This is a genomic window from Clostridium sp. (genome assembly GCF_036781005.1).
GTDB lineage: Bacteria > Bacillota > Clostridia > Clostridiales > Clostridiaceae > Clostridium_B.
In genome coordinates this window covers 57,672-99,929 of record NZ_DAIQBT010000010.1, presented here as the reverse complement: position 1 = coordinate 99,929, position 42,258 = coordinate 57,672, and the positions used below count along the sequence as shown (strand labels likewise).

At 31.0% G+C, this 42,258-nt stretch carries 33 protein-coding genes and 1 other RNA gene (1 of these 34 cut by a window edge); 4 read left to right on the top strand and 30 right to left on the bottom strand.

Going from position 1 to position 42,258, the window contains the following annotated elements; translation table 11 throughout:
* Positions 1–41: 41 nt before the first annotated feature.
* A complete protein-coding gene (locus V7Q02_RS06175) occupies positions 42–278 on the bottom strand; it encodes a helix-turn-helix domain-containing protein (RefSeq protein ID WP_333860139.1) in 237 nt (78 codons plus the stop codon).
* Between the two features lie 18 nt (positions 279–296).
* Positions 297–503, bottom strand: a complete 207-nt coding sequence (locus tag V7Q02_RS06170) for a helix-turn-helix transcriptional regulator (protein WP_333860138.1) — start codon at positions 501–503, stop codon at positions 297–299.
* Between the two features lie 205 nt (positions 504–708).
* Here V7Q02_RS06170 and V7Q02_RS06165 point away from each other — a divergent pair, with 205 nt between their 5' ends.
* From V7Q02_RS06165 to V7Q02_RS06155, 3 genes are all read left to right on the top strand, one after another.
* Entirely contained in the window at positions 709–1,077 is a 369-nt protein-coding gene (locus V7Q02_RS06165) for a helix-turn-helix domain-containing protein (protein ID WP_333860137.1), read from the top strand.
* Positions 1,078–1,106: 29 nt separating this feature from the next.
* Complete coding sequence (locus V7Q02_RS06160; RefSeq protein ID WP_333860136.1) at positions 1,107–1,568, top strand: ImmA/IrrE family metallo-endopeptidase; 462 nt, start codon at positions 1,107–1,109, stop codon at positions 1,566–1,568.
* A 78-nt stretch (positions 1,569–1,646) separates the two neighbouring features.
* A complete protein-coding gene (locus V7Q02_RS06155; RefSeq protein WP_333860135.1) occupies positions 1,647–2,807 on the top strand; it encodes a tyrosine-type recombinase/integrase in 1,161 nt (386 codons plus the stop codon).
* A 56-nt stretch (positions 2,808–2,863) separates the two neighbouring features.
* Here V7Q02_RS06155 and rnpB read toward each other — a convergent pair.
* The 8 genes from rnpB to V7Q02_RS06115 form a co-directional block, all read right to left on the bottom strand.
* An RNA gene (gene rnpB, locus V7Q02_RS06150) (RNase P RNA component class A) lies at positions 2,864–3,222 on the bottom strand.
* A gap of 96 nt (positions 3,223–3,318) precedes the next feature.
* The gene (locus V7Q02_RS06145) at positions 3,319–4,029 is read right to left on the bottom strand and encodes a zinc ribbon domain-containing protein (RefSeq protein ID WP_333860134.1); all 711 of its coding nucleotides are present in this window, start codon (positions 4,027–4,029) and stop codon (positions 3,319–3,321) included.
* Positions 4,030–4,114: 85 nt separating this feature from the next.
* Positions 4,115–4,930 carry a Nif3-like dinuclear metal center hexameric protein gene (locus V7Q02_RS06140; protein ID WP_333860133.1) on the bottom strand — a complete coding sequence of 272 codons (816 nt, stop codon included), beginning with the start codon at positions 4,928–4,930 and terminating at the stop codon, positions 4,115–4,117.
* Positions 4,921–5,610, bottom strand: a complete 690-nt coding sequence (locus tag V7Q02_RS06135; protein WP_333860132.1) for a tRNA (adenine(22)-N(1))-methyltransferase — start codon at positions 5,608–5,610, stop codon at positions 4,921–4,923. Before V7Q02_RS06135 ends, V7Q02_RS06140 begins: the two co-directional genes overlap by 10 nt.
* Before the next feature lie 27 nt (positions 5,611–5,637).
* The gene (locus V7Q02_RS06130) at positions 5,638–6,525 is read right to left on the bottom strand and encodes a PH domain-containing protein (protein ID WP_333860131.1); all 888 of its coding nucleotides are present in this window, start codon (positions 6,523–6,525) and stop codon (positions 5,638–5,640) included.
* Between the two features lie 93 nt (positions 6,526–6,618).
* Positions 6,619–7,683, bottom strand: a complete 1,065-nt coding sequence (gene rpoD / locus V7Q02_RS06125) for an RNA polymerase sigma factor RpoD (RefSeq protein ID WP_333860130.1) — start codon at positions 7,681–7,683, stop codon at positions 6,619–6,621.
* A gap of 20 nt (positions 7,684–7,703) precedes the next feature.
* Positions 7,704–9,470: a DNA primase gene (dnaG, locus tag V7Q02_RS06120; RefSeq protein ID WP_333860129.1), complete on the bottom strand. Its 1,767-nt coding sequence runs from the start codon at positions 9,468–9,470 to the stop codon at positions 7,704–7,706.
* Between the two features lie 221 nt (positions 9,471–9,691).
* Positions 9,692–10,717, bottom strand: coding sequence for a deoxyguanosinetriphosphate triphosphohydrolase (locus V7Q02_RS06115; protein WP_333860128.1), 1,026 nt, complete (start codon positions 10,715–10,717; stop codon positions 9,692–9,694).
* Positions 10,718–10,829: 112 nt separating this feature from the next.
* Between V7Q02_RS06115 and V7Q02_RS06110 the strand changes: the two genes are divergently transcribed.
* Complete coding sequence (locus V7Q02_RS06110; protein WP_333860127.1) at positions 10,830–11,870, top strand: CotS family spore coat protein; 1,041 nt, start codon at positions 10,830–10,832, stop codon at positions 11,868–11,870.
* An 84-nt stretch (positions 11,871–11,954) separates the two neighbouring features.
* Here V7Q02_RS06110 and bioA read toward each other — a convergent pair whose 3' ends face one another.
* The 20 genes from bioA to V7Q02_RS06010 form a co-directional block, all read right to left on the bottom strand.
* On the bottom strand, positions 11,955–13,307 hold the full coding sequence (bioA, locus tag V7Q02_RS06105) for an adenosylmethionine--8-amino-7-oxononanoate transaminase (RefSeq protein ID WP_333860126.1): 1,353 nt from the start codon (positions 13,305–13,307) through the stop codon (positions 11,955–11,957).
* A 19-nt stretch (positions 13,308–13,326) separates the two neighbouring features.
* Positions 13,327–14,052: a dethiobiotin synthase gene (gene bioD / locus V7Q02_RS06100; protein ID WP_333860125.1), complete on the bottom strand. Its 726-nt coding sequence runs from the start codon at positions 14,050–14,052 to the stop codon at positions 13,327–13,329.
* A gap of 89 nt (positions 14,053–14,141) precedes the next feature.
* Positions 14,142–14,696 carry a biotin transporter BioY gene (locus V7Q02_RS06095; protein ID WP_333860124.1) on the bottom strand — a complete coding sequence of 185 codons (555 nt, stop codon included), beginning with the start codon at positions 14,694–14,696 and terminating at the stop codon, positions 14,142–14,144.
* A gap of 234 nt (positions 14,697–14,930) precedes the next feature.
* Positions 14,931–16,631, bottom strand: a complete 1,701-nt coding sequence (locus tag V7Q02_RS06090) for a peptidase domain-containing ABC transporter (protein ID WP_333860123.1) — start codon at positions 16,629–16,631, stop codon at positions 14,931–14,933.
* A 110-nt stretch (positions 16,632–16,741) separates the two neighbouring features.
* A complete protein-coding gene (locus V7Q02_RS06085; RefSeq protein ID WP_333860122.1) occupies positions 16,742–16,945 on the bottom strand; it encodes a hypothetical protein in 204 nt (67 codons plus the stop codon).
* Positions 16,946–17,034: 89 nt separating this feature from the next.
* Positions 17,035–20,604 carry a sacsin N-terminal ATP-binding-like domain-containing protein gene (locus V7Q02_RS06080; protein WP_333860121.1) on the bottom strand — a complete coding sequence of 1,190 codons (3,570 nt, stop codon included), beginning with the start codon at positions 20,602–20,604 and terminating at the stop codon, positions 17,035–17,037.
* Positions 20,605–20,619: 15 nt separating this feature from the next.
* A complete protein-coding gene (locus tag V7Q02_RS06075; RefSeq protein WP_333860120.1) occupies positions 20,620–24,177 on the bottom strand; it encodes a helicase-related protein in 3,558 nt (1,185 codons plus the stop codon).
* A gap of 27 nt (positions 24,178–24,204) precedes the next feature.
* Positions 24,205–26,736: a BREX-1 system phosphatase PglZ type A gene (gene pglZ, locus V7Q02_RS06070; RefSeq protein ID WP_333860119.1), complete on the bottom strand. Its 2,532-nt coding sequence runs from the start codon at positions 26,734–26,736 to the stop codon at positions 24,205–24,207.
* A 12-nt stretch (positions 26,737–26,748) separates the two neighbouring features.
* Positions 26,749–30,387 (bottom strand): BREX-1 system adenine-specific DNA-methyltransferase PglX, encoded by a 3,639-nt coding sequence (gene pglX / locus V7Q02_RS06065; protein WP_333860118.1) that lies wholly within the window; start codon positions 30,385–30,387, stop codon positions 26,749–26,751.
* A gap of 15 nt (positions 30,388–30,402) precedes the next feature.
* On the bottom strand, positions 30,403–34,014 hold the full coding sequence (gene brxC, locus V7Q02_RS06060) for a BREX system P-loop protein BrxC (RefSeq protein WP_333860117.1): 3,612 nt from the start codon (positions 34,012–34,014) through the stop codon (positions 30,403–30,405).
* A 15-nt stretch (positions 34,015–34,029) separates the two neighbouring features.
* A complete protein-coding gene (locus V7Q02_RS06055; protein WP_333860116.1) occupies positions 34,030–34,602 on the bottom strand; it encodes a DUF1788 domain-containing protein in 573 nt (190 codons plus the stop codon).
* Complete coding sequence (locus V7Q02_RS06050) at positions 34,603–35,193, bottom strand: DUF1819 family protein (RefSeq protein WP_333860115.1); 591 nt, start codon at positions 35,191–35,193, stop codon at positions 34,603–34,605.
* Position 35,194: 1 nt separating this feature from the next.
* The gene (locus tag V7Q02_RS06045; protein ID WP_333860114.1) at positions 35,195–35,410 is read right to left on the bottom strand and encodes a helix-turn-helix domain-containing protein; all 216 of its coding nucleotides are present in this window, start codon (positions 35,408–35,410) and stop codon (positions 35,195–35,197) included.
* 165 nt (positions 35,411–35,575) lie between these two features.
* Positions 35,576–35,701 carry a hypothetical protein gene (locus V7Q02_RS06040; RefSeq protein WP_333860113.1) on the bottom strand — a complete coding sequence of 42 codons (126 nt, stop codon included), beginning with the start codon at positions 35,699–35,701 and terminating at the stop codon, positions 35,576–35,578.
* A gap of 355 nt (positions 35,702–36,056) precedes the next feature.
* Positions 36,057–38,699 carry a pyruvate, phosphate dikinase gene (ppdK, locus tag V7Q02_RS06035; RefSeq protein ID WP_333860112.1) on the bottom strand — a complete coding sequence of 881 codons (2,643 nt, stop codon included), beginning with the start codon at positions 38,697–38,699 and terminating at the stop codon, positions 36,057–36,059.
* Positions 38,700–38,779: 80 nt separating this feature from the next.
* On the bottom strand, positions 38,780–39,424 hold the full coding sequence (locus V7Q02_RS06030) for a helix-turn-helix transcriptional regulator (RefSeq protein WP_333860111.1): 645 nt from the start codon (positions 39,422–39,424) through the stop codon (positions 38,780–38,782).
* A 218-nt stretch (positions 39,425–39,642) separates the two neighbouring features.
* Positions 39,643–40,254, bottom strand: coding sequence for a DUF4342 domain-containing protein (locus V7Q02_RS06025; protein ID WP_333860110.1), 612 nt, complete (start codon positions 40,252–40,254; stop codon positions 39,643–39,645).
* 16 nt (positions 40,255–40,270) lie between these two features.
* The gene (recO, locus tag V7Q02_RS06020) at positions 40,271–41,044 is read right to left on the bottom strand and encodes a DNA repair protein RecO (RefSeq protein WP_333860109.1); all 774 of its coding nucleotides are present in this window, start codon (positions 41,042–41,044) and stop codon (positions 40,271–40,273) included.
* Between the two features lie 46 nt (positions 41,045–41,090).
* Positions 41,091–41,972 carry a GTPase Era gene (era, locus tag V7Q02_RS06015; protein WP_333860108.1) on the bottom strand — a complete coding sequence of 294 codons (882 nt, stop codon included), beginning with the start codon at positions 41,970–41,972 and terminating at the stop codon, positions 41,091–41,093.
* Positions 41,965–42,258 carry the 3' portion of a cytidine deaminase gene (locus V7Q02_RS06010; protein WP_333860107.1) on the bottom strand. Its footprint extends 123 nt past the window's final position, so 294 of the gene's 417 nt are visible here — the last part of the coding sequence; the start codon falls outside the window, past its right edge; its stop codon occupies positions 41,965–41,967. The genes era and V7Q02_RS06010 overlap by 8 nt, the downstream gene beginning before the upstream one ends.

The following is a 42,258-nucleotide window of genomic DNA, read 5'->3' as shown; positions in this document are numbered from 1 at the left end:
TTTATATAGATATGGCTTGTAGCATATGTTGAAAGAATATTTTAATTCTTTCTTCCAACGTAGGCTTCTTCTAAATCAATTTCCTTGATGTTATCTAGATCACTTAAATCCATGCCTTGATATACTGTCAAGAAACGATTTATCTCCGAATTGCTTATTTTAAGACTCCTTATTTTTAAGGCTTTTAATAATCCTCTTTTTATAAGCTCATATACTGTGGCTTTATCCGTTTTTAATCTCTTAACCGCATCTGATACAGACATTAAATAATCTTCCACTTATTTCAGCTCCCTTCTTTATTGCCTTATATCTTCATTAAACTTAAATACCTTTTCTACTTTTTCACCTAATGCAGATGATATTTTTTGCATAGTATTAAAACTTGGATTAGTTCTTTTATCCTTCGCCAGAAAACATATATAAGCAGAAGATAAACCTGTTTCTTTAGCTATAAATCCATAACTTAAGCCTTTTCTTAATCTTATTGAATCTATTCTGTTCAACTATTCCACCTCTTTTCTCTTAGTTAATGTTTACTGTAAGTAAATAATATCATATACTGACAGTAAGTAAAAATTGCAAATAACCTTATATTTTATCACAATCGTTAACTGGTAGCAAATAGTTTACTCATACTTTTATTATCTTAATTTTTCTTCAATTATTATTGATTTTTATTAACTGGTAGTATATAATATTTACCATGAGGTGATAAAATTGTTAGGGGATAATATAAAAAGAATTAGACTAAGTAAAGGCATAGGTCTTAACGAGGTAGCAAGACGTGCCAATATAAGTGGCGGATACCTCAGTTCTATTGAAAATAATAAAAGAACAAATGTAGGTACAGAGGTATTAGATTCTATAGCAAATGCCATTGGTGTATCAGTTAATGAATTCTTTGATGAAGATGGCACTGTAGAAGAAAAGCCTATAGATAGAATAAATAAAATAGTCAAAGACAACGGAATAAACACAATTGCAGCACACTTTGAAGGTGAAGAATTTACAGAAGATGATAAGGAAGATATAGAAAATTTCATAAAATATGTGTTATCAAAGAAAAAGAAAAAATAACTTTTTATAAAAAGTAAGGGGGATAACATATGGGGTTTGATGATTTAATCAATGAAGCTAGCAAAGAAGGTGTGAACGTTATTGAGATGAATTTTAAAGGTAAATCTAAAGGATACTATTTAGATAATGTAATTGCTATAAATGCTAAGTTAGAAACTACAGCTGAAAAACGTTGCACCTTGATTGAGGAAATAGGCCACCTTAAAACATCTTCTGGCAATATTCTTGATGCTAAAAATACAAGCAATAGAAAACAAGAAAAACGTGCTAGAAATTGGGCTTATGAGAAGTTAGCGGGAATAATTTCTATTGTAACCGCATTTGAAAAGGGCATTAGAAGCAAGTATGATTTAGCTGAATACTTAAACATAACAGAAAATTTTTTAGAAGAAGCTATTCAACACTATAGAGAAAAATATGGGGTGTGCTACGAAATAGATACATACGTTATATATTTTGAACCTAATTTTGGAATCTTTAAGAAGTTTTAAAGGAGGTGGTACATATGTGAAATAGCATATATTTTTTAACTAAATAACAGAACATAGGTTCTGATAAGGAGGATTTTAATGAAAGGTGGAGTTAGAAAGCGTGGCAAAACATGGAGTTATTATTTCTACATTGGAGAAATAAATGGGAAAAAGAAAATGAAAGAAAAGAGCGGCTTCAAAAGTAAACCTATTGCAGAAAAAGCAATGCGTGGTGCCCTATATGAATACGAGCATAGAAACTATATTGAGCCTAAAAAAATTATACTTACTCAATTTGCTTTAGAATGGCTAGATGGATATGTTAAACCCCTTCGGAAGATAACAACGTATAATAGATATAAAGAATTAGTTAACAAGTATTTATCACCCGCTATAGGGCATATAAACATAGTTGATATCCAGCCTATTCATGTTGAAAAAATGTTACTTGATATAAAAAAGGAAAATAGTATTGGTAATTCTACTTTACAATCTATTTATACAATAACCAATACAATAATGAATAGGGCATTAAAATTAAAGCTTATAAAGGATAATCCTTGCAAATATATAGAACGTCCTAAGAGAACAAATTTCAAACCTGATATCTTAGATGTGGATGAAATTGCTAAATTATATAGTGCTTTAGATAAAACTAATATATATGATTATATGTTCCACATAGCTTTAAGATTAACATTAGAATTAGGGTTACGTAGAGGGGAGCTTGGTGGGCTTGAATGGAAAGACATAAATGTAAAAGAAAATATAGTTACCATAAAGAACAATCTAATTTATAGCAATGGCCATGTTTATATGATTAACCCTAAGACAGACGAAAGCAATAGAAGTATTTACATTTCAGATGGAGCACTACAGCTATTAAAAGAACTCCATAAAAAGCAAGCCAAAAACAAGCTAAAATACGGTCAATTTTATATTAATAAAAATATTTTTGATAATAACAAATATGAGCTTGTAATGGTATGGCAGGATGGAAAATATATTCATCCCATGTATTACTTAAACAAATTAAAAAAAGTTTTAAAGAAAGCCAATATAAATAAAAATGTAACATTTCACAATTTAAGACATACTAATGCAACTCTTTTACTCCAAGAGGGAAATGATTTAAAAGTTATCCAGGAACGTCTTGGACATAAAGACATTTCTACTACCGCAAACATATATTCCCATGTAAATAAAAAGATGCAAAAACAAGCCACTGATAGCATTTCGAATTTGATAAACGGTAATTAGTATGGCAAGAGTATGGCAAAATAAAAAGCACTAAGCTACAAGCCTAGTGTTTTCAATGGGTAAGTAAGTCTATAAGCCGAGTTCTGTATTAGACAATCATCTATCTAGGCCTATTGTTACCAATAGGCTCCAGCGATACTACCCGAAAGCAAAGCGGGCCACTTTTTAATATGCTTTCCTATTCGATCTTGCTTCAGGTGGGGTTTACATAGCCGCAAAGTCACCAATGCGCTGGTGAGCTCTTACCTCGCCATTCCATCCTTACTAAAACAATAATTTCTTATTATTTTAGCGGTATATTTCTGTTGCACTTTCCTTCAGGTCACCCTGACTGGGTATTACCCAGCACCCTGCCCTATGAAGCTCGGACTTTCCTCTCCTGTAATTATACAGCAGCGATTGTCTGGCTTACTTACGAATTAAATAATATCATAGATAATAGTATATTACAATAAAAATCTGAAATAAATCTTAAATGGAATTAAATAATACTTAGAAATATTTATTAATTTTAAGATGTTTTATTACAACTTATTATCCTTCCACAATTATCACAGTAGACTATGCCTCTGCGATTCTTTACATTATCTATAGTCATAGCAGATACTTTCATTTTACATCCCAAACATACCCCTTCTGATAATCTGGCCGCTCCTGTTCCTTTAACAGAGGATAACTGATTAAACTTATCCAACAATTCTTTTGGAATCTGCTTCTCAATATCGTAAATATTCTGCTGAGCTTTTTCTATATTTTGCTTAATTCTAGTTATCTTCTCACTACTGTTTTTTTTACTTTTATGAAAATCAGTTTGGAGATCAACTAGCCTCTTCCCACTATATTTTTTTTGTTCTAACAACTCTTCCTCTTCATATAACAGTTTTAAATTTCTCTCTTCTAATTCTTTAACTTTATCTGCCTTTGATTCAATAGATTTTTCCAAAGAATTAATTAATTTTAAATCATATTTTGAATTTCCATATAATTTATTTTCTTCAGAAGATATTTCTTCCTTAACAATATTCAGTTTATTTTCAACACTTTCTATTTCTGTCCTATTCTTTTTTAGTTTAATATCTATGGATTTGTAATTTTCTTTTTCCTGTTCGAATTCATCTTTTATTTTTTTCATAGAATAAATACTCAAACCAGTTTTTAATTCTCTTTTAGCTTCTTTTATTATTTTTTTATTATCTTGAATTCCAATAAGCAAATCCAGCATAATACATCCTCCCTATTAAATTCAACTTCAAATATATAATGAAAGCATTAAATTAAAAAAGCAGAAATGAAACCAAATCTCACTTCTACTTATATTTATACGGACTTCTATTTACTTTTGATAAAATTACAGTATTACAAAATCCATCAGATTGTATTTTTTGCATTAAAAATTCTGCTATTCTTTTCATAGCAGGCCATTCTGTTTCAAAGTGACCGGCATCAATTACAGCAACTCCCTCTTCCTTCAGATCACTTACATAATGATATGTAGTATCTCCGGTAATTATACAATCTACACCTAATAGCTTTGCAGAGTCAAAATAACTTTCCCCACTTCCATTTATAACTGCTATTTTATTTATAATTTTGGATTCGCTTCCTGAATATTTCACCATAGGAATGTTTAAATTATCCTTTACTTTGTTGCAAAGTTCTTCTAATGTAACGGAAGATTTAAGCTTACCAATCCTTCCTATGCCACAATGATCTTTTCCATAACACTGGATATCTGAGGGATCAATTATATGGCAGGATGTTAACTGAAGTAAATTCATAATAATATCATTAATTCCTCCTTTTACAGAGTCCAGATTAGTATGAGCAGAATATACATTTATATTATTTTTTACTAATTCTATTATTTTTCTGCCAATTAAAGTATCTGTAGTCACACTATCCGGTTTTTTGAACAATAATGGATGATGGGTAAGTATCAGATTACACTTATTTTGTTTTGCCTCTTTTATTACTTCTAAAGTACAATCTAAAGCTATAAGTATAGAAGTTACCTTATCCTCCATATTTCCTACCATAAGTCCCACATTATCATAACTTTCCTTAAGTACAGAAGGAGCATATTCTTCCATTATATTATGTATATCTTTCACTCTTAAATACATTCCATCAGCTCCTGCAATTTTTTTATTTTATTTAGTAAATTTGCTTTTCTTTCATTGGCCAGTTCCGTATCTTTATTTATGCTCAAAATTATTTTATTGTAATTGTCAATTTTACTCTTTAAAAATTCAAAAATAAGACTATGCTTCTTTTTTACCAGTAATTCTCCTACCTCATAAAATATACTATCTATATATTGTATATTTTCATCATATGCTACTTTTATTATCTCATAAAATTTATTTTCGTCAATACATAATTCTTCATCTAATATTTTAAATCCACTGTTATATATGTACTTTCTCAGTACCTGGGAATGCTGCATAGGTTGAAGTATTAGAGATTTTGCTTCCTTAAACACCTCTAAACCCTCTTCTATTATATCCCTTATAAGATTGCCACCCATACCTGCAATTACTATTTCCTTAGCTTCCCCAGGTTCTATAGTGGAAAGTCCCCTGCCTAATCTACACTGTATTTTATCTTCTAACTTATGAAGCTTTATATTAAATTCTGCCTTTTTCATAGGCCCTTTATTTATATCTGAAGCTATAGCTCTTCCACAAATTTTATTTTTTATCAGGTAAATGGGCACATACCCATGATCTGTTCCTATATCTGCCATACATTGGCAATTATCCACCATATTTAATAAAGTTTTAAGTCTTATACTAATCTCCATATAATTCTCCATTCTAAAGTAAGCTAATTATCCAAATGTATAAATTATCTTTATCTGCATAACTAAAAAAATCACTGAAACTATAAGTGCTATATATAAAAACCTATAAGCATACTTTTCACCATATCTAGAATAAATATATCCTGCATAATACATACAAAACAATAACCCCATATTTAAGAGACCATAACTCATTTGTTTAAATGCAAACTGCCTACCTGTCCCAAATTCTATGGCCGTAAAATTAGGTTGAAAACTAAGAGGCATTTTATCAGGTAGTTTTCCCTGAAGATATAGTATTATTGGATTTAAAGTAATCAAAATTATAATTATGGCAGTGATTACAAAAGGTATAAAAAACTTTCTTTTTCTATTTAGATTAACAATTTTACTTAATTTGCTTTCCCATTCTGAATAAAGTATTTTTCTTTTATTTAATTCCATTTCAAATTCATAAAAATTTTCTGGAGATACAGCATAGCTTACCGTACCTGTTTTTAAATATATGACATTTTCAGTTGAGGTAACAAACATTTGAGTATTTCCTATTTTATGAATAAAAGATTTACCTATGGCAAATTTATTTTTGCCATAGCCTGATACTTTTACTCCCCTGATCCTACCCTTTGACTTCTGATACATTTGAATATCATTAAAAGAAATTTTTTCATTTTTCAATTTTAACATGCTAGTTATATATAGATTTTCCGAATCTATAAAATATTTTAAGGTTCCACATATTATGATATAGTACAGCTGATACAAATTAACTGCTACTAAAATGAATTTTAATAGGATTGATATCTCATAAGAATCTACATAATATATTAAAAATATTAATAAACTATTATATAAAATAGTCATCCCCAATATAATATATATACCTATTCCTTTTGCTGATTTATACTTCTTCACATATTCACCACCTTTTCAATACCTATTATAAAACAAACTGCATCTTTCGCCAAAATTATATCCTATATATAAAAGCACCTTGCAAATGGTGCTTTAATCTAGGTAATCTTTTAACTTTTTACTTCTACTTGGATGTCTTAACTTTCTCAGTGCTTTTGCCTCTATCTGTCTTATTCTTTCTCTGGTTACATTAAATTCTTTTCCTACTTCTTCTAAAGTTCTGGCTCTTCCATCGTCTAATCCAAATCTTAATCTCAATACTTTTTCTTCCCTTGGAGTTAAAGTGTCAAGTACATTTATAAGCTGTTCTTTAAGCATGGTAAAAGCTGCCGCTTCTGCCGGAGCTGGTGCCTCATCATCAGGTATAAAATCTCCCAAATGACTATCCTCTTCTTCTCCAATTGGGGTTTCTAAAGATACCGGCTCCTGTGCTATTTTCATAATTTCCCTGACTTTATCTACAGGCATCTCCATTATCTTAGCTACTTCCTCAGCATGAGGTTCCCTTCCAAGTTCCTGGAGTAACTGCCTTGAAACTCTTATAAGCTTATTTATAGTTTCAACCATATGAACAGGTATTCTTATAGTTCTAGCCTGATCTGCTATTGCTCTTGTAATTGCTTGCCTTATCCACCAGGTTGCATAGGTACTAAACTTAAATCCTTTCCTATAATCAAACTTTTCTACTGCCTTTATAAGACCTAAATTTCCCTCTTGAATTAAATCTAAAAAAAGCATTCCCCTTCCTACATACCTTTTTGCTATACTAACTACCAATCTTAAGTTGGCTTCTGCTAATTTCTTTTTGGCGATTTGGTTTCCTTCTTCTATTTTTTTTGCAAGGGACATCTCTTCTTCAGGTAAAAGCAAAGGTACTTTTCCTATTTCTTTTAAGTACATTCTTACAGGATCATCTATGGCAATGCCTTCTGGAACTGATAAATCTAAATTCTTTTCATTTAATTCCAGATCATGCATATCTCCATTTACTTCTATTCCCATAGATTCAAGTACCTCATATATCTTTTCTATTTGCTGCGGACTTAAATCTACTTCTTGTAATTCATCCATTATTTCTTTATAGGTTAAAGTGCCGTTTTTTTTACCTTTTTCTATGAGCTTCTTAACTAATTTTACTTTTGCACTTTTATCTTTCATTTACTTGCCTCCCTTGACCATTACTGTATTTCACCTATTCTTTTTTGTATTTCCATCAACTGTTGTGCAAACTCCAGAGATTCTTCTAAATTTCCTTTAGATTCACATTCCTTTATTTTTCCAATAATATTTTTTTTATATTCTTCCAATTTGTATTTTTTTATTCTATTTATAAAATTATGTAACATATTCATCCATTCTTCACTATCACACTGAACTTCTGTTTCCATAATATTTACCCATTCTTTAGATGTGTCTATATCTACACATTTTGATTCTATACACTTTTTTCTTTTTTGTGGGTCATCATACTTTATATTTTCAATTATATATTCATATATCTTTTTATGACTTTCTAGTATAAGTTCATCATTTTTTATTTTATTCAAACTATATTTAAAAGCTTCATTATTTTCTAGTATAAGCTTTAAAAAAGCCCTCTCTGCCTTTAAATATGCGGGTTCTAAATATAATTTTTGTCCAAAATTCATATCTATATTCACATTTACATCTTTTTTTACATTTTTTTGTGCAGTTATATTTAACATGTCATACAGTGTTTGTTCTTTTATACCTGTATCCTCCCATAATCTCTTTATATGTATTTCTCTTTCTATGGGATTTAACTCAACCAATATCTTCAATACTCTTTCCGTATACTTTACAACATCTTGTGGATTATTAAAATCTATATTCTTTTTTATATTTTTAACCCTATAATCTATTAAATCATCAGCTTTTTCTACAAGTTCCAAAAATGATTGTCTTTCATTTTTTCTAATAAATTCATCTGGATCCTTACCCTGCGGTATAGATAGGATTTTCACCTCAAGCCCCACATTTTTCAGTATGCTCATACTTCTTAGTGTAGCTATTTCACCTGCCTTATCCGCATCATAGGATAATATTACTTTATCTACATATCTTGCCATGAGCTTTGCCTGATTTACAGTGAGGGCTGTTCCTAAAGAAGCTACAACATTTTTTATACCATATTGATGGAGTGCTATACAATCCATATATCCTTCCACAATTATAAGAGTCCTAGACATATTACTTTTTATAGCAAAATTTAATCCGTAAAGATTTACACCTTTCTTAAACAAAGGAGTTTCTGGTGAATTTAAATATTTGGGCTTTGAATCATCTAATACCCTACCTCCGAACCCTATTATTTTCCCTCTATAATCAAATACTGGAAACATTATCCTGTTCCTAAATCTATCATAATAATTTCCTTTTTCACTTCTGATTATAAGTCCATTTGAAACCATATCTGACTCAGTAAATCCTTTGTTTTTCAAAAAACTCATCATATGATTCCAACCGTCATTAGAATATCCAAGGCCAAATTTCATTATGGTATGTTCCGTTATTCCTCGATTCAATAGATATGATTTAGCATATTTATTTTTATTTAGAGAATAAAAATAATATTTAGCTGCTTCTACATTTAATTTATATAAATTTTCAAATGTACTTTTCCTGTTATTTTTACTTAAATCTATATCTATATTTACTCTATCTGCCAACAATTCTATTGCTTCTAAAAAGCCTAAATTCTGTGACTTCATTACAAAAGTTATTACATTACCTGCCTCTCCACATCCAAAACATTTATATATCTGCTTATCTCTAGATACACTAAAAGAGGGAGTTTTCTCATTGTGAAAGGGACATAGTCCCAAGTAATTCCTACCTGATCTTTTTAAGCTTACTTTTTCGGATATTATATCTACTATGTCATTTTCCGCTTTGATCCTTTGAATGACATCTTCCGATATCACTAAATTCCCCCCTATCTCAAATTATTACGCTCAAGAATAAATATATTCGACATAAATTACTATATTCCTTCCTTAAAAATAAATATTTTTCTTTTTTTAATAGGAATATATTATATATAATATATTCTTTATAAAAATTAAATATCCTTCTGTGAAAATAAATAATTAAATTTACTATATTTATATTCGTATTTTACCCATATAATAGTAAAAATTATTCTTCAATATATAACAAATTTAGGCATATATATATTATTAAACTGCATAATACAATAATCGTCACTCATGCCGGATATATAATCTGATACCCCTCTATAAAGTCCTTCACTTTCCACAATGTCCATATAAAATTCAGGCATTTTATCTGGATTTTTTAAAAAGTAATTAAACACCTGTTCTAATACAAATTTAGCCTTATCTCTTTCATCTTTAAGTATATTGCCCCTATAAATTTTTTTAAACATAAATTCTCTTAGTATACTCAGGGCTTCAAATACTTCCTTACTTAAAGACACCTGGCTTATTCCTTTTTCAATATTATCTATAGTTGTATAAATACAGTCTTTTACCAGTGTATCTATTCTTTCACTATTGGTATTTCCTAGTACCTTTACTGAAGATGAAGGGATTTGTTCATTTTTTAACAGTCCTGCTCTTATGGAATCATCTATGTCATGATTTATATAAGCTATTTTATCACTATATCTAACTACCTGTCCCTCTAATGTCAATGCTTTTGACTTACTGGAAAAACCACTGTGATTTAATATTCCATCCAATACTTCTTCAGTTAAGTTTAAGCCTTTACCTAATTTTTCTATTTTAGTAAGTACACGCACACTATTTTCGCTATGATTAAATCTCTGAGGCAAAAGTTTATTTAACAGTTCCTCTCCGCTATGGGCAAAAGCTACATGACCTATATCATGTCCCATTGCTATAGCTTCTATTAGATCTTCATTTAATCCTATACCTTTTCCTATACTTTTCCCTATTTGATTTACTTCCAAGGTATGGGTAAGCCTGGTTCTATAATGATCTCCTTGGGTTTTTATATACACTTGAGTTTTATGCTTAAGTCTTCTGAAAGACTTACTATGTATTATTCTGTCTCTATCTATCATATAATCAGTTCTAATGTTGTCTTTTTCTTCATTTATACTTCTTCCCCTACTGTTAGAAGAAAGAGCGGCTTCTTTTATCAACATCAATTTTTCTTTATCTTCTATTTTTTGTCTTATATTCATAAAATCATCTCCTAAAGTTTATTATTGAAGATTGCTTTTTTAACAAGAAATGTATATTATAAAAAACTCTCTAATATTATTATAAGGAAAGAACTTTTTAAGGAGTTTTTGTATGGATTTATTATCTGAGGAAAATGTAAAAGAACATGTACTTCCAAAATACAATATGAAAAATGCAGATATAACTAGAATCAAATTTAAAGACACAAACAAACAAAGGGCAGTATATAAAATATCCTATTTAAATAAAGATTATTGTTTAAAAAAAGTATATTTTGATGAAAAAAATTTACTCTTTGTATATTCTGCAATAGAATGGTTGTTCAGAAATAACATAAAAGTTCCAAGAATACTGCCCACAATTAATAAGGACCGCTTTGTAAAATACAATAATATGCTTTTTATATTAACACCCTGGATAGACGGTATAAAATGCAATTATGATAATAGTTTCCATTTATTTAGCACTACTTTAAACCTGGCAAAAATGCACAATAGATCTAAAAACTTCATTCCGATAGATAACAGCTACAAAAGAACTAATTTCCAAAAAATATATACCTCCTTTGAAAAACATTTTAAACAACTTCTAAACTGTTCAAATTTATCTTTTAGATATCAAGATAAATTTTCTAAACTATTTTCAAAAAATTTTGAAGTTAATTCCACTCTGGCTGAAATAGCACTTACAGTATCTTCTACCATAAACTATCATAATTTAACTACATCTCTTTGTCACTTAGATTATGTAAATAAAAATATAATATTCGATAATAACAATAAAATTTGGGTAATAGATTTTGACAAATGCAGCATAGATTACTGTTCTCATGATTTATCTTACTTTCTAAGAAGATTTTTAAAGAGAACTAACATTAATTGGGATTTAAATACAGCTATAAAATGCTTATCTCTTTACGAAAAAATCTCTAGCTTAACCTTAGATGATTATAAGTATATCATTTCTTATCTATCCTTTCCTCAAAAATTTTGGAAAATATCTAGAGACTACTATAATAATATAACAAAATGTAATATGAACTCTTTTTTTTATTTATTAAAAAAGGCTTCTAATAATAATCTTAATCAATTAGAATTTATAATAGGCCTTGGAAAATATACAGAAAAAAAATTTAATACTCTAATTAATTAATTATCCCTGGAACATAAATAGGGTTCAGGTGGAGATAACATTTACCTATATAAACTCCACCTGAACCCCCTACTTCTGAGTCACTTAATTATTTTCTATAAAATATTCTTCTATACTTTCAAAACAGGCATTTACCATAAATTTTATTTCATCTTCATTAATAATATATGGAGGAATAAAATAAAGGACATCTCCAATAGGTCTTAATAATACTCCCTTGCCAAGAGCAATTTTATAAATTTCATACCCTACTCTTATTTCCCAGGGATAGCTTCTTTTAGTCAACTTATCTTCTACTATTTCAATAGCTGTTATCATACCTATACTTCTAACTTCCCCTACATGTTTTGATGTTTTTGCTTTTTCTAGTGCAAGCTTTTTTATTAGTTTGCCTTTTTTTCGATTATTTTCAATAATATTATCTTCTTTAAATATTTTTAAACTTTCTAAGGCAATGGCACAACTCATAGCATTACCTGCATATGTATGACTGTGAAGAAATGCTTTTCGTTCATTATAATTACCATAAAAACAATTATATATTTCATCCGTTGTCATAACTACAGACATGGGCATATATCCTGCGGAAATTCCTTTTGAAAGGCACATAAAATCTGGACTTATTTCAGCATGATTACAGGCAAACATTTTTCCAGTTCTTCCGAAACCAACTGCAATCTCGTCTGCAATAAGATGTACATTATACTTATCACAAATTTTACGAAGCTTCTTTAAATAATCAGGTGAATATATTTTCATACCTGCAGCTCCCTGAACCATAGGTTCAACTATTATAGCACTTATTTCATCATGTTTTTCTTCCATACACTTTTTCATACTTTCAAAACACTCTGCATTGCAATTATCTTTAGTATATCCATATTTACACCTATAGCAATCTGGTCCCTCTACTCTTATAGTATCTAAAAGAAGAGGCTTGTATATATTATTATACTCATCAATATCACAAACAGATAAAGCACCTAAAGTTTCTCCATGATATGCATTACTCAGAGCCACAAATCTTTTCTTTTTAGTGTTTCCTCTTTGCATATGATAATGAAAACTCATCTTTAAAGCTATTTCTACTGCTGAAGAACCATTATCGGAAAAAAATACTTTTGTTAACCTATCTGGCGTTATATTTACCAGCTTTTCTGACAAATCTATTGCAGGCTTATTTGAAAAATTTGCAAATATAACATGCTCGACATTATCTATTTGTTCTTTTATAGCCTTATTAATTCTTTTATTACTGTGTCCCAGGGTATTTGTCCACCAAGATGACACACAATCTAAATATTTATTCCCCTGAATATCGTAAAGCCATACTCCTTCTCCCTTTTCTATAACTATTGGATTAAACTCCTCATAATCTTTCATTTGTCCACAGGGATGCCATATATATTTTAAATCTCTTTTTACATAATTCCTCATAATCACACCTCAGTTTTTATTATAATTGCTCCATATACTCTATTATATTCTCAGCATTGAAAGCTTTTTCAGAACTTATTCTTATAGCTTCTATATATTCATCATCCATACCCTTTATATATTCAAGCCTTCCTATTATAGGCAGTTGGGTAATTTTTTCTATCATTTCAATATTATCATCATAAAATAAATCCTCTTCATATTTGTTTATTATAATACCTTTAATTTTAATCCCTAAATTTTCTATATATTTTGCTGTAAGCACTGTATGATTTATTGTGCCAAGTCCAGCACCTGCCACAATGATAACGCTCATATTTAGATCCTTAATAAGATTTCCAATAGTATATACTCCTATTTCATAATCTATCAATGGGCACACTATTCCACCACTGCCTTCAGCAACTATAAAATCATATTTTTCCTTTAAATAATTATATTTTTCTTTTACTATATCTAAATCTATAGGATTGTTTTCCAACCTTGATGCAAGATGAGGAGATACTGCAGTACCATAAACATAAGGTGTCATATTTTCATAGGATTCTTTTAACCCACTCACATCACTTACAAATTTAGTATCTCCTGGAATAAACTCATCACTTATTTTCAAGGCACCACTTAAAGCGGCTTTAAAATAAGTAGCATTATATCCCTTATTCCTTAATACATACATAAGTGCAGCAGTTACAATAGTTTTACCAATGTCGGTATCTGTCCCAACTATAAATATTCCTTTAGCCATTTCTCTTAACCTCCATATCTAATTTACTTCATTTTTCTTTGCCAATTCTGTATTTTTAAACTTCATAGATTGTATTTTCTTGTTAGCTTTTAAACTATATACCCATTTTTTCTTAAAGCAGGTAATATTTTTATAGATACATAAGCTGCCAACACTGTTAATATCAAATCCCCAGCTATACAAACCACAAAACCATAAAAAAATGCAAAATAAAAAGAAATATTCTTTCCTAAATATAAATTATAGATAATATACAAATATATCACTCCAAATAGATATATAAAGAACAAACCTAAAAGCAGCATAAATACTGCTTTAGTAAATGTTAATTTCTTTATATTTTCTCTTATTTTGCCTATGACATACGCTGCTATAATAAATCCTAGAAGATACCCAAAAGTAGGTTTAAATATGTAATTAAAACCACCACCTTCAGTAAAGACAGGTACACCAACAAGTCCAGTAACAACATAAACTATTTGTGATAAAGCCCCCATTTTTGCCCCTAAAATTATACCTGCTAAAGCACAAAATAAATACTGCAGAGTAAAAGGCACATATGGTATTGGTATTCTGATGAATGCTCCTATTGCCGTTAAAGCTGCAAACATAGCTACTAAAATTAAATTTCTTACATTTTTCATAAAATATTCACCTATTCCACTATTTGTTGCATCAATAATACTAAATAACTCCACTATTGTCAACCCTATTTTTTTATTAGTTTACAATCAGGATTGCACATGACAAATAGGGTAGTGTACTTAAACCCTAAGGAAATTAAGTTACAATACCCCACTTGCCACTATATTAATAGGTTAGCCTTCCCCACACCCCTTGGAACTCTCTCCCATATTATCAAAAGCCGAAAAAGTCAATTATTCACTATCCCCTTTATTTAGATATATCGTTTTGTTAACAAACTTTACATCCTCTTCTTGATGAGAAATAATCATTAAGATGCTGCATATATCTCTTTCTTGAAGTATTTTAAGAATAATTTTTCTGGTTTCTATATCCATATTACTTATCCCCTCATCTAAAATGATTACATCCTTTTTTTCAATGGTTGCCCTTAAAAAAGCAATAATCTGGGCTTGTCCTCCTGATATTCCAACTCCATTTTGGCTAATTTCAGTTTCCAAGCCATTTTCAAATCCCTTAATATATTTTTCCAGATTATATTTTTGGATTAAAGATAACACATCTTCCTTGTGTTTATCAGATTGCCCATATAAAATATTATCTAAAACACTCCCTTTAAATAAAAATACATTTTGAGATACAACTCCTATTTTATTTCTCACACTTCTTTTATCAATAAGTGAATATCTCTTACCATTTATAAAAATTTCACCTTCCGCTGGAGAATATAGTCCTAAAATATTCTTAATTAATGTGGACTTACCTGCACCATTTTCTCCTTTTATAAGAACTTTATCCCCTTTATTCATTTTAAAATTTAATTTATTTATTACATTCTCACTATTTTCATCATATTTAAAGCTTAAATTTTCACCTGAAATACTAATTATATGTTCATTCATTATTTCATGCTTTTCTGTATTTTCATCCTCCATTTCTAAAAACTCTTGTATCCTTTCAATACTTACGCATACAGGTTTTACAGTCATCCCTAAACTTGCAAAACTTGAGGTTGTTGAAAATACTTTGCTCATATATGCAATAAAAGCAGTATATATTCCAATAGTTAACTGATTGCTTAAAATTAATATTCCTGAAAATAATAATATTAAAACCGATGCTAAATTATTTACTAAAAGTATATTTTCCATAAAAAATAAAATTTGCTTACTTTGTCTTATACTGTTTTTTACCATTTCACTTAATTTCATTTTAAATTTTCTAAGTTGAACATTTTTGCCATTTAATATTTTTATCTCTTCTATGCCATTTAGTACTTCATAAGTTTCACCATTTAAAATAGCCCCTGTTTCCAGCATTAACTTTGTGCTCTCCGATAACTGACTGGATGAATGTTTTACAGTTAAAAAATATATTGGAACTATAATCAAAACTATAATACTCAACTTATAACTTAAAGTAATCATCATAATTAGTGCAAATATAAAATCAAATATACTTAAAAACGTATTTATGAACATAGGGGAAAATAAACTTCCTATGTTTCCACATTCAGATATCCTGCTAAGTATATATCCTTTTTCTTTTTTGTCTAAGAAACTCATGGGCAAATCTATTATCTTATCCATCATGGATACTCTAACTTCATTAACTACAAAATTTTGAACTTTTATAAAAAGACTTTTTGAAATAATACTTATACCATACCTTAACATATGTAATAAAATTAACACAGCAATTATTTTATATAACTCTATGTAACTTTTATGTGGTATCAGAACCTTGTCTATTATATATCCCATTAAATAGGGTACAGGGGTATACATAATTGAACAGATAATCATTCCTGCTATGCCAGCAAAAAAATTGAATTTACATCTTTTAATATATATATTTAGTTTTAGTAAGTTACTATATCCTCTCATATTGCTCATTTCTCCCATCATTAAAAATATAGAAAGCATTTTTTCCATATATAAATGTATTAATCTAAAACGTTCTCATTATCTAAAAAATCGCACTAAACTACTACCATACTCATAAAATTCTTCTTTAAATTATAGTTCCATAGATTTTTTCTACTTTAATTAATGACAAAGAATATTAATAATATTATTCCAATAACTACAATACTAACAATAATCTTCGTAAGTAAATTTCCCTTTGTTAATTGACTTAAATCGCCTACATATGAACGATTTACTGAATCAGCAAAATTAGCCATTGAATCTTTTTTTATATTCTTCCATTTTACGTTTATCTTCTTTATCCATAATGCACCTCCCATAATAACTGAACAGTTAAAATATATAAGCACTCAAACTGGTTCTATACGTATATGGAATAACAATTTTAAATTCGTCAATGCCTGAATAGTTACAGAATATTAATAATTTCATACTTCTGATTATTCAGACTAACAATATCTCCTTTATTTTTACCAACAAATACTTTTTGTAATGGATATACTTTGCTATTTACTGTTGTTTCTTTACATTCCCCAGTTCCAATTTTCTTATATACAACAAAGTTGCCATCCATAATAGCATGAATCCTTTCATTATCTTTTCCTTCTATCATAACTTCATCTTCATCATAAAGTAAATCTCTCCTTGAATGTATATTTGAATTATTTAAAGTATCAGAAAATTCCTTCCTTTCATGTTCTTTTTCATCGTTTGGCAAACCGTATTCATCAAGTAAATCAAATATTGCTTGTATTTCAGCTATATGAATCTGTGTAAAATACAGTGAGTTATCTGAATTAAGTTCAATTTTATATTCACTAGATTCCTCATCGATATCCAAATTTTTAATTGCCTGCTTCATATCATTTTTAAACTTTTCCCTATTAGCATCTCTCATCATTTTATATTTAGCAGCACAATTTGGACATAGACATAAGTTCAACTGTTCTAGTTCAATTCCATAATTAGCAATAGCAGTTACTTCTGCCTGATCTGCAGGATGCTTACACATTTGACATATTTTTATATTGCCATCATTCGTATACATACCAATTGCATATGCTCTTACTGTCTTAGGATTTTTGCTTACACGAATTTGTCTTAATACCTTCTTATAGGTTATAGGATCTGCACAGAAAAACTGTTGTCTAACATGCTCAATAAGGTTGTCCAAATTTCTAACTTCTCTAGTTGGAAAATCTGTAGATATCAATGAATTTGGATCAAATACGCCTTCTTCTTCATCTTCTGGCAATTCATCTTCACACTTATCGGGATCTGTAACTTGCATTCCAAGCTCTCTTGCAAGCTGTTTTAAAAGAATACTCTTATCTTTTTTATTCAGAGAATATACCATATCAAAAGTATCTGCACAATTATCAGCCTGCGTTTCAATAAATCCAAGCCTTTTGTATGCTTCCTTATTTCTGATCAGTTCTCCATATATACCTGTATTCAGATCATATTTTGACATTCCAACCGTTGAACAAGTCTCTCCATCTTTATTGTATAACCACTCATAGCTCTTTATTGAGCTCAGGACAGAAGATTCTTCAAACTCTTCATAAGGATCAGTCTTCCTACAACGTATCGTACCACTTAACTTCTCACTTATAGCCAACATGAGCTTTAATATTTCCGCAGATTTCTTCCTTGCCAACTCATCATCTGAATTATTTTCAATATAAGTTAGATTAGTTTTTAGACCATCAATATCTATTTTAGGACAATATTCACCTAAAGCTGTCCAGCAGTATCCATAGCCTTGACCTCTACCATGCCTAATTCCTTCTACTACAGGTGTTGTAATCAATCCAAGTTGCTCTAACTTTTTAATTGATATACCATGTGAATTATAAAACTCTGTATCTAAGTGATAAACATCAAATTCTTCATCAATATCATTTTTAGGAATATGGGCATAATAAATTGTCATATCAATACCTTCCTCGGAAATATCAACATAAACTTGGCTTGGTCTGCAAAATTCTTCTAAACCATCGTCAGTCATAACCCTAATAATATATGCATCATTAACTAAATTAGCTATTTGATTAGCATCATGAGTATCATTAATCAATTTCAATATTTGCCGAATATCCTCAATGTACTCCTCTTTGTAATCATCCGGATTATCAAAGTCAACTGTATTTTCAATTTTTGTATATTTCTTAATTACTTTCTCTTTTACATATTGATAGTTATTAAATTCACTAACATTAAAGCCATCAGTTAATACAGGCATGAACTCCCTAGCTATTTTTGCATTTACAATTGCAGAAGCTATTACACTCTTATATTCACTAGATGAATTAAGATATATATTGGGTAAATCTTTATGATATGCAGGAACCAACTCATCATTGGCATTCAGAATAATTGGTGCGTGACGTAAATATTTCCATGCTTCACCCAAGCAGTCTCTAATTATCCTCTCATAAGAACCACTTCTTGTATATCTCAAATTCGTATTATATATAGACTCACGGTTATCAGAAACAAAAGTATAAAATTCTTTCAAATCTTTAAATTCTGATTTCTCAGTATTAACTGATTGTGTTCTCATATTACTGAGCATATTTGCCCAAGACTCTAGATTAAAGAGATTTAAGTGCAAATCATCTTTAAGCCACATATAATAATCGGTAAAGTTACTTTCTCGTACATTATTGAATGTTACAAATCCCTTTATTCCTCTAAATGATTCTTCAAAAATTGGTTTATCAAAAAAGTCGGCAATACCAAATGGTACAGCTATAGATAATTCATCAGTATGCTTATAATTACCATTTTTATCTGGAAGTAAATTTTCATTAAGAAATACTTTTGTAATCTTTTCTCTTAATCCGGGAATTGTATGATTTTCAGCCTCATCTTTAAACGCTGCTATAATAACTTTTCTTAAAAACATCTGTGTTATGAGTTTTCTTTCCCTTAACTCAAGAAATGACTCACAAATCAGATCTCCCATCTTATCAAACATATCAGAGTTAAATTCAGATGGTGCCATAAGTTTTTCTCTTGATACAGCTGTTTCAAAAGAGCCATGTATAAGGAAAGGCAGTTCTGTCGTATCTTTTGTAGGAAAATAAACCCATATATTTGTTCCAGACATTTCATTTATATTATTGGAACGGTTATTTATTCTATATGCAATACTAACCTCTGCATTAGTCATTTCAGGATGATTAAACTTTTTTGTAAACTTCAGATAGTTTGCAATTTTTTCACCTTTGCCGTAAGCAGTTCCCTCAATCCTACAGGTCTTTAAATTCTTATCCTGCTTATTTCCCTCAATAGTAATCATGGCATGTTTACCAGATTCCTTATCTATCCAAAACAATCTTTTTATATGTGATAAAAACAAAAGTATTTCTAAATCAAGGCTTTCCAATTTTTGAAGGACTTCTTTTCCTTGAACTTTTATTGGTCTCCCTTTATCACTCTTTTTTGAAAATGGAATAATAAATTTAGTAAGATGCTTAGAGCCATCAAAAGGTATAACTACATCACCTGAATTCAATGTATATGAAAGCATACTTTTTTCTTTATGCCAGTTCCACTTTTCTTCAAGTTCTATTGGTAACAAATAGTTTCCTATACGAAAAGCCTCATCATCAGAATAAATAATCGGTTGACGGGTGTATTTATATACAGACTTAAATCCCATGCCAAACTTACCAATGGTCTGGGCAGATTCCCTATTTTTTGTCCCCATCAAAAGAGAAGCTACACCTTTAACATCTGCCTGATCAAAAGGCTTTCCATCATGATAAAATATTAGCTTGTCCTCATAGTATTCAAATATAACCTTAGTAGCGCCAGCATCTTCCGCATTCTGTAAAAGTTCATATATAAAATGGTTACTTTCAGAATAATGTCCAGCTAATAGAGCCTCATGCTTTTCCGGCTCCAATATAAAACCCAGATACATCTTTTTATTGTATTCCCGTATTGCTTTATAATCAATTTTCCCCATAAATAATACCACCTTTTATATCACATGTAATATACCTCTAACAAGCAGCTTCGTATGTATATCAGCCCTCGCAATAATATCCGCCATATTCTTTTTCTGCTTATTAAAATCTATAAATAACTTATCTAACTGTGATTGACGCATCCTCTTTATCTTCTCATCTTCCGCATTGCTTATCATATTTTTAAATATTTCCCTACGCTGATTATATGACTGACTAAGCTGTTCAACCCTATAATTACATTCATCTTCAACAGTTTTGGCATAAGTATCCTTATCTTGTTGCCAACACTCATAATGTAATTTGTCCATTGAATCCCATTTTTCCGTATGTACTGAACTATCAAATTCAAACTCTGTACAATACTGCATACATGCCAAAACGTTCTTCTGAACCATTTCATTATCACTAATAGCAACCAATTTAATATCCGGTCGTAATCCAACATATTTCCATGCATAAATAAGGAATTCATAATCACCTGCATGTATGTTCTCATCACTTATGCTAAGACCAATCTCACAGGGAAAATTAGAACTTTCATAAGCAGCTGCCTGGATTACAAACGGATGCATCTGCGTGAGGAATGCCGTATTTCTGTTGTCTTTTGCACAAACACTATCAAAAGTTATCGGAAGAATTGGTTTATCCGATTTCAAATAAGCCATCCAAAGCTTATTTGCATTATTGTTATTAACAATTTGTACATTCTTTAGATTATCAAGAAGTATTTGCCTCTTATCACTTGAAAGACGCAAGCTCTTTAACTCTAACTTGCCTCGAATATATTCACCTTCACCAAGAAAATCCCTCATGAACATATTGACCAAATCATTAATACTCTCCGGCGAAATCCATGAATTTTCAGCATCCTGTACATCTTTATTTATTACATAATTAGATAAATCAAAACCAAATAATGTCTTTTCATCATGTTCCAGTTTCTGCATTTCATGGACTTTCATAATTTCATTATCTGCCATCTTCTCAATCTTCATCTGGCGTTCTTCATCGGTGAGTTCAGAATCAAGCATAATCTTTGAAATCTGTTCACTGATATCCCCAAGTATTTCTGAGCAGTCACCAATACTTGCTTCAAATACACCAATCTTACTAAGGCATCTGTCATAAATCGTTTCATCAATGGTATCCTCAGTAATCATGTTGTAGATTTTTACTGTATCACTCTTCTGTCCACGTCTGTCGATACGGCCAATTCTCTGCTCTATCCTCATAGGATTCCAGGGAAGATCATAGTTGATCATGGTATCACAGAACTGATAGTCAAGACCTTCACAGCCGACTTCACTAAAGAGCAGTACATCAATGGCATTCTTATCTTCTCTATCCAGAAGGAAACGCTGTCTCATTGCAAAACGTTCCTCATCATGCACAGAACCATCTACCTGACCAACACGTATTCCTTTATTTTTAAGTTTCTTTTTAATATAACGCAGAGTATGCCTGAATGAACTAAATATGATTACTCTGTTATTATCTTCTTTCATCTTCTGGCAAATAACCTTATACATCTTTTCAAACTTCGGATCAGCTTCTGGGAGTTTTTCTGATAAAGACGTAATTTTATCCCCCAATTGAAATAAAAAATTGCTTTCATCATTATTTAATTCAACATCATATTCATATAATTCTCCATCTTCTTGTATCTGGTTTAACCTTTTATTCACAATATCATTCATAAATGGAGCCAATCCATAAATACAACTTGCTGCTTGTCTCATAATTGTACACATCATAAAACGAACACTACGACTACCATGAAGCTGCGTTAATGCAGTACTTTCAAACTCTATCAATGAATCATATAAATCCTTCTGTACTCCATTAAATGGGACTTTCAGTGTCAATGTCCTTCGAATACAGAAGTCTTCAATATCTTTTCTTCTAGTTCTGTTAATAATTCCATTAAAGGAATGTAACCCCTCGATCATAGAAAGTAATTCAATCTTTTCATCTCTGGTAACTGTTTTTTTATTCATAAAATCATATATCTTCTCAAAATTCGGATTATGCTGAATAACATTACGTCCCCAGCTTGTTTCAAGTATATGTGTAATCTCAGCTTTTCCCTGCTCCTGCCAGCCATCTCCCTGTTTACGGACAATTCGAAGCAGATTATTAATGTAACCGTTCGGTTCAGACATTGTATCAAAAGTATCTTTATCAATGACAACATCCGGGCGGAGAAGATTAAGCAATGTATATAAGTCTTTATTGCTGTTCTGAAGCGGCGTCGCAGTAAGGAATACAACAGCATCTGCATTTCTGCAAAACAGTTCTACACCTTTGTACATCCAGGTATTAGCATTGCGGATATTATGAGCCTCATCTACAATTAGCAAATCAAAGTGCGGCAGTGGATCAAGTTCCCATAAGCCAAGATTTTTGTGTTTCTTGCCTGTACTTGCCTGTGTTCCCATAATAGTATCTTCACCAAATAGTGAATATGGGATAATTGTCTTACTATATCTATCCGGCCATTCTCCATCCCTATCAGTTTCAGATATCGCTTCAATTAATGATTTTCCATCTAACTGAGTGAAATTTTCATCAAAACGCTTCATCTCAAGTTCCCACTTACGTTCTGCTACTAATGGTCTTGGACATATGACTAATACAGAATTAATACTAGAACGAGCTTCTAACTCTTTTAAAATAAGTCCAGCTTCGATAGTCTTACCAACACCGACATCATCAGCCACCAAAAGTCTTGGGCTATCTGATTTAATCATCTTTAATGCTGGCCTGAATTGATATGGTACAAAATCTATTCTTGCTGAATTCAAAGAATACAGATTGCTTGATCCTGGATTATTTATCTGATAAGCAGTTAAAGCAGACCTCACCCTATTAAGGGATACATGCCTGCTCTTTTTCTTACTTATTTTTAATTTAATCTGTTCTCTATAAAATGACTGTACTTCTCCATTAATCAATACAGAGTATTTACCACCACTAATACCAATGACAGCACCAACCACAGATTCATCGCTTGTAAGACAGACAACACTTCCTGCAACAATATCAGTATCAACAACTTCATTCTCTGTAACCACCACTATATCTAGCTTTTTCCTTTCTTCTTTCTTAATCCCATGGTCTTCTTTTACATCAAAAATGAATTCTTCCATATCTCTGGTTTCCCTCATAGATGCATCAAAAACTTGCATTAGTGCAATAATTGTCTCTACATCATCTATTACTTTTACTTTTGTAATATCGTTTGGTGTAATATGTGCCCATGAATTTCTTACTTCCTGCATTTTTCTTATGTTTGCACGTTCTCTGTTATTCACAAAATAATAACTTGTAATTACAAACCAGTTACGATCAAAGACACGAAGACGAGATGCTAAATCAAGCCCATTTATCTCATGTATATTGTTCTTAATGACCTGTTCACGCTGAAGATCGCTTAAATTATTCATAACAAGCTCGTTCCACCAGTCATTTGTTATCTTAGGAAGAATCCTATTAAACCATGTTCCAATCTTGTCATTTAACCTGAACATAAACTCATTCATCTTACTTATAATATAGGTTTCATCCATCACTAGCCCTCCTTCAGTACATTATTTCTAAATGGTTCCTGCAATATCGATCTCAAATTTGTATCTATGCAGTTCTATTCTTTCATCATCCATGTCTGCTATAACAAGATAATAATCTTTTTTTCTATTATACTTACCACTCTTTAATGTAAACTTTTCTGTCATAAGACGATTTGAAGCATTAGTATCCCTGCTGTTTGCTATAATTGGAACATCATATGAAATCTTATTACCATCTTCATCAATAAAGAAAGCCAGTAATTTTCTCCCTTTGACAACATCAGTTACAGGCTCCATCTGCATGAAATCAAGCTTCATTTCGATAGATGTTATTTTATTATTAAATGATGACAATTCAACATTGACAAATCCAGTTTCCTGCTTACCCTTTGCAGTACGTACCTTAATAACCGGAACAATCATTTCCTGTAATGAAGAACCACCATGTACATAGTTCTGGCCACCGCCTGGAGCCTTGATTATATCTGCTCCCTTTGGAGTAGTTACATATAGCTCATTTAGTTTACTTAAATATGTCAATGCCCTGCTTGTTATAGCATCATTATTTATCTTCTGTAATGTAAGAAGGAACCTTTTATTAACAAATGGAACTTTCTTCTTATCCATTACAATCTTATCGCTTTCCTCCAGCTTTTCTCGCTTGTAGATAAATCCGTGATCTGCCGTAATAATATATCTGGTGCAGGAAACATCATTCGTCAGTTTTATGAGCATCCTATGTATCTCATCTATTGTCTCTGCACAGGCATTGAACACCTCATTTTCAGTTCCCATTTTTTCTCCGCGATTATCAATCTGGTTATGATATATATAAACCAAATCCTTGCCCTGTATCATTTCACGGACTTCCGACTTTTTCGCATTGATAACATCATCAAACTGTAAACACACAGAATTTGGTACAGTATTTTTTAAAATCTTATCTCTTTCTGTTATACTGTTCCCACATGCCATACCATCAACAGTTACACCTAAGTTTTCATCCACAACAATTTCTTTATGTGGAAGCAGTGAAGCCATTCCTAAAGTGGTTTCTGATGGAAGTACACTTAACATATGGCCTACATTTGCATCACACTTTTCATCTAGTGACAGAGCATTCATAAATTCCATAGCACACTCAAAACGCATACCATCAGATATAATAACAATTACCCTATTATTATTTGTACGTCCTTCGTTCATATAAGTACGAACTACTTCATGATAAAAATCTTCTTCCTTAGTGTATGGATAAGTCTGGTAAGCTTCATCCGTAAGAATCTGATTCCACTTATATGTAAGACTTGATAAATACCTATTTGTGTATACATTTTCTACCAAATCTTTTATTTCTTCAAAACTCTCTGGAAGTCCTGTCTTATCCATATAGTAATAAAATTTACGGTAATAGGTATCAATCTTATAAGTTTCTTTTACATAATCGTCCATTACCTCTTTCATGGTAGATTTAAACTCATATAAATAAACCTCTTTTAATACGTGATGAGCATACAAAAGCATTAAATATTGTGCTTTGTACTTTTTTGAATAATGATAACTATCCTTAATTCGCATCTCACATATATCTGGAATAGACATATCCGCTATCTTTTCATCCAGCATATCATCCTTAATCTTTGAAGATACCCAGCTTAGAATATTCTGATCAAATGCTTCAAATACATCGCAGCCAATAATATACTGTAATGGAATACTCTTTATGGCATTCTCTGCCTTAAGCTGATAGGAAATCATATCTGCAAACCTATCATAACAATCACAAGTCTCACTATTATTCATCATGTTCTTAATGAATACCACATTGTCATTATGCTTTTCTGATACGAATGTTTTCCATTCCTTTGGCAGATTGTATTCCGTTAATGTCTCAGCATAAGTAAGCAGCATAGTCACCATCAGACGCATTACTGAAGGATTATCATCTACATATCCATACTGTTTCTTGCACATATTCCAGAAAGAAATATTTATCTTATAATATTCTATTTTCTTTAATACTGGATTTTCTCCATTATTTTCTGATAGAATGACTTTCCTAAGTAGTTCCTCAAAGCTAAGTACTTTTACAGATGCTACCACGCACATAATTCCAAGTTCTACTGCACTCTTTGAATACTCTGATATCTGCAAATCCTTAAACTTCTGCGTATTTCGAGATGTCCAGAATCTCTTATACTTCTTAACTGTATCTTGGCAATTTGTCGGAATGCCAAGATCACCACAAAGCTGCACAATCTTATCAGAATAAAAATGCTCTGAATAATAGAAAGTATCTGCCAAATGATTTTCCCTGTCATCCGGTCTCTTGAACGGTGCATAAATCAGATAATTACTCTCTGTATCACGCACTTCCAGTAATAGCTTTGTTTCAAACCAATTATCTTGTGTAAGTATATGAAGTTTATTTCCTTCTGACAGTACAATGTTTTGGATATCTTCCTGATATTCTGCATCATCATCATACCAGAATACAATCTTTCGCTCAGTTCCACTTAGCAGACCATTTATTTTATTTTGTATTTCTGTTAAATCCATTTGCCCACCTCATCATATTTTCGCAAGTAAATTAACCTTTTTCTTTTTAGCATCTTCACCTTCACTTGATATTTCTACTTCCTGGAATAACTCATAATTATGTTTTACCCCATCATCCAGATCAATATCAATTCGCTTCAATGCAACATGTGCAAGCGCCTGATCATATATTTTCATTTCATTTAGCTGCTTAATATATTTATCCCTGTCTTTAGTTGCATTTGCTTTATCTACAGCACTTGTAGATGAAGATATAATATACTCTGCATTTTTAAGAGCACCCTCAATTGCATTTTGTGTTTTATGGAGATAATTAGTTCTAATACGACCAACAGTATCTTTATCATAAAGGTGCATATAAATAAGTGCTTTAAATCCATTTTGCTTGCCAGAATCAAATAGCCAATAAATTGGACGTTTTTTATATATTTTACAATGGTCTTTGTAAAAATCTTTTATAAAATAATTTCTTATAATTTCTCTTGAACTTTTTCCTTTTACAGCAAGTACACTCGCAATAAAATCAAGATTTTCTTCAAGAGTATCTTCACCATACACAACTTTTACAAAATCAACAAATCTGCATACTATATCATCATCAAAATATTCTTCATCAGTAATAGGAATAATATTATCAGCATCAGGGATAAATGTTTTATACTTGCTGTCATCCCACTCTCCACCTGCATAGGCAAGTCCTTCTACATCTAAGGAATATCTTCCAGTCATACATCCTACAGCATAAGAAATGAAGCTTTTAATATCTCTTTCTAAATCAGCTTTTCTTATTTTTATACTATCATCAAAAACTGTACTATTCATTTCGTCCTTCAATGAATAGATATTAATTACTTTTTGATTTATTAGTTCTTCATTAATCTTTAATTCAGAAAAGCTCATATCTTTATAATTTTTCCAATCTTTATATTTACTTTCTATAGTTGTCTTAAAGTTATTATCAGTAACTCTAACTAATGGATGATTTTTAAAATCCCAAGATATTTCAAAATCATCCCAATCATTTTGCGATAGCTGTATATTTCTTTCTACTAAATCTTCTATAACTTCTTTTTCTTTTGAACTATATGCTATTGGAATTCTTCCTACAGGTCCTTCATGGAAATCTAATGTAGGTGCTAAAACGCTTAAAAATTTTCTTGCAACACAACTATTTAACAAACCCAATATATATCTCAAATCACTTTTTTCATTAACAAAGCACATTGAGCCTTTAGATTCAAATAAATATCCCTCTTTTGAATACCTAACTCCAAATTCATTTCCTAGAGATGACCATGTTAATCCTTCTTTAAAATAATAATCAGGATTTCTTATAACAGATCCAGATTCAGCTTTCATTTTAAAACCATTATTTTCCCAATCAGCCACAACAGTATTATTTCCATACCATTTTCGATATGCTCCCCCTTTATTACATGGAAACCACTTTTTATTCATTTTTCTATTATTAATTTCAAACCAAAATCTCAAATATAAATTATTATTCCCAGTTGCAAATCCCTGTTTTGTTTTAGCAACATCATTTAGCTTTTTCCCTTGAAAGCATTTTAATAGTTGTGAACTCAACCAATATGCTAATGGCTTTTCTGGGATAGTTTTTATTTTATCCTGATTCATCAAGAATAACTTATTTCTCCTCAAAAATCCATTTCTCTTTTCTTTTTCCCCATTTAATCGGGTAAGTCTGCTATAATATGCACAATAATTTGGAATATTACTTTTTCTAATTACAAATGATGTTGTTTGAACTACTTCTCCACTAATTTCATCAAAAGCTCTAGCTCCTAAATGAACCATATCAACAATTTGATTTTTCAAAACAATTTCTCTTAGTTTTAAAAAACTTTTAAGAAACATCCATGCTTGCTGTGTTATCATTGCTTGGATTCCATTCAAATTGCACATGGCATTACATTTTTCAATAAAAATTGAAAATAAATCACTCTTACTATTGTAGTAATATTTTTTCGCATACTCATATAATTTTTTACTCATTCCACTTCCACCCATATATGGTGGATTTGTTATAACCACATCGTAATTTTCACTCATCACACAAGCCTGCATCATTAGTTCATCAATAATAGGAAAATGTTCAGCTATTAATAATCTCTGTACTATGTCTAAATTATTTTCTATGCAATATGGATGCGTTTCATCTATCAAAGAATATAGTTTTAATGCCACTGATGCATACTGCCTTGCTTCATTATCAACATTTAAGATTGAACCATATTCTTTTGCATCTTTAAATAAATCCATCACATATTGAATACACTTCAATTCATTATCATTGAACACACCAATAAAGTTTTCTTTTATCTGATTTACTAAATCATCAGGAAGTGTATTGCTCTCCTTAATTGATCTAATATTAGGTGATAGATTCTTTCTCCATGAACGTCCTCCCTGCTCCACTTCTCTGCCAGCAAAAAAACGTCTGTTGTATTCTCTACCTTTCATCATAAGTGCAAAATATGATAATTGATAAGCTCTTTGATCAATATCTAATCCATTAATATTGTTTTCCAAAATATAAAAAACAGCATCTCTCTCACTGTAGCCTTCACTCTTATAGATATCCATAAGCACATCAAACATATACACAAGGATATGTCCGCTTCCCATGCATGGGTCAATACATTTAATATCCATAAGCGTCATATCTTTATATGATGTCCTGATTTCAGCTAGCTTAATATTTACTGAATCTTGCTGCTTAGCTTCTGGCAAATAATATTTCCATCCAAACTCTTCTGCAAGTTGTTTTTCATTTAAAAATGGATCATTCGCTCTTAAATGTTCAATCCATAATCTTCCCAAGGAATTTTCAACCATATAACGAACTATCCAGTCTGGTGTAAAAAGCTGTGTTGCGGCAGGAATTCTTTCTTTTGTAATCTTTACGTTCTTTTTTAATAATGCAAAAGTCTCATCTTTAAGCTCAATATTATAATATTGGTACAACCAGCCAATGATTTCAACCTGACCTTCTTTAGATACATCAAAATCCTCTTCCGGTACAGTGTCTACAAGCATTCTTACTACACCATCATTGGTATATGACAGTTTCAACAGAAGTTCCATATAATCATCTGTCTTTTCAAACAGTCCTGGTAAAATATCATTTAATTCATTGCACTGTTTAATAAATAGCAAACCAAAAGCATCATCATACCTGTTTTCATCTTTCGCTTTCTGAACTTCCGCCAATTCTTCCTGAGACATATTAAGTTCAATATCCAATGACTGTGTTACGATATCAGGCTCTTTTTTACCAGATGTTTCTGATGAAAGTACTCTTACTCTTGTAGGAAGATAATCATTTACTTCCATGAAGCGGATAGCAATCAAACGATTAAACCAAGTATATGCAACCTCTTCAATAACATTATCAAATCCTTTTTCGTCAATAGCTTTTACAAGGCTTGCTCTCTTCTTAATGGTATCTCCAAATATTCTGTTATCCGTCCCAGCTATTGTCTTATATACTTCAAAACCATTACCAGTCTGTACAGGCTCTGTACACTCATCCTCAGTGATTCCATATAACCCTGCCTGGGAAATAGCAGAATCACGAAGCATATTTCTTGCTTCCACTGCAAAATTCTTTATTGCCGTTTTATCCATCTTCTCACCTCTGCATTAGTTCAATTTAATAATAGTATCTTCTGATAATTTGCTCTTTAATTCTTTACGAATTTCTTCAACAAATGCATCTACATCAGCTTCTGTTTTTATTGTATAGGTCTTATTCCTTGTAAGAGTTCTTATGCCTAATGGAATCGTCTTTACTGGATTAACAGGTCTTGGTGTATACTTTTCTCCATCATCGTCTTTTACTGTTTCTGCTGGAGTTAAACTCTTCTGATAGAATTCTTCCTCCTTTTGTATCTCATTCAAACAGTTCTGGCACAATGCACTGCTTTCTGTAGGAATACCATTAAGTGCTGCTACATCATGAGTATGTTCCATCTTTTCTATCAATTCACTGAATTTATTCTCAAACTTTTTCTTTAATCTGTCAGCATAAGGCCTATCCATCATAAGAGAAGTCATTACCAATTCATGATCTGCCTTAACATCCGGTCTAATTCTTTCTGTATCTTTCTCAAGAAGATCTATGATAGAATCATTTAGCTGCTTTGTAAATTCATCTAATTTATTAATACAACTATATGGCTTCTTTAAGCTGATAATTTTTCTAATCTGATCGGAATAGCCAATAATCTTCTGATCAGAGATAAAGTTTTTACTTGCTTCATATATTGATAAAATCTTGCAAGCTCTGTTAAATATGTCTTTTTGCGTACCACCAAGAAAGCTGTTGATATCCTCAATTTCAAGTGATACTTCATCAAAATCATCAAAAAGTTCATAAGCTCTCTTATAAAAAGTCATGGGATCTTTAATATCACATGTATCACCAATTAACCTAACTGCCTTTTCTAGGGCATCTTTGCCAGGCAGCTTTCGATTGAACCTGTAATCTTCATTTAAACACTTTTCAATTGCAGTTTTTTTAATTTCTGCATAATTTCTAAAATCACGCATTAAAGCATCCGGATCATCTGTTACTATTGGTTTTTCAAAAAAATCTTTTATAATATCTTTTACTGATTTAATCCATTGTATCTTTGGAGTTTCCTTCATTTCCAGAAGTATCTTTTCACGGTATTCTTTCCTAGTAATATATTTGTATGCATCATCAGGAGAAGTGCTTGCTGGACTGTATACAACGCCATTCATTTTGAGTGAAATTGTACCTTTTTTATAAAGCGTGGCAATAAGATACTGCACATCTTCCTCTATATATCCATAAGGAGCAGCCATGAACTTATCCATAGCCTGTTTAATAGAAAATTTTGCACTCATTTTTCCTGAATATCTTATGGCAAATACTAATTCATTTAATGCATCATGGTTAGGCTCTAAACTTTCACCAAGATCAAGTGTAAGCTGTGTCTTATTGTTTTTCAGCATATAAAGAATATCTGACTGTCCTGGTTCTGTCTGCATATCACCTAATTTACTATATTCGCTCACAATTAATTTTCCTAATGCCTCATTTACACGACCTACTACATCCTTTGTCTTTATCTGCACCTGTTCACCATTTACATAGATATCTGCTGTTTCGATTGCCATTCTCACATAATCACGAATTCTTTCAACCTTATCTTTTCTTTCCTTCTGTTTTGTAATACGGATTATTTCATAATTTGTCATTGAACCAACATCCTGCTTATTAAGGAATTTAGTTATTTTCAGCATCTCAGTTACTTCTTCCAGATATGGATAATCATCTGACAAGCGAATTATTACACTGTTTTCTGTTGCAGACAACATAGCCAGGGCAACATCTGACTTTTCGCCACTATATGCTGTCATAAGGTGTAAACTGATTGTCTGTGTCTGTTTACTTTTATAGAATATATTATCAATCTTCTGGTTGAAAGAGAACTGATAGCGCTTGTTATAGCTGTATTTATTATTTGAAAACGCAATAATCTCATCGAAAGCTACCTGTGCAACATAGTTTACAATATCTGATGGTGCAATATTTATATGTCTAATGGCATTTTCTGCTTCCTGTTCTTCATTAGTAAGGAATGAATATAGCTGTCCATTTTTCTGTACCAACATCTCATCACATAAAAGTCTAAGAGAAGCTTCTACTTTCTTACGAAGATCAATACGATCATCGTTAACATCTGATATCATAAGCGTTGTGAGATTTTCCACATTTTTAGGAAAATTTTCAACATATTTTGTCATAAATAGCACTTTTAAAAGTTCAACATCAAACTCATTTAGTCTGTCATTCTTTGCTGCCTGAATTATAACAATTCTATGTGTATGGTCAATAAAGTTTTCTAAAGCACTGTAAAATTCATTAAAAGGTACAATTACACCTTCACGTTTGTCTTCTACCTTAACTGCTGCTTCTTTAAATAGGGCAAGCATTGAACGTTCACCTTCTGCTAGGTGCTTACCACTTGCACCATGCTGTCTAATGGCTGTAAGGACACTACCTAATAAATTAAACTGATAAGGTACAAAAGGATACACTTCTGCAAAATCTTCCCGTCCTTTATATAAAGGCATATATGGTGTTCCATCACTAAATGTAATAAGGTTCTTGATCACGGATTCATATTTATCATATAAATCTTCAAGGATTGCAGTTGCATCATCATTTTTATAAAGTATACGCTTCCTTATAACTTCATCAACGTTGGCAGAAGAAAGAGCAATTTTTGTATCAAATCTTCCCTGAATCTTAGAAAAATTATCACCTATTGTTTTAGTAATAGAATCAATATCCTGCTGGCTTGTTACCATGACCCAAGCATGACCGCCACAGGCTGTACCTAAATCCTCAGTTACTGTCTGCAAATTCACCATAAGCTTACCATCATCTGCAATATACTGTCCCATTTCATCCACCAAGAATAATAAATGATGGTTCTTTCCTTTGCTCTCGCAGTATCTTCTAACAATATCTGCAAATTTATCTATAGATAAGCTATATGTACTTTGTGCATTTTCTGCCCAATTTTTTGCTTCACTCTCGCTCATAATATTTAGTGATACAAGAGTGTCAATAATATCATCCTGAATGAAATAATAATCTTCTCTTATTTTCGTCCAATCACTTCCATTTAATTCCTTAAACTTCGCTTTAAAAGCATCATATTTACCGTTCATATCCATCTTATGTTCCAGTTCAGCAAGAAATGGAATAGAACCGCAATAACCAAGATATTCATTGAATACCTTCATAAAAACCTCAACAATAGCATCTTTATTCATTTTAGAATTTGCCGAACTCTTAGAATCTATATTAAACAGGATTACATCAGTATCTTTACTAAAACTTACAACCCTTTCTATCTTCTTTTTTAAACTCTGCTTTCTAATTTTTACATCATCAATGAAAAAGCTGGATGCCGTTCTCTCATTGCCACTTCTATCCTTTACCAACTTATCCGATAGCAGATAAGATAATATTTTTAGGAAATGTGACTTACCACTTCCAAAGAATCCAGAAATCCATACACCCATTTTGTCTATTCTTCCATCTAGACCTTTTGAATATGCATCAAAGAATTTCTCCATGTATTTTTCAAGTTCAGATGTTACTACATATTCATCCAATTCTTGATAAATATTTTCATTATCAGACTGTCCAACCTTAATAACTCCTTTAATATCTCTGTCAATCTTCTTGTAAAACATATCATGAATTTTCATTCTTATACCCCCAAACTATATCAGTGGAAACGCTCTATAGTAATTATCATCTTTTATCGTTCCAAATAAGCTAAGAACCTGTCCGTCCCATGTTCCAGGATAAAACATTACAACCGGTACCTTATCCAATACCTGGTGAAGATTATTTAATATATTATGTGATCTAACTATCGGGAATGCCTTTCCTACTCCTGTAAGAAATACAACTGCATTATCTGGTGTTTTATTCACTATCTTATTTATAATCAGATTATCATCACTTGTAAGGCGTAGCATCTTCGATACTGCATTGCACATATACTCTCTTCCCTTTGTTTTCTCAAACTGAATACATTTATTTATGTAACTTTTATGCTCCAATATTTCTACTATCATATTGTAAAGATCATACTCTACTATTTCAAAACCATCAGCATCTGGATTATTTTTCTTTTTAAGACTTTTAATATGTTCTCTAACTATTAGCTCATTACATGGATCGTAGTCAAAAATATAATATCTAACTTCATTAGCAACACCCCTGTTTGCCAAGAATTCAGTATCTGATATTTTTTTCCAAATGCTATCTAATCGTTCTTGAAATTCCATCTATCTCTCCCCTGTCACCGAATATAAATATTTTTCCATATTGCTGCGTATCAGTATATTCCTTAAATCCTGATCTATATAAACTCTGCATATTTTCTTATTCTTATTTGTTCCTTCTATAAGACCAGCTTCAAACAAATATCTGCTATATGTCTGTTTAATCTTAGCTATAGTAGAATCCGTCCATCCTGCAATCTTTTCACTTTGTTTTGATTTATTTGTAAAAAACACATTAAAATCTATATCCTTAAGTTCATAGTCAGCCATTCTTAATTTATCACGATATACTTCATATACAAATTCAAATAACAACAAATCCGTTACCATAGTTGAAATAAAAACAATTACCTTTGCTGTATTAACGTCCGTTTTTATTAATTCTTTCACCAACTCCTCTGGCAATGCCTGAAGACGTTTTTTTATGCAATTAAATTCTCTGTGAACTCTATCCAATTGATTTTGATGGTATAAATTTGTTTCAATAACTAATTTTTTAACTTCATTATATGAATTGTTTTGTAGTAATTTTGCTGTTTCACGAGTTTCTATAAACCATAACAACTTACTTACTATTCCTGCACTATATCCCATCTTATTTATTCGCCTCTTTTTTTTCGTAATTTATAATATCACCAAAATCACAATTCAAAGATTGACAAATTTTTTCCAAAATCCTCATAGATACTAGTTCACCTTTACTCATTTTTGCAAGGGTACTACTGCTAATACCAATCATTTTAACTAAATCCATTTTTTTCATATTTTTATCAATTAATAATTTCCATAATCCATTATAAGAAACAGCCATATTTTACCTCTCTACATTTTTACATGGTCATTAGTAAGTATTCAAGCATTACTGCCTTTATACAACTATACTCAATTATGGATATTATACTATATAATTATACTTTTTTTCAAATAACTATTTTGATTATTCAAAACTAATTTTTAAAATTAGAAATCTTTCTTTTCAATTAAGTCCATGAGCATTATGTCTTAATAAACGATTATTAATCCTAAAGCTGTCTTTCTTTCCTACATAACTGGATGCTTTTTTTCTCTTGTAAGTTATTTCTTCCATGGTTGGCTCATCCATCCTTACATCTAAATACTATTCAGCTTCATTAAAAAAGAATACCTGGTTAGCATTTAACTGTTCACTTGTTTTACCAAAAATCTTCTTGTTTTTATTGATAATTTAATTTTTTAAAAAATCCAGTTGTTTTTTAGTTCCATAATTTTCTTATCCCTAGATTCAATCTCTTTTTCCATGACAAAATTTATCTCCCGTATTTTTTCATCTCTATAATACCACTTTGCAACTAAAATAGAGCATTGAAACTAAAATTAACTACTAATTTAAAGTTTCAATACTCTATAATTCTTATAATATAAATACCTCTAAACCCTTATTATATAAGGCTTTTCAAGCACTCTTACAACTATTTATTTTACTTTGAACTTGGTCTTGGATGTTTTACCTGAGCCTGTGCTGCTGCTAATCTTGCTACAGGAACCCTAAAAGGGGAACAAGATACATAATCCAGTCCTACATTATGAAAAAACTCTACAGAAGAAGGATCTCCTCCATGTTCTCCACATATTCCAAGATGTATATCCGGCCTTGTTTTCTTACCTAACTCCACAGACATTTCAACCAGTTTTCCCACTCCAATTTGATCTAACTTTTCAAAAGGATCAAATTCATACACTTTCTTTTCATAATAATCATTTAAGAATTTACCTGCATCATCTCTGGAAAATCCAAAAGTCATTTGGGTTAAATCATTGGTTCCAAAAGAGAAGAATTCTGCTTCTTTTGCTATTTCATCTGCTGTAAGGGCGGCTCTTGGAATTTCTATCATAGTTCCCACCTTATACTTTAAATCTAATTTCTCCTTTTGTATTATTTCATCTGCTACTTTTACAACTATGTCTTTTACATATTTTAATTCTTTTATCTCTCCTACAAGAGGTATCATTATCTCCGGTACTATATTATAGCCTTTTCTTTTCTTAACATCTATAGCAGCTTCAATAATAGCCCTAGTTTGCATCTCCGCTATTTCAGGATAGGAAACAGTTAATCTACAACCTCTATGACCCATCATAGGATTAAATTCATGTAATGAATCTATAGTGTCTTTTAATTCCTGAAAATTTATCCCCATATCCTTTGCTAAATTTTTTATATCATCAGTTTCAGTAGGCAAAAATTCATGTAATGGAGGATCTAAAAATCTAATTGTCACAGGTTTATCTTCCATGGCTTCATATATTCCTATAAAATCTCCTTTTTGTCTTGGAAGCAGTTTACTTAATGCCTTTCTTCTCTGTTCTTCTGTTTTTGACACTATCATTTCTCTTACTTCTGCTATTCTATCTTCATCAAAAAACATATGCTCTGTCCTGCAAAGCCCTATTCCTTCAGCTCCAAATTCGATGGCCTGTTTTGCATCCCTTGGTGTATCTGCATTTGTCCTAACCTTTAAATATCTTATGTTATCTGCCCATTCCATAAAAATTTCAAAATGTCCAGATATCTCTGGTGATACTGTTTTTATTGATTCTCCATATACATTTCCGGTACTCCCATCTAATGATATGTAGTCTCCTTCTTTATAAACTTTATTGGAACTTCGCAGACTTTTGGTATTTTCATCTATGATTAAGCCACCGCATCCAGCTACACAACAGATTCCCATACCTCTGGCTACAACAGCAGCATGAGATGTCATTCCTCCTCTTATGGTAAGTATTCCTTCTGAAGCTGCCATTCCTTCTATATCCTCTGGAGATGTTTCAAGTCTTACAAGTATTACTTTCTCACCTTCATCGTGGTGTCTTTTGGCATCTTCTGCAGTAAAATATATTTTGCCGCAAGCAGCTCCTGGAGATGCCGGAAGCCCTTTAGCTATCACAGTTGCTTTTTTCAACTCTTCACTGTTAAAATTAGGGTGAAGCAAAGTATCCAATTGTCTAGGCTCCACTTTAAGTATTGCTTCCTCTTTGGTAATAAGCCCTTCTTCCACCATATCCACTGCTATCTTAAGAGCAGATTGAGCCGTTCTTTTTCCGTTTCTAGTCTGGAGGAAATACAAAGTACCCTGTTCTATGGTAAACTCCATATCTTGCATATCTTTATAGTGATTTTCTAATTTTTGAGCTATATTCATAAACTGTGAATAACACTCTGGAAGATCCTCTTTAAGCTTAGTTATAGGCTCTGGTGTCCTTATACCTGCAACTACATCTTCTCCCTGTGCATTTATAAGGTATTCTCCAAATATAGACTTTTCTCCTGTAGCAGGATTTCTGGTAAAAGCAACTCCTGTACCTGAAGTTTCCCCCATATTTCCAAACACCATGGATTGAACATTCACTGCTGTTCCCCATTTACCTGAAATATCATTAAGCCTTCTATAAACTACAGCTCTTGGATTTTCCCAAGAATCAAAAACAGCTGTAACAGATTGAATTAACTGATGCTTGGGTTCTTGAGGGAAATCCTTTCCTATTTCACTTCTGTAGACTTCTTTAAACTTTTTAATTATGTTAATTAAATCAGATGAATTTAAATCCTTATCAAATTCAACTCCTTTTGCATCTTTGGCACTTTCTAGTATATCCTCAAATTTCCTCTTTTCAATGCCTTTAACTACATCGGAAAACATTTGAATAAACCTTCTATAAGAATCATAGGCAAATCTTTCATTGCCAGTCAATTTAGCCAGTCCTTTTACAGTATCATCATTTAACCCCAGATTTAATATAGTATCCATCATTCCAGGCATAGAAACTCTGGCTCCTGATCTTACTGAAACTAGAAGTGGATTTTCCACACTTCCAAATTTTTTGCCTGTAGTTTCTTCTATGCCTTTCAATGAAGAATAAATTTGTTCTATAATACCAGGTGATATTTCCTTTCCATCTTCATAATATTTAATACATGCTTCTGTAGATATAGTAAATCCAGCGGGAACAGGTATTCCTAAATTTGTCATTTCAGCCAGATTGGCTCCTTTTCCTCCCAACAAATTTTTCATACTAGCATTTCCTTCATTAAAGAGATACACATACTTTTTATTTTGCATAGGACACATTCTCCTTTACTTACAAGATTTTACACATATTTTTTATAAATATGAGCAGATAATTAAACTGCTCATTAACTCTATTTATTTTCCCCTATTTTTACAAAAAGTCTTGTTATATTGGTCTTTGAAACTTTTCCTATAATTTTAAGAATTTCATTATTTGATTCATCATAGGCTCTCTCTACCACTGGAAGGCTATCAACTTCATGTTCCATTATCTTCTGAGCTGCCAGGTATGCAGCATCTTCTTTTTCTACGAACACAATATTAGGCATTCTAGTCATTATTATGCCCACTGGTATTTTATGCATATCATTGCTTCCTATGGCTATCTTTAAGAAATCCTTTCTTGAAACAGCTCCTATAAGAATTCCATTGTTCTCTATGAACAAAGTTCCTACATCATTTAAAAACAAATATACTATGGCATCATATACAGTAGTATTTTCATCTAACATTACAGGTTTTGACATTATATCCTTCACCTTTACATTCATAATATAGTCAGATATCAAACTATATGAAGGTTTTTTAGAATATATATATCCTACCTTAGGTTTCGCCTCTAATATTCCCGTCATAGTAAGTATAGCTAAATCCGGTCTAAGTGCCGCTCTTGTAACATTTAATTTATTTGCAAGCTGTTCACTAGTTATAGGTGCATGTTCTTTTACTAACTCTATTATTTTCTCTTGCCTTGATGATAGTTTAATGATGTCCACCCTCTCTCTCTATAGTAAATTAAGTAATTGTGCAAACATTTACTAAGAGGAATTTAGTATAAGTTCCCGAGCTTATTATACCATATATATGTGGGTGAATAGTATATGATTTCATTCTTTACTGAAAATTGTCATTACGATTAAAATTATTACTATCCATATTTACACAAACAATAGCCTTTAATACAGTTGTTTTTCATTATATATCATAATGATATTTACTCTTTGTGTTCCTCATTATTCCCGCCATACTCTTTTTCTTCCTCATCTATATCATCATCTATATCATCGAATTTTACGGTATATTTATACGTGTTCTTATCCTCTTCTTTTTCTTTATTTGAAAATTTATCCTTAACTGAAGAGGCCGCATCATATACCTTGTCTTTCATATCATTTACTGTATTTTTAACTCCAGTTTTTATTATCTTGTTTACTATCTCTACTGTTCCATCATCTCTGGTTATTTCTATAGTTACTTTAGTAATTACTGCAGTTAATATACCTATAGCTATAAGAGGCGGCCATATAAGAGCCGTCAAAGTTGCAGCAATACCTGCATTTACAGGAATATCCACCACCACTCTGTCATCTTTTTTTATTTTTATCCTGTTTACATTTCCTTTATTCACTAAATCTTTTATCCACTGCAAAAATTCATCTTTTGTTGTGTATAAATTGTCCTTATAGGATTTTTTATTCTGTTCTATATATATAAGTGCATCAACTACATTGGCATCACAAAATTCTAATGCCTCCTTTGCCTCGGAGTAGGTTACTCCAGTTCTTTCTCTTATAATATCAATTTTTTCTAATGTTACTTCACTCATATTTTTCTCTCCTTTTTTACACTTTATTCTTTTCAAAATTTGTAAGATTTCTTAAAATGTCTAAACTTTTGGGTTTTCTGAAATAATTTTGAGAAATAATAAGCGTCAAGACTTTATATAATTCTTCTTTTACCTCTTTAGTCAAAACAACCTTATACACGTTTTCCATGGAAATACCAGACAGATACTTTAATGCACTACAGGTAGAATAACTTATATGCATACTATTTTTTTTATCACATTCTCTGCAAATTCCTCCTAAATACTGAAGATGCAAATATTCAAAAGATGTTATTTTTTTTCTGCATAGAGCACAATAATCAAAATTAAGTCCATATCCCGTAGCTTTTAAAATTTTCAATTCAAAAGTTCTCGCTAAAGTTTCAATATCCATTGCGTGGCTTCTTATAAGATAAAAAGAAGTAGCCAAATACCTAAAAAGTTCTCTGCTACTCTCCCCATCATCCATCGCTATATCTATAAGTTCACAAAAATACGAAGCATACGTTAAATCATTTAAGTCATTTAATAAATCTTGAAATGAATCTATCAAACTACTTTCATTTATAACATACAAACTTTTTCCTTTATAAACCACATAATCTCCATAACAAAACTGAAGAGTAGTAGAAAATAGCGGACTTCTGCTTTTTTTAGAACCTTTAGCTATAGTAGATATTTTACCAAGTTTTTCAGTAAAAAGCCATACTAACTTATCTGATTCTTTTATATCCTGCGTCTTTATAGTTATAGCTCTAGTTTTAAATATAGCCAGAAAATCATCCCCCACTTTAATTTAGTATATCCCTTATTTAAAAATAAATTTCTATATTAATTTATTTATATCCTAACTCTCTCAGCATTCTGTCACTGTCTCTCCATTCTTTCTTCACCTTAACCCAAACTTCCAGATAAACCTTTGAATCTAAAAATTTTTCAATATCTTCCCTGGCATAAGTGGATATCTTTTTTAACATAGTCCCTTTTTTACCTATTATTATTCCCTTATGAGACTCTTTTTCACAAAGTATAGTTGCTTCTATATTATACAATCCTTTGGAATTTTTTTTCATAGACAGTATATCCACTGCTATGCCGTGAGGTACTTCTTTTGAAAGCAGTCTTAGTGCTTTTTCTCTTATAATTTCACTGACTACAAATTTTTCCTGCCTATCCGTTATCATATCCTCTGGATAATATTGTGGTCCTTCTGGCATATACTTTACCATAAGTTCTATAAGCTCTTCTACATTTTTTTGTTTTAATGCAGATATAGGTATAAGCTCTGCAAAATCAAAAATCTCTGAGTAATTTTTTAAAGTTTGGGCAACTTTTTCCCTGGGATTTTCATCTATTTTATTTACTACAAGAAATACAGGTATATTTTCTTTTTTAAGCTGTTCCAGAATATATGCATCTCCCTTTCCCATTTCCACATCAGGAGTTATTAAAAAAAGTATCAAATCCACATCCTTTAAAGAACTTTCTGCAGTTTTTACCATATAATCTCCAAGCTTGTGTTTAGGTTTATGTATACCTGGTGTATCTACAAAAATCAATTGAAAATCATCCCTGGTTAAAATAGTCTGTATACTATTTCTGGTAGTCTGTGGCTTACAAGACACAATAGATAGTTTTTCTCCCATAATACTGTTTAATAATGTAGATTTTCCTACATTAGGTCTTCCTATGATTGTAATAAATCCCGATTTAATCATACACTTTCTCCCTATTTTCCAAATGTTTTTTTATAAATGCATAGGGTAAAATTTCTTCCAGCTTTTTTACCATATACTCATTTTCATTTTTTACTATTATAATTTTCATATCTTCTCCTGCAAACTCAGAAATAACCTGTCTGCATATACCACAGGGATAGGTATATTCTTTATCTGATCCTGCTATTGCAATAGCTTTTAAGTTCCTATGTCCTTCTGAAACAGCCTTAAATATGGCGGTTCTCTCTGCACAGTTAGTGGCACCATAGGAGACATTTTCTATATT

Excerpts from the sequence above, each read along its gene's own strand:
- era (WP_333860108.1), bottom strand. The coding sequence starts at position 41,972 with ATGATTAAATCGGGATTTATTACAATCATAGGAAGACCTAATGTAGGA.
- V7Q02_RS06080 (WP_333860121.1), bottom strand. The coding sequence starts at position 20,604 with ATGGGGAAAATTGATTATAAAGCAATACGGGAATACAATAAAAAGATG.
- rpoD (WP_333860130.1), bottom strand. The coding sequence starts at position 7,683 with ATGAAAGATAAAAGTGCAAAAGTAAAATTAGTTAAGAAGCTCATAGAA.
- V7Q02_RS06135 (WP_333860132.1), bottom strand. The coding sequence starts at position 5,610 with ATGGAGATTAGTATAAGACTTAAAACTTTATTAAATATGGTGGATAAT.
- V7Q02_RS06140 (WP_333860133.1), bottom strand. The coding sequence starts at position 4,930 with ATGTATTTAAGAGTGAAAGATATACATAATATAATGGAAGAATATGCT.
- V7Q02_RS06160 (WP_333860136.1), top strand. The coding sequence starts at position 1,107 with ATGGGGTTTGATGATTTAATCAATGAAGCTAGCAAAGAAGGTGTGAAC.
- V7Q02_RS06110 (WP_333860127.1), top strand. The coding sequence starts at position 10,830 with ATGGATTTATTATCTGAGGAAAATGTAAAAGAACATGTACTTCCAAAA.
- V7Q02_RS06075 (WP_333860120.1), bottom strand. The coding sequence starts at position 24,177 with ATGGATGAAACCTATATTATAAGTAAGATGAATGAGTTTATGTTCAGG.
- bioA (WP_333860126.1), bottom strand. The coding sequence starts at position 13,307 with ATGAGGAATTATGTAAAAAGAGATTTAAAATATATATGGCATCCCTGT.
- V7Q02_RS06090 (WP_333860123.1), bottom strand. The coding sequence starts at position 16,631 with ATGGAAAAAATGCTTTCTATATTTTTAATGATGGGAGAAATGAGCAAT.
- V7Q02_RS06040 (WP_333860113.1), bottom strand. The coding sequence starts at position 35,701 with ATGGATGAGCCAACCATGGAAGAAATAACTTACAAGAGAAAAAAAGCA.
- V7Q02_RS06050 (WP_333860115.1), bottom strand. The coding sequence starts at position 35,193 with ATGGGATATAGTGCAGGAATAGTAAGTAAGTTGTTATGGTTTATAGAA.
- pglX (WP_333860118.1), bottom strand. The coding sequence starts at position 30,387 with ATGGATAAAACGGCAATAAAGAATTTTGCAGTGGAAGCAAGAAATATG.
- V7Q02_RS06085 (WP_333860122.1), bottom strand. The coding sequence starts at position 16,945 with ATGGGAGGTGCATTATGGATAAAGAAGATAAACGTAAAATGGAAGAAT.
- bioD (WP_333860125.1), bottom strand. The coding sequence starts at position 14,052 with ATGGCTAAAGGAATATTTATAGTTGGGACAGATACCGACATTGGTAAA.
- V7Q02_RS06095 (WP_333860124.1), bottom strand. The coding sequence starts at position 14,696 with ATGAAAAATGTAAGAAATTTAATTTTAGTAGCTATGTTTGCAGCTTTA.
- V7Q02_RS06115 (WP_333860128.1), bottom strand. The coding sequence starts at position 10,717 with ATGAATATAAGACAAAAAATAGAAGATAAAGAAAAATTGATGTTGATA.
- ppdK (WP_333860112.1), bottom strand. The coding sequence starts at position 38,699 with ATGCAAAATAAAAAGTATGTGTATCTCTTTAATGAAGGAAATGCTAGT.
- V7Q02_RS06025 (WP_333860110.1), bottom strand. The coding sequence starts at position 40,254 with ATGAGTGAAGTAACATTAGAAAAAATTGATATTATAAGAGAAAGAACT.
- V7Q02_RS06155 (WP_333860135.1), top strand. The coding sequence starts at position 1,647 with ATGAAAGGTGGAGTTAGAAAGCGTGGCAAAACATGGAGTTATTATTTC.
- pglZ (WP_333860119.1), bottom strand. The coding sequence starts at position 26,736 with ATGGATTTAACAGAAATACAAAATAAAATAAATGGTCTGCTAAGTGGA.
- brxC (WP_333860117.1), bottom strand. The coding sequence starts at position 34,014 with ATGAAAATTCATGATATGTTTTACAAGAAGATTGACAGAGATATTAAA.
- V7Q02_RS06045 (WP_333860114.1), bottom strand. The coding sequence starts at position 35,410 with ATGGCTGTTTCTTATAATGGATTATGGAAATTATTAATTGATAAAAAT.
- V7Q02_RS06145 (WP_333860134.1), bottom strand. The coding sequence starts at position 4,029 with ATGCTGGATTTGCTTATTGGAATTCAAGATAATAAAAAAATAATAAAA.
- V7Q02_RS06055 (WP_333860116.1), bottom strand. The coding sequence starts at position 34,602 with ATGGAATTTCAAGAACGATTAGATAGCATTTGGAAAAAAATATCAGAT.